Here is a 55,661-nt window from a genome sequence, read left to right as displayed (position 1 = left end):
CGAGGTTTCCCGCGTGCAGCAGCTCCAGGCCCTGGGCCAGCCGGCGGTGCAGCAGCCAGCGCTTGGCAGGGGTGGCGCCCTCGTACGCGGCCGTGCGCAGCAGGTTGTGCCCGAATCCGTATCCGGAACCCGCCGGCACCAGGATGCCCAGTCCCCACAACTCGTCGATGGCGTCCACCAGCCCGGCGCTCTCCAGGTCCCCCGCCTCGCTGAGCAGGTCCAGGCTGATGTCGCGCCCGAAGGCCGCCGCGAGTTCCGCGACGTGCCTGGCCGGCGGGCTCAGCCGCTGGATGCGACGCCCCAGCAGGGGGCCGAACCCCGCCTCCGGCAACGACCCGGCCTCCGGAAACGCGCGGGCGGCCTCCAGGACGTAGAGCGGGTAGCCTCCCGTGGCGGCCTGCAGCAATCCGGTTTCGGCCTCGTCGAGCGGGTGGCCGCGGATCTGCCCGGCCAGCTCGCCGCTTGCCGCGGCATCGAGCGGCGCGAGCGCCATTTCGCGCAACAGCCCGGCACTGCGCGCCCCCTGGAGCAGGCCGGACATGGATGCGGAGCCGCCCTCCCCGCCGGTGCGCAGGGTCGCCGCGAACAACAGGTTCGCCGCCCTGCCGGGTCCCAGCAGGAAGGCCATCCACGCGGCGGTGTCCGCATCGCACCATTGCAGGTCGTCGAGCACCAACAGGGTCGGACGCCCGGTGGACTCCACCATGGCGGCAAGCGCCTCGAAGAACCTGAACCGTTGCCAGGCATCGACCATGGCGCGTCCGGAGCCGTCCCCGGAAGGCGGGTCCGGCAGCACCTCCGGCAACAGCCTTGCCGCCTCGCGCCGGAGCGGCTCGGGCAGGTTGGCCAGCGCCGGGGCGAATCCCCTGCTGCGCAACCACACCGCCACCGGCGCCAGCGGGATCCTGCCCGAAGCGTCCATGCACCGCGCCCGGGCGACCACCGCGCCCGTGGCCCGGGCCAGGTCCCCCAGCGCCGCGGCAAGATGCGTCTTGCCGACGCCCGGGGCGCCGGAAAGCACCAGCAGGCCCCCGCGGCCCGCGCGGGCATCCTCCCAGCATTGCCGCAGCACAGCCATCTCCCGGTCCCGTCCGATCGGCGCCCGCCCGGCCCCTGCGTTTGTCGGACCGGCGCCGGTCGTGCGGTTGGGTCCCAGCAGATTGCGGGTTTCGGCCGACGGGGCCACGCCCAGTTCCCGTTCAAACACGGCGGTGCAGCGGTGGAAGGCATGCAGCGCGGCGGCCCGGTCCCCGAGGGCCAGGTGGGCGCGGATCAGTCCCCGGTAGCCGGCCTCCTCCAGCGGTTGGATGGCGATGCGTTGCACGGCCACCGTCAGGGCGCGCCGGCCCTCCCCCAGCGCGCTCCACGCCGCGACCGCGTCGTCGCACAGCGCGGTGCATTCGCCCAGGATCCGTTCCCGGGCCGCGGGCACCCAGTCCGAGTAGTTGCCGGGCATCAGGTCCCCGCGGTATTCGTCCAGGGCCAGCTGCGCATGGGCCAGGAATTCCCGCGGGTCCGGGTTCTTCGCGGCAGCAAGGGCGGCACCGCGTTCCTCGGCGAACACCTGCACATCCACGCGCAAGCGGGGATGGGGCAGCCAGCCGATGGCCCCGTCGGAGGTCGCCAGGCAGTCGAGGCCCTCCAGCAGCTGCCGCAGGTTGTGCAGTTCCCGGCGGAGGTTTGTCATGGCTTGGCGCTCGGGGGTATCGGGCCAAAACGTCCCGGCCAACACCGGCCTCGGCACCCGGATCCCGGGGTGCAGGACAAGGTAGGCCAGCAGCTCCACCGCCCTGGACCCTCCGGCGACAAGGTCAACGCCCAGCGACGTGAGACGTTGTTCACCGAGCAGATTCAGTTGCAGCACGGCCCCTGCCCCTTTCGGCGGTTCGCCCCCGCAAGGAATTCTCCCACCGCGGTCCGGGACGGGCAATGTCCGGGCGGTCCCGACTGACTAGAATGGATCGGTGATGCACAGCGATTCCGTGGCGACGGCCTATACGACGGTGGACGGCGACTTCGTCCACGCGCTGGAGATCAAGCGTTCGCGTTTCATCACCTACCTGCGCCGGGTCGAGTCCGAGGAGCAGGCGCGCGGCCTGATCGCGGAGCTGCGCAAGAGCCACTTCGATGCCCGGCACCATTGCAGCGCGTTCATCCTGGGCCCGGACCGCATGGCCATGCGCAGCAACGACGACGGCGAGCCCTCCGGCACCGCCGGCATCCCGATGCTCGACGCGTTGGCCAAGCGCGAGACGGAGCCGGGGGTCACCGACCTGTCGGACATCGTCGCGGTGGTCGTGCGCTACTTCGGCGGCATCCTGCTGGGCGCCGGCGGCCTGGTGCGCGCCTACTCGGATTCGGTCTCCAGCGCCCTGGATGCCGCCCCGCTGGTCCGCCGCCAGCGCATGCGCATCCTCGGGGTGGACGCGGACTACGTCGCCGCGGGAAGGCTGGAGAACGACCTGCGCGCCGGCGGGATCCAGGTGCTGGGCACCGACTACGGCCCGCGACTAGCCACGTTGCGGGTGGCGCTGAACGACGAATTCGATGCGATCGAGCAGTTCAAGGACCGGCTCGCCACGCTCAGTGCCGGCTCGAGCACTGCCGAAAACATGGGAACCGAATGGGTGGATTTACGTTGATACTGGAATTTGAGTCGCTGCGGCGCTGGCCCGACGTCGAGGCGGAAAACCTGCAGGCTTTCGACGCCGCGGACCGGCTGCTGCTGGATCTTGCCTCCGAGGCCGGCTGGCCGGCCGAACCGGGACAGGTCGCCATCCTGAACGACCACTACGGTGCGCTCACCCTCGGGGCACTGGCGGCGGGGGTGCGCGGCGTGCGGGTGCACCAGGATGCGCTCTCCGGCGCCCGCGCCATCGAGGCCAACGCCAAGCGTTTGCTCCCGGAGCTGGCCGACGATTACACGCACCAGCCGCTGGGTGCCGGGCTCTTGGAGGACGCGTCGCTGGTCCTCGTCCAGCTCCCCCGTTCCCTGGACGCGCTGGAGGAAATGCTGGCCTTCGTGGCCGAGCACGCCGCCGCCGACGTCACGGTGATGGCCACCGGCCGCATCAAGCACATGGGCCTGGGCATGAACGAGGTCATGGGCCGCTACTTCGAGAACGTCACGGCCTCGCTGGCGCGGCAGAAGTCCCGCGTGCTCACGGCCACGGGCGTTCGCCCGGTGGACCAGCGACCGGCGCCGCGGTTCCCGCTGCGCAGCTCGTTCCCCGTGGGCTTGGAGAAGCCGCTCGAGCTGCGCGCCTTCGCCGAGACCTTCGGCGGCGCGAAGCTCGATCCGGGAACCAGGTTCCTGCTCGAGCACCTGGACCTGCCGGACACCGCCGGCCGCGCCGTCGACCTCGGCTGCGGCAACGGAACCATCGCCGGCTTCTTGGCCATGAAGTACCCAAGGCTCACGGTGCATGCCTCTGACCAGTCCGCATCCGCCGTGGCCTCGACCGTGGCGACCGCGGCGGCCAACGGCGTGGCCGACCGCGTCACCCCCGTGCAGGACGACGCGCTGGCCTCGCTGCCCGACGCGTCCGAGGAACTCGTGGTGCTCAACCCGCCGTTCCACATGGGCAACACCGTGCACGCGGGGATCGCGCTGAAACTGATTGCCGACGCCGGCCGCGTGCTGGCGCCCGGAGGCGAGCTGTGGTGCGTCTGGAACTCGCACCTCGGCTACAGGTCCCAGCTGGAAAAGCTGGTGGGACCCACCCGCCAGCTCGCCCGGAACCCGAAGTTCACCATCACGGTGTCGACGCGCGCATAACGTAGAGTTGGCGACCACATGGGCGAGTTTCAATCGTTCGGGCCCCAAGTGGTGCAATACTTCTGGAATGGATGAGCGCACCGATGTACCCAAGAAGGCCCTGATCGTCGTTGACATGCAAAACGGCGTGATTGAACATTGTGTCCACCCGAAGAAGGTCACCGCACGCATCCAGGAAATGGTCAGCCGGGCACGCGACACCGGGACCCCGATCTTCTGGGTGCAGGACGAGCAGGACTTTGCCCGGCATTCCACCCCGTGGCGCATCGCAGCCCCGCTGGAGCCCCGCGACGGCGAGCACCACATCTTCAAGACGTACCGTGATGCATTCGCCGGAACCGGCCTGCACGCGGCGCTGAATGCCCAGGATGTCCAGCACGTGGTGATCTGCGGCGCCCAGTCCGACTATTGCGTTCGCACCGCGGCCCAGCGCGCCGCCGCCATGGGCTTCGACGTGACGCTCGTGCGCGATGCCCACACCACGGGGGCAGCCACCTTCGAGGGTCAGACCATGACCGGAGACCAGGTCATCGCCCACACCAACGCATACTTTGCCGGCTTGGATTATCCGAAGCAGAGCATTTCGCTGCTGCGTGCCGAAGAGGTCGTCTTCCACCCGGTGCCGGTGAACGACTAAATCTGGCCAGAGTCGGGACCCGGTCCGTTGCCGCGCTGATCCGCTGAGACAAAGATCGGGTGCCCGTGCTTGTAGCGCCAGGCATGGCCGTCGATTCCGAACGGCCTCAGGTCCAGTTCATCGATGCGCCCCGCCATGGGTACGCGGTTCGGCATCGTCTCGGGTTCGCTCCCGGATTGTCGCAAGGCTTCGACTTTGTGCCCGCCGAAGTAGCTTTCCTCGGGTTCGCTGCGCCATCCTTCGATGGCCACGAATTCCTTGCCGGCCACCAACCCTGCGCGGCCCGGCAAGCCCCGACCCGCGTAGCCGAGCACGCCGATCTGCCTGCCCATGGCGGTGATCGGAAGGCTGGACAGCTCATTCCAAACCCATGGCTTGGTTCGGGCAGCGGCGGCGAACTCCGCTGTGCCCATCGCGTTGACCACGTCCACTCCGTGTACCGGGCAGTGCAGATCTACGGAAGCCTCGTCCGAATAGTCCGAGCCCAGTTCCAATTCCACGAGTTTGGAATGTTGCCCGCAACTGCAGTCGCCGCGCTTTTGCTCATCCTCGGACAGCGCCCCTGTATCCAGCCAGTCCTTTCCCGCGACGGATAGCGGTCCGCCGTCAACCGTCGGCAGGATCCAGAGCACGGAACCGATCGACGTGGTCCGGTACATGCTCCAGGCGATCCGGCACGGAAGGACGACCGCCCCCAGCGCGGCCGCCAGGGCGATGGCCAGCAGGAAGGGATTGAACGGCTCGGGTTCCGGCCCTGGCCCGTTGGCGATGGAACGGTGCAGCAGCCACGCGAACAGCAAGTACGCAACAAGCGCCACGCCAGCCAGGATCGGTGTCCCCCAGCGTCCGCCCGTCGCTTTCTCCCGCGCCCACTTCGCCTGCTCCTCGGAAAGCGGAAGCGTTTCGGGCACTTCCTGTTCCAGCGCCTTCCGCAATGCGCGGAGTGCATTGAATTGCCGCAGGCCCATCGACAGTTCGACCAACGCAGCACCGCCAAGCAGTACCGTGCCGGGCCAGTACCACCAATGCGATTCAAGTCCCATACCGGCTGCAATGGAGTTCTCAAATTGGACGGCAAGAAACGCCACCCAGATTCCCGTGCCAGGCGAGAACAAGAGCGGAATCAGGATGAGGAACAGCATCGTGAACGCGGCGTCCGGCAGGAAAACCGAGGCCTGTACCGATGCGGCCCAAGTCGTTGATGCCGTCCGGGAGTCGCCGCCGAGCCACTTGATGAATTCCGCGGCAAGCAACCCTCCGAACCCCAGAAGCAAAGCCCAGTACAACACACTGGGCGCGAGCGTTTTGGGCAGGGCAACCCATTGGGTTTCACTGGGTCTCAGCAACAGCGCGGTACGTTGATTGGTCACCCATTGATCTTGCCATCGGTCGCGCCCCCGAACCGAATTCGCTAGGGTGGCTAAAACACCAGTGACCAGCAAGGAGACACCGGCGATCATGAATCCGAAACATCGAAGATTTGTTGCCGACCTTAAACAGGCAGGCATTGATCGAGAGATACAGATTCTTGACGAGCACACGCACACCGCAGCCGCGGCGGCCAGCTACCTGGGCTGCGAGGTTGCGGCCATTGCCAACTCGTTGGTCTTCGACTGCGAAGGCGAGGCGCTGCTGATCATGTCCAGCGGTGCGGGTCGCGTCGACACCAAGGTTGTCGGTGCGGCACTGGGCGGTGTTTCACTCAAACGGGCAACGCCCGACTTCGTCAAGCAGGCAACGGGCCAGGTCATCGGCGGAGTGGCACCTGCCGGGCATCCCGCTCCCCTGCGCACCGTGATTGACACCGCGTTGCGTGACTTCGACGAGCTCTGGGTTGCCGCAGGCACAGCGGATTCGCTGATGCCCCTCAGCTACGACGAGCTCATCAGGCTGACCGGCGGTACCGAATTGGTCGTCCGCTAAGGACCCGAAACCGCAGGTTCATGGCAGTGCTCGACATCGGGCCAACTCACGATCGCCTTTTCACTCGGAGCCAGCGCCTTGACCAGCAGCGCATCGGCGACCATGATTCCATGCGGCGAGACCTCAAGGATGGCCAGCGGGCCAGACAAGGCGCCGGGCGCGTACTTGAGCTTCCGAGGCTTGATCAGCTTGGAAATTACTCGTTCACACTGGAGGTCTTCACCGGCAAGGTAGCCACTCTGTTCACCTGCAACATGACCCAAGACCGAACGTGGCTGCACGACGTCATAGTCGGAGGTTACCGGCTCGAGGTACCCAGCGGCTTCCCCGTCTTCCCGGACCACGGCAATCCATGCGGAAGCATCCATCATTCGAGGTTGACCCGCGGGTACCCGAATTTCCGAACCGGCTGGTTAACGTCGAAGGTCCCCTCCACCAGTGGTGGAGGGGACCTTCGAACAAGCTACCTCGAGCGAATCAAAGATTCACAAGCGGAGGAAGGCTTAGGCGCCGGCCAGCTTCTCGCGCAGTGCTGCGAGTGCTTCGTCGGATGCCAGGGTGCCGGCCTCGGTTGCCGGAGCATCCGAGGAGTAGCTGCTTGCAGCGGACTCGGCCGGAGCAGCTTCAGCAGCTGCATCGTCGGCGAGGTGCTGAGCAACCTGCTTCTTGTGGGCTTCCCAGCGAGTCTGGGCGTCAGCGTACTGCTGCTCCCAAGCTGCACGCTGGGTCTCGAAGCCTTCGAGCCATTCGTTGGACTCTGGGTCGAAGCCCTCTGGGTACTTGTAGTTGCCCTCTTCGTCGTACTCTGCAGCCATGCCGTAGAGAGCCGGATCGAATTCGGCACCTTCCGGATCGACGCCCTCGTTGGCCTGCTTGAGGGACAGCGAGATGCGGCGACGCTCGAGATCGATGTCGATGACCTTGACGAACAGTTCGTCTCCAACGGAGACAACCTGCTCTGCAAGCTCCACGTGGCGCACGGCCAGCTCGGAGATGTGTACGAGGCCTTCGATTCCGTCTTCGACGCGAACGAATGCACCGAACGGAACAAGCTTGGTGACCTTACCCGGTACAACCTGCCCAAGGGCGTGGGTGCGGGCGAAGGTCTGCCACGGATCTTCCTGGGTGGCCTTGAGCGAGAGCGAAACACGCTCGCGGTCCAGGTCGACCTCGAGAACCTCGACGGTGACTTCCTGGCCAACTTCGACAACCTCGGACGGGTGGTCGATGTGCTTCCAGGACAGCTCGGAAACGTGGACGAGACCGTCTACGCCGCCAAGGTCCACGAATGCACCGAAGTTGACGATGGAGGAAACGACGCCCGGACGAACCTGGCCCTTTTCCAACTTGTTGAGGAACGTGGAGCGAACCTCGGACTGGGTCTGCTCGAGCCATGCACGACGGGAAAGAACAACGTTGTTGCGGTTCTTGTCCAGTTCGATAATCTTGGCTTCGATTTCCTGGCCGATGTACGGAGCCAGATCGCGCACACGGCGCATTTCGACGAGCGATGCCGGCAGGAAGCCGCGCAGGCCGATGTCGAGGATAAGGCCGCCCTTGACCACCTCGATGACGGTGCCGGTAACGACGCCGTCTTCTTCCTTGATCTTCTCGATGTCGCCCCAAGCACGCTCGTACTGAGCACGCTTCTTGGACAGGATCAAACGACCTTCCTTGTCCTCCTTGGTGAGGACGAGGGCCTCGACGTTGTCACCAACGGCGACTACGTCGCCCGGGTCAACATCGTGCTTGATGGAAAGTTCGCGGGAAGGAATGACACCTTCGGTCTTGTAACCGATGTCGAGCAGAACTTCGTCGCGGTCAACCTTGACGACGATGCCTTCGACGAGGTCGCCATCGTTGAAGTACTTGATGGTGGCGTCGACGGCAGCGAGGAAGTCTTCAGCAGAGCCAATGTCGTTGATTGCAACAACTGGAGCACTGGTCTTCTCGTTGGAGGTGATGGTCATGTAGTAGGGACTCCGATGTGGATAGTCTGTATGAATCGGTCGGCCGGAAGTCCCGGCATGTTCCGAATTAAGCTTTGTGCGGGCACGGCAAGGCCGAAACACGCCCTATTAGTCTATTCCCCCACACCCTGCCGGGTCAAAACGTCAACCGCTTCTCTTGTCAAGCCGGTGTGTCGGAATTCGCCGCCGCCGAAACGGGCCCGGCAAGGGACGATGCAAGCGTGTTTTTAGAACGCCTCTGACAACTTGAGCAGGCGCAGATCCCGGGATTCAAGGGATTTCAGCAGCCCCGGCAGTGCCCGGGCCACGCCCTCCCCGGTGCCCGAATTCGGGCGGTTGAAATGCCCGATCCCGACATCGCGCTTGCCCAACAGGGCAGCTTGAGCGGCAACGGTGGCCACCGGGAAGGTGGCCCCGGCATCGAGGTTCACGGTGAAATTCATCGGAATGAGTCCAAGCTCACGTGTCATGCGGGTGCTGAGCTCATCCATGTGGGCGGTTCCCGAGCGGAAGAACTTCGCTTCGACGCCGAAGGTTTCCCGAAGGTAGTGCTGGTTGCCCATGACCTCGTCGTAGGCCTGCGCGATCGATGCGGTGCCGGGAATCCCGTAGGCGGCCTGCCCCCGGCTGGCCAGCGGCGCGTGCGAGGTGCCGTGGTTGGCGATCTCGAAGAGCGGATCGGCCACCAGGTCCAGCATCAGGGAGTGGTTGGCCTTGGCCCAGCGGCGGTTGATGAAGAGCGTTGCCGGGGCCCGGTGTTTCCGCAGCGCCTTGACCAGGGTGAGGTCGTAGCCCTCGCCGTGCGGACCGCCGCAGGCGTCGAAGGTCAGCGCCGCACCGCGGGCCCCGGCCGGCAGGTCCATTTGGATGCCCTTGACCTCGAGCCCAAACGCGCCCGCGGGCTTGCCGGAAAATTCGGCGACGGCCTGCTTCCGGGTCATCACCCGGGCATGGCCCGCCGAGGGGCTCCGTGTCGGGCTTGGCTTTGCCGTGTCGGTCGTTACCGAGCTATTCGTTGCCGTCGGACCCGGGGCGGGAGATGCCGCGTTGGCTCGCCGCTCGAGTGGCGACCTTGGCGACCCGGGGTCCGCGACGCAGGAGCTGAGCATGGCGGCACCGAGCCCGAGGGCCGCACCGAGGAAGACCCTGCGTCCCACGCGGGACGGGGTTGGAGGTGGAACGTGCATGATTTCTAGAAGTCCGCCTGGCAGTAGGGAACGGTGGCGGTGGCGAAGAGCGCATCCATCGCGGCCAGCGCGCCGGCCGAATGGGCCGTGAGCACGCCGGCCTCGTGGAGCCGCGTGGCGCTCGTGGCGCCGAGGTAGAGCGAGGCGAGGTCGCGCACGTCGAGGGTCGCGTCCACGGCGAGGTCCGCGGGGGCCCGGCGCACCACCGGCGTCCCGTCCGTGACCGTGAGTTCCCAAGCGCCGTCGACCAGCTGCAGGTCGTCGCGCACACCCAACCGGATGCTGCCGTCCGAGGAGTAGCCGCGGGCGCCGAGGGCCGCGGGGATGTCCAGGATGCGCAGCCACAGGTGGTCGCCCAGCGCCGTGACCTTGTAGGAACGCGAGTCGGCCAGCGCGGTGGGCAGCACGTCGTCGACCGGGCCGCGTCCGGTGACCTTGTCGATCAGGTCGTGGGCGCCGAGGTGGGCTACCAGCTCCCGGCGGGCCGCGCCGTCGACGGCGCACAGCTGCTGGATCTCCATCGTGTAGGGGTCGCTCTTCCAGCCGGAGAACAGGTAGGTCACGAACCCGTCGGGGTTGCCCTGCCCGTCGAGGTGCAGGGCGGCACGCAGGTTCTTCACCGGCTTGAGCGATTCGTAGTCGTCCCAGCGGCCCTCGGCGAAGCCCAGGTCGAAATGGTTGTGTCGGACCGAGCCGAGCGTCCGGGCGTGGGCGGCCGCGAAGATGGCCGTGGCGTGGTCCTTGAGATCTGCCGGAGCGACCTCCACGACGCTGCCGGTGGCACCGGCGCGCAGCTGCGCGCCGCGGTCGACCTTGAGCGCGAATTTCACGCGTTCGGTGGCCCGCCCGAAGCCGAAGCGTCCGTAGATGGTCGCCTCGGAGGCGGTCAACGCGGCAAGCGGCATGCCCGCTTCCCTGGCAAGCGTCAGGTCCTGGGTCATCACGGTGCGCAGGATGCCGCGGCGGCGGTGCGTCGGGCTGACGGTCACCGAAGTGATCTGGTGCACCGGCACCGGCTCGGCGCCGCCCACGTTGATGGTCCCGGGGAATGCCGCGTAGGTGGCGACAGGCTGGTCTGCGTGGATCGATGGGGCGATCGCCGCGTCGTCATGCACGGCGGTGAACGTGACGCCGTCGGCTACGGCGATCTCCGCCAGGGTCTTCAGCGCGTCGGCCTCCGGCGGGCCGTCGTGGAACCCGCGGCTGGTTGCCAGGTTGAACGCGTCGGTGCGCCGCGTGGGCACGCCGTCGACGATTTCCGGGGCGAAGCGCTCGATGCGGATGGCACTGTTCTTGGTCGCGGTTTCACTCATGGCCGGCGGTTGCTCTCTTCTTCAGAATCCGTTGATGGCGTGGGGCAGCCCGGGCAGGTCCAGCAGATCCCCGATCCGGTCCGGCTCCCCCGCGTCCTCCATGCGCAGCAGTCCGGCGGCATGGAGTTCGGCAACGCCGGCTGCCGAGAGCAGCAGCGGCCCGAGCGCCACGGCGTCGCAGGACATCGTGGCGGGAGCGTCGTCGGCCAGGCGCGTGACCACGGCCTGGCCGTCACCGACCTCGAACCCGTAGGTCCCGGAGGCCAGGCCCAGCGGGTCCTCGACGCGCAGCGTGAAGTCCCCGGCGCCCCGGTATTCGCGGGCGGCGAACGCCTGGGGCACATCGAGCACGCGCACCCAGAGCCCGTGCCCGCGTTCGCCGTAGCCGATGCGTGCGGCATCCTCCAGCGCCCAGCCCAGCGGGTCGTTGGCGGCGGCGAACGGGTAGCTCACCCGCTCCACCAGGTCGTGGGCGGACAGGAACCTGAACAGCTCGCGGCGGGCAACCTCGGTGGTCGCCACCAGGTCCCGGACGTCCAGCGTGATCGGCTTGGGGTCCCAGCCGGCAAAGGCGTAGGTGACGAATCCCCGGACCTCCCCGGCGGCATCCAGGTACACGGCCGCGCGCTGCTTCGGGTCCGGTTCGGGGCCGTCCTCGCCCCAGCGCGCGGTGGCGTGGCGCAGGTATGACTCCTGGCGGCCCACCGAGCCGCGCCGGGAGGCATGGAAGCGTTCAAAGAGCGGCACCGCGATGTCGCCGAGCTTCTCGGGGGCCAGCTGGACCACCGACCCGACGGGTTCCGCGTGGAAGCGCACGTCGCCGCGCACGTCCAGCTGCAGCTCCTGGTGCTCGGTGACCCGGCCGAAGCCGAAGCGCCCGTAGATGGTCGCCTCGGTGGCGGTGAGCGCCGCCACCGGGAAGCCCGCGGCCTTGGCCCGGCTCAGGTCGCCCGTCATGAGCTGGCGCAGGATGCCGCGGCGGCGGTGCGTGGGGCGCACCGTGACCAGGGTGACCAGGTGCGCCGGCAGCAGCCCGGCGCCGGCGTTCAGCGTCTGGGCGAACGACGCAAAGGTGGCCACGGGCACCAGCGGGTCCACGAGCCCGGCGGGCCGGGTGTCGTCGTAGACGCCGGTGAGCACCCGCGCATCGGCCTCGTGGGCCTGCAGCATCTGCTCCAGCTGCTCCGCCGTGGCCGGCTTCTTGTAGAAGCCCTCCCCCGCGGTGTTGATCCAGGCGGCGAACTGCCCGCTGGCCGTGCCGTCCTCGCGGCGGGCCAGGGACACGTTCTCGATGCGCAGGTGCCCGGCCGTCATCAGTGTCCGGCGTCCTGCCAGGACTTGCCGATGCCCACGTGGACATCCAGCGGCACCTTCAGTTCGGCGGCGGCGCCCATCTTCTCGCGCACCATGGCCTCGACGGCCTCCAGCTCGCCGGGGGCGACCTCGAGCACCAATTCATCGTGGACCTGGAGCAGCATGCGGGACTTGAGCCCCGCCTCCTCCAGGCCTTCCTGCACGCCGAGCATGGCGCGCTTGATGATGTCTGCGGCGGACCCCTGGATCGGGGCGTTCAGTGCGGCGCGCTCTGCGATGTCGCGCAGCTGGCGGTTGTCGCTGGCGAGCTCCGGCAGGTAGCGGCGGCGGCCGAAGATGGTCTCCGTGTAGCCGTCCTTGCGCGCCTGGTCCACGACGGCGCGCAGGTAGTCGCGCACCGCGCCGAAGCGGGAGAAGTAGTCCTTCATGAGGTTGCGGGCCTCGTCGACGGAGATCTTCAGCTGCTTGGACAGGCCGAACGAGCTCAACCCGTACGCCAGGCCGTAGCTCATGGCCTTGACCTTGGAGCGCATCTCGTTGGTCACCTCGGCCGGTTCCACGTCAAAGACGTGCGAGCCGACGAATCGGTGCAGGTCCTCGCCCTCCCGGTAGGCCTGGATCAGGCCCTCGTCGCCGGAGAGGTGCGCCATGATGCGCATTTCGATCTGCGAGTAGTCGGCGGTCAGCAGGGTCTCGTAGCCCTCGCCGACGACGAAGACCTCGCGGATGCGCCGGCCCTCCTCGGAGCGGACCGGGATGTTCTGCAGGTTCGGGTTCAGCGAGGACAGGCGTCCGGTGGCCGCGACGGTCTGCGCGTAGGTGGTGTGGATGCGGCCGTCGGCTGCAACTGCCTTGCGCAGGCCCTCGACGGTCTGGCGCAGCTTGGTCGCGTCGCGGTAGGCCATCAGCGCGACCAGGAACGGGTGCCCGGTCTTGACCAGCAGGTCCTGCAGCGACTCGGCGTCGGTGGTGAAGCCGGTCTTGATCTTCTTGGTCTTGGGCAGGTCCAGTTCCTCGAACAGGACCACCTGCAGCTGCTTGGGGCTGGAGAGGTTGACCTCGTGGCCGATCGCGGCGAAGGCCTCGGCGGTGGCCAGGTCGATCGTCATGGTGAAGTCGGAGTACAGCTCGTCAAGCTTGGCGGTGTCGATGGCGATGCCGGCCATCTCCATCTGCGCCAGCACGTGCGAGAGCGGCATTTCCAGGTCCTTGAGCAGGGCGTCTCCCCCGCGCTCGATGAGCATGCCGGCCAGGTGCAGGGACAGCTCGCGCACCACGTGGGCCGCGCGCACCGCGGGGGTGGCGAGGTCAGGGCCCTCGAAGTCCAGCGTCAGCTGGCCGTCCGCGGGGGCCGTGGTCGCATCCAGCGACATCTTCAGGTGCACTTGGGCGATGTCCGGCAGATCGTGGCTGCGGCGGTCCGGCTGGATCAGGTAGGCGGTGATCATGGTGTCGTCGTCGACGCCGGCAAGATCCAGTCCGCGGTTCTTCAGCAGCTTGTAGGTGCCCTTGTAGTCGTGGACGGCCTTGGTGTAGTCCTTGGAAAGCAGCACCTTGGCCAGTGCCTGCTCGGTGTCGGCATCGATTTCCTCGAGCGAGACGTACGCGGTGGCCTCTACGGAGGCGAAGGCGAGCCCGACGACGTCGAGGCCTCCGGCGGCCGGGACCGTGGCCGCGTGCATGCCCAGCAGCTGGGCGCCGTGCTTCGCGAACCAATCGTGGATTTCCGCGGCGGTGCCAAGCATCGCGTGTTCGGCTATCTCGATTTCCTCGCGGGCGTCCTCCGGCTCGTCGCCGAAGAGGTCGAAAAGCCGCTTGCGCAGGGTGTTGAACTGCAGTGCGTCGAAGAGCTCCTCGACGGCATCGCGGTTGGGGCGCTCGAGCTCCATGGCCTCGAGCTCCACCGGCAGTTCGAGGTCGCGCAGCAGGTGGTTCAGGCGGCGGTTGCGGGTGACGTTGTCGACGTGTTCGCGCAGCGAGTCGCCGACCTTGCCCTTGATCGAATCGATGTTTTCGAGGATGCCCTCCAGCCCGCCGTAGAGGTTGATCCACTTGGCGGCGGTCTTCGGGCCCACTCCCGGCACGCCGGGCAGGTTGTCAGCGGTCTCGCCCACGAGGGCGGCAAGGTCCGAGTACTGCTCCGGGCGCACAAAGTACTTGGCTTCGACTGCGTCGCCGTCCATCGGCGGAATGTCGGAGATGCCCTTCTTGGGGTAGAGCACCAGGGTCTTCTGGGTGATCAGCTGGAAGGCGTCGCGGTCCCCGGACACCACGAGCACGTCAAGGCCCGCGGCCTCGCCCTTGGCGGCGAGGGTGGCGATGATGTCGTCGGCCTCGTAGCCGTCCATGGTGATGGTCGGGATGTTCATGGCTTCCATGACCTTTTGGATCAGGTCGATCTGCCCGTAGAACTCCTCAGGGGTCTTGTTGCGGCCGCCCTTGTACTCGGTGTATTCCAGCGAGCGGAACGTCGGGGTGTCAAGGTCGAAGGCCACGGCGACGTGGGTGGGCTTCTGCTGCCGGATCATGGTCAACAGCATCGACACGAAACCATGCACCGCGTTGGTGTGCTGTCCGGTGTCGAGGGCGAAGTTCTCCGCCGGCAGGGCGTAGAAGGCACGGAAGGCCATCGAGTGCCCGTCAATCACAAGAAGTCGCTGGGGATCGGTTGCCACAAGTTTGGTTGATTCGCTCACACCTGCCAGCCTAGTTGGCATGAGCGATAATTTCACACACCACAACGCCTCCCCGACCGAGATATCTGGCACCTTTGCCGAGGCCAGCGCGGAACACGCAAACCCGTTCGCCGGGCAGCTGGCCGCGCACGGGGTTCCTGAAGCGATGTGGCCGATGCTTGCCGCCCACGGCGTGGGCACCCTGGTGGAGAAGCTCGGAATCGTTTTCACCGAGATTTCCGCGGACCGCGTCAGCGGGACGATGCCGGTCGAGGGCAACCAGCAGGTGGCAGGGATCCTGCACGGCGGGGCGTCGGTGGCACTTGCCGAGACGCTCGGATCCTTTGCGGCCGCCGTGCACGGCGGCGGCAGGAAGCGCCCGGTGGGCGTGGACATCTCCGCCACCCACCACCGCGCCGGCGTCACCGGACTGGTCACGGGCGTCTGCACCCCGATCCATCTGGGCCGCACGTTGACGACCCACGAGATCGTGATCAACGACGAGCAGGGACGCCGCATTTGCACCTCTCGCATCACCAACATGCTTCTGGAGGACTGACAAGGGAGGAAGGCGGCGCCTAGCTGCCGCCTTCTGCCCGATAGCTGTGCTGGGCCCAGCGGGCGAATTCGTCCAACACCAGGCGTGCCTGGCGGCGGATGGACGGGCCGAAGAAGAACGCGGTAAATGACATCGGGCCGGTGAAGCGCATGTCGTTTTCCATGACCCATCGTGCGGTTCCATCCGGGGCCGCCACGACCCGGGACAACACTCGGTGTTCCAGTCCCTTGGCCTTCACCAGCGATTCCTCCGTGCCGTCCGGGTCCTTTCGGAGCAGGGTTTCATCACCGGCGACCTCCCGCCCGTTGGGCAAGCGGTAATGGTACGTGGAGGTTGATCCGGCTTCCCCGGGTGTGCCGCTGCGGTGCTCGATGCGCTGCAGGCTTGCTTGCCGGTGCAGGGCGTGGTTGGGTTTGGCCAGCAGGGCAAGCACGTGCTCCACGGGGGCATCGATCGGCACCTCGATGGTGAACTTCATGGACACTCCCGTTTGGTGTTATGTGGTGTGCGTATGGTTCCGATCGTAGCAACGCACGGATCCCCCGGCGCAACGCCGCGGATTGGGGAATCGCGCTCCTTGGCGGTTGCTCTTCAGGCAACAACGATGTGCGGGCAGAAGCGCCGCATCAAGAATCCGGGCGATGGGAATGGATTGAAAAGCGTTCCGCAACGAATCCTCTGCATGGGGGTCACCGGCAGCGGAAAGTCGACGCTTGCCGGCGAGCTCGGCCGCATCCTGGGCCTTCCGGTCCACTATGTCGATGACGAATTCGGCTGGCTTCCCGGCTGGGTGCAGCGCAGGGTCGCCGAGCAAAAGCGAATGGTCCTGGCAACCGCCGCCACGGAACAGTGGGTGTTCGATTCGGCATACGGCCCCTACCGGGCGGAAGTGTCGTCGTGCGCCGAGCTCATCGTCTGCCTCGACTATCCCCGGCTGGTCTCGCTGCGCCGTTTGCTGGTTCGTTCCGTCCGCCGCGTGGTGCGCCGGGAGTCGGTCTGCAACGGGAACCACGAGACGTGGGGCCGCTTCCTGGGCAAGGAGTCCATTGTGCGCTGGCATTTCAAGAGTTTCCCCGCCAAGCGCCGGCAGATGCGCGAGCTGGAGGAACGCTACGGCCCGGAACGTGTCCTGCGTTTTTCCAGTCCCCGCCGAACGCAAAGGTGGCTTGCTTCGTTGGAAGCAAGCCACCTTTGAGAGTGGTTCCTAGTATTCGTGGTCCTGTCCCGGCGCCTTGATGAACGCATACTGGGTCTCGCGGATCCCGCCGGCAAATTCACGGCTGGAAGCCAGGCTCAGTTTGGCCGTGCCCTTCATCGCGAAAAGCGGCCGGCCGCCGCCCAGGATGACGGGCATCGTGTAGAGCAGCAGTTCATCGAGCAGACCCGCATCCGCGAATTGCCCGGCGATGGATCCGCCCCCAACAACCCAGACGTCCTTGCCGTTGGCGCTGCGGGCGATGTCGCCGGCCCATTCGGTCACGTCCCCGCGCACAAACGTCAGGTCGGCACCCGGGAAAGCGGCGAGCTCGCGGTGGGTGAAGACCCATACCGGCAGGCCCGCATAGGGCCATTCGTCGCCGATTTCCCTGAGCATCCACGAATAGGTGTCGGCTCCCAGGACGATGGCGCCGATGTTTTCGAGGAATGCCTCATAGCCTTCGAGCTGGCCTTCAAAGCCGTCGAACTCCATGAGCCAATCCAGGCGCTCATTCTCATCGGCAATGTAACCGTCGACAGAGGCTGCTACGTAGTACCTGAAGTGCGTCATGCACCCCATCCTATCCACGAACAACCGCGCCTTGGCTAGTGAATGCCGAGGATGTTCTCGCTCAGTGCCGGGACGATCAGGATGATGCCGAAGAGCACCACAACACCGCACAGCGTGAAGCAAAGGTAGGCCGTGCCCTTGGCCAGGCCGGTCGAGCGGTTTTCATCCTCGGCCACGGCCAGCATGCGCACACCCAGCGAATAGGCACCGACGATGAACAGTGACGAAACCCAGGTGACAATGGCAACGATCAGAAATGCATCCCATTTGATGTTCATTACTTGCTCTCCTGCTCTGCCTTGGCTTCGTCTGCCTTGGTTTGCTCGGCCATGGCCTGTTCCGCCTTGGCGCGCGCCATCTTGCGGCGCTCCTTCTTCGTGGGGATGTTCACTGCGGCACCCGAAACATCAACGTCGCTGATGGCGTTGTTGTGGCCGACGATTTCACGGCGTGAAAGCACCCAAATCACCAGCAACGAACCAAGTCCGAGGACCGTGACGATCACCAAGCCGATGGTTCCGAAGTGGGCCAGCGCCGCGGCGGCTGCGCCGATGGCGCCTGCAGCCGGAAGCGTGAAGAGCCAGCCGATCGCGATCTTTCCGGCGGTTCCCCAGCGGACTTCGGCGCCCTTGCGCCCCAGCCCGGAACCGATGACGGAGCCGGAGGCGACCTGCGTGGTGGACAGCGCGAAGCCCAGGTGCGAGGAGGCAAGGATTGCGGCTGCCGTGGAGGTCTCGGCGGCGAAGCCCTGTGCGGGCTTGACGTCGGTGAGGCCCGAGCCCATGGTGCGGATGATGCGCCAGCCGCCCATGTAGGTGCCCAGAGCGATGGCCAGGGCACAGGAGGCAATGACCCAGAAGTGCGGGCCGGTGCCGGCGGTCTGCAGGCCCGAGGCGACCAGTGTCAACGTGATGACACCCATGGTCTTCTGCGCATCGTTGGTTCCGTGGGCAAGTGCCACGAGCGAGGAGGAGAAGATCTGGCCGTAGCGGAATCCGCCGCGCTTCGGGGATGCAACGCCGGACTGGCGCTTGGTCACGGAGTAGGCAAGCTTTGTACACAGGTAGGCCGAGGTTCCGGCGATCACCGGTGCCACAAGCGCGGGCAGCAGGACCTTGGACATCAGCACGTTGTAGTCGATGGCACCGAATCCGGCACCAACGATTGCCGCGCCGATCAAGCCACCGAAGAGGGCGTGGGAAGAGCTGGATGGAAGTCCGAGCAACCAGGTGAGCATGTTCCAGATGACGGCGCCCATCAGGCCCGCGAAGATCATCGCCGGCATGATTTGCACGCCGGTTTCTCCGCCTTCCTTGATAATGCCACCCGAAATGGTCTTGGCGACCTCGGTCGAAAGGAATGCGCCGACGAGGTTCAATACGGCTGCGAGTGCCACAGCGGTTTTGGGCTTGATGGCTCCGGTGGCGATGGGAGTTGCCATCGCATTCGCGGTGTCGTGGAAGCCATTGGTGAAGTCAAAGAACAGTGCAAGAGCTATGACTAGGACGACGATAAGCGTCAGATCCATGTAGAAACCAATCTTGGGTTACGGGCGAGGGCCGAGGCGCAAACGGTCACCTTGAATCTCCGCATTGTTAACCCAATGTTTCGGTTCCGGTCACCTAAGTCGCCAATTCATCATATGGCCTGTAGAAAACTAGTCAATTCCCGGAAAATCCCTCACAACCCGACTTTGCCGCGTGATTAGGCGGCGCAGGGGCGGACTGCACATTGGGCGTGAGCTACTTCACGGTTCCCGCGACTCAAACAGCCTGATCATCAGCTCAATGGACAAACTTTGCGATGCCCATGCGGAAAGTCTTCGACGTGAGCCGAGAGCGGCGCCATCCGTGCAGGCGGCCCGGCCGATCCATCGGGGATTCCGATCCGGTCCGACCGGTCTCCAACCACTCGCAACGCGTCGATCGCGCCAACCCGCCCGAGCAACGCATCGGCGGGGCGAGCGCAGAAGTCGGCGAGCGCCGTAAGCACTGTCAGGCCCGGGGCGTTGACGACTACCCATACCCAGGCGGCCACCAGCGGGGCCGCCGATTTCGGACCGGGCAGTGTCTATGGAAATTCCCGAACGTTCCCGCCAAGCGCCGCAGAGTTTTTCGCGCCGGACCGGTGCATGATTCGCGCCATCGGCCGTAAGCTCATTCAATGGCACGATTTTTTGATGTTCACCCCGAAAACCCGCAGGCCCGTTCGATCGCACAGGCCGTTGACCTGCTGCGCAATGGCGGATTGCTGGCCTACCCCACCGATTCCTGCTACGCGCTCGGCGCGCAGATAGGCAACAAGGAGGCGATGGACCGCATCCGCGCGATCCGCAAGCTGGACGACAAACACCATTTCACGCTGGTCTGCAAGGACTTTGCGCAGCTGGGCCAGTACGTTGAAGTCAACAACATGGTCTTCCGCAACATCAAGGCCGTCACCCCGGGCAGCTACACCTTCATCCTGCCCGCGACGAAGGAAGTCCCCCGCCGCCTGATGAACGCGAAGAAGAAGACGATCGGCGTGCGCATCCCGGACAACGCGGTGGTGCAGGCGCTGCTCGAGGAACTGGGCGAGCCCATCCTCTCAAGCACACTGCTCCTGCCGGGCGAGGAAGAACCCATGACCCAGGGCTGGGAAATCAAGGAAGCCCTCGACCACGTGGTGGATGGCGTCATCGATTCCGGCGAATGCGGCATCGAACCAACCACCGTCATCGACTACTCGAGCGGCGAGGCAGTCATCGCCCGCGTGGGGCTGGGAGATCCCTCCCGCTTCGAGTAGAACAAATGTTCTAGTTGGCGGCGCCGTGCGCATCGGTGAGGTTGCAAACCAATTGCCACAGGTGCCCGTCGGGGTCCGTGAACGTTCCCACGTATTGCCGGCGCCCGCTCACGTGGGGGATCTCGTGGGGCTCAAAGGTCCTGCCGCCGGCGGCCTTCGCCACCGAGAGGATCTCGTCAACCTCCCCGGTGCTGGCGATCGCACAGCTAAGCAGGGCGTCACTTGCCGGCACCGGCAGGAGCGGCGCGCGCTTGGCCTCGCGCGAGTACCTGGTGAAATCCGGGATTTCCGCGAGGAACAGCACGAGCCCGGGCAATTCAATGCAGACCATGCCCGCCTCCAGCCGGACGCAGCCCGCACCCAGGACCTCTCGGTAGAAGTCGTGGGAGCGGGTTGCGTCGGTTACCGCCAGGCTGAGTACCACGCCCTGTGTTTTCATCCGGATTACCCTCTCCAAGTCAGTCCCGTTCCTGCGGGGCCCGGCGGTGCCGGATCCCCCAACCAATATCCCAGCTCTCCCCCGGCTCCAGCCAATGCAGTCCCATCCCGTTGTTGAATGCATCTGCCGGTGCCGTCATGGGTTCCATGGCAACGGCGCTCACGTTGCCGTCCTCCGACGGGAAATCGCTGGTTGTATAGACCTGGATGTAACCGAACTCCGCGTCCATGGCCATCTCGACCCGGCTGCCATCGGGCGCTTCCAGATAGTGGACGGAGCCTCCCTCGGCATTGCGATGGAGATCCGTCCATACGTCGTCCAGCGCCACCTGGCCCAGGACTTGCCCCGCCTTGTAGTCCCGAGGCGTGCCTCCCACGGCAGTGATTTCACCGGTGGGGATCAACAGTCCGTCCACTTCCAGGTGCGAATCCGCGTTGATGACGAGCTTGAGTTCCTCGGCGGGCACCTCCCCCAGACTGAGGTAGGGATGCGTGCCGACCGCCACGGGGGCCTTCCTCCGGCCGGTGTTCGTCAGCCAGTGCGTCACGCGAAGCCCGTCCCGGTGCAGTTCATAACGAACCGAAGTGGACAGGTCGAAGGGGTAGCCTTCCGCAGCCTGGAGATCGGCGGCAAGCGTCAGGCTCGAGGAATTCCGTTCGACCAGACGGTAGGCGACGTCTGCCAAAAGGCCGTGCAGGGCGTGGCCGCGTGCGGGTTCGGTGATTGGAAGCTGTTGGGTGGTTCCTTCATGGGTCCATCTACCCCCGGCCACGCGGTTCGGCCAGGGCACCAGATTCCAGCCGGCGCTGAACGGCGCAGCGGAGTCCGCCGGATAGTCCTGCACCAGTGAAATGCCATCAACACTTAGCGCCCGGAGCGTACCTCCGGTTTCCGTGACGACGACGCACTGGCTTCGGCCGCCGATTCCGGCCTTGAGTTCAAAGCATTCGCCCATCGGGGCAACGTGGTTCGACAAAGCGAGCCTTTCTGGGGTTCCGGGGAATCTGGCGGCAGCCTCTAATAGGGCCCAAGGTGCGACTCTGGGGCCGCGCAAACCGAGATTTCGGTTTCCGCGACCCCAGAGGTGTTGTCTTTGTGCGTTGTTACTTGACCTGGTCGATCACGGTCTCGGCAACCTCGCGCATGGACAGGCGACGGTCCATGGAAGTCTTCTGGATCCAGCGGAAGGCCTCTGGCTCGGTCAAGCCCATCTTCTCGGTCAGCAGGCTCTTGGCGCGCTCGACAAGCTTGCGGGTGGCAAACTGCTCGGTCAGGTCCCCCACCTCTTTTTCAAGGGCGGTGATTTCCTCGTGGCGGGAAATGGCGATCTCGATGGCAGGAACCAGGTCGGCCGGGGTGAACGGCTTGACCACGTAGGCCATGGCGCCCGCCTCGCGGGCGCGCTCGACAAGTTCCTTCTGGCTGAAGGCCGTCAAGAGGACCACGGGGGCAATGCGTTCCTTGACGATGGTTTCGGCAGCGGTGATGCCGTCCATAACCGGCATCTTCACGTCCATCAGCACCAGGTCGGGCTTGAACTCGCGGGCAAGTTCGATGGCCTTTTCGCCATTGTCTGCCTCGCCAACCACGTCGTAGCCCTCGCCGCGCAGGATTTCGACAATGTCGAGGCGGATCAGGGTTTCATCTTCTGCGACAACGACGCGGCGTGGTGCGCCATTGTTGGGCTCAGCCTCGATACGGGTGACTTCGGGCAGATCGCTCATGGTGCTCCTTCATTCCCGGGGTGACCGGGTGAATCTTCAATACTCGGTTTCGTGGTTAAGCCTATCTGCATGTACAGTGGTTAACCGCAAGGACGCGAGGATTTCTCAAGATAGAGATTATCCATTATGCTAATTCTTGCTTCTAATTATGTGCCCGCCCGAGTGGCGGAATGGTAGACGCGCTGCACTCAAAATGCAGTATCGAAAGGTGTGTGGGTTCGAGTCCCACCTCGGGCACAGTCAGACCCCGATCCCTTAGTTCATAAGGGATCGGGGTCTTTTTCATTTGTTTTATTGCCAAACTTATGACTATTTCTTCGACACAATTGGCCCATACGACAAAGAGCACGTCTGGCCAGGGTAGGTCACTACCGCTTTTGGCCTTTCAGGCCGCGGTCCATTAGGGCCGTTCGACCACTCCTTCCTGCGCCAGAAGCCCGCGGTCGCACTCAGCGCGGTGCCGGGCCTGTCGGGCCTGTCGGGCCCGATCCTTTCGTCGCGTATTTCCCTCCGTGCCGATTCCGGGGCGTGGCGTGCGGCGCGGACGATGGCGTGCGGCGCCTCGGATACCCCGGAAACGCCGTACTCCTTAAGAGGGTGTTCTCCGATGGCGTACCCGTGACGGGACTATGGTGCGCGCCACTGTCGTTGTATAGGCATATGGCGCGGCCCGTGCGTGGGCAGGCTGCACAGCCACTAACCACCCACGGTCACACCAGGAGGTGTGCGGTGAACGAGACTTCCGATATCTCCGAGGCCGGACTTGCGTCTGAAGACGCGATGGATGCGTACTCTCGGACCGTTATCAGCGTTGCCGAAACGGTGGGGCCGCAGGTGGCAGCCGTTGAGATGATGGGCGCGGGCCGCAACGGGCGGGTGCGCATGGGTGCGGGTTCCGCCGTCGTCTTTACCGAAGACGGCTACATGCTTACCAATGCCCACGTGGTTGCCGGCGCCAGCAGCGGGTGGGCGACGTTTGCCGACGGCACGGGAACGGATATCGAGATCAGGGGAGCCGACGTCTAGTCCGACCTGGCCGTTATCCGCGGCTTTTCCCACATGAAGTCCCCGGCGAAACTCGGTGACGCCGAGGGTCTGCGGGTAGGCCAGCTGGTCATCGCCGTAGGCAACCCGCTGGGCCTGGCCGGGTCGGTGACCGCCGGGGTGGTCAGCGGACTGGGGCGGTCCATACCCACCGTACTTGGCCGGACCCGGCGGGTCATCGAGGACGTCATCCAGACCGATGCCGCGCTGAACCCGGGCAATTCGGGCGGGGCGCTTGCCGATGCCCGCGGCCGGGTGATCGGCATCAACACGGCTGTGGCGGGCGCGGGCTTGGGCCTGGCCGTTCCGATCAACGCCACCACCCGGCGGATCATCTCCGCGCTGATAGCCTACGGGCGTGTCCGGCGCGCATACCTGGGTCTGGTCAGTTCTCCGATAGCGCTGAACGAGACGCTGGCATCTCGCATAGGCCAGCGGGAGGGGCTACGCGTTGTGGATGTCATGGCCGGTTCGCCGGCGGAGAAGTCCGGGTTGAAGCCCGGCGACCTGGTGCTCACCGTCGGGCAGAGCCCGGTCTCCAGTGCCGAGAGCGTGCAAAAGCAGTTGTTCGCCGAGGCCATAGGCGCGCCATTGCCCGTGCCGGTTGAGATGACGGACTAATGCACGTCATGCACCGACAACCCATGGCACAACACAAAAGCCGGATCCACGGTCCACTCCCCCCCGAAGGGAAGCTTCTTGCAGATCCGGCTTTTAGGGTAACCAGTGGCTACTTAGATTTCGCGGGTGCCTTCGCCCGACACGGATTCGGTGGCCCAAGGGCCTACCTCTTCGCGAGTCGGCATCGGCTTACCCTCAACCAGCTGGCCGGCATCCGCGAGGTCGCCGACCTTGTGGATGCGAAGCGAGTTGGTCGAACCGGCCTGGCCTGGAGGGGAACCGGCAGCGATGCAGACGATGTCGTTGATATCCGCCAGTCCTTCCTGCAGCAGGGCGCGGTCGACCTGAGCGGTCATCTTGTCAGTGTGGTCCGCGTACTCGACCAGACGCGGCTGGACGCCCCACATCAACGTCATGATCTGGTAGGTCTGCGGCAGCGGCGTGAACGCCAGCACCGGCTTCTTCGGGCGCAGGCGCGACAGGCGTCGGGCCGAGTCGCCGGACTGGGTGAAGGCCACGATGTACTTGGCATCCAACTGGTCGGCGATTTCCACTGCGGCACGGGTGATGGCGCCGCCGCGGGTCTTGGGCTTGGAGCCCAGACGCGGGATGCGGTCAAGACCGTGCTGCTCCGTGGAGGAGATGATCCGGGCCATGGTTTCGACGGTCTCGATCGGGTATTCGCCCACCGAGGTTTCGCCCGAAAGCATGACCGCGTCGGCGCCGTCGAGCACGGCGTTGGCGCAGTCCGAGGCCTCGGCGCGGGTCGGGGTCGGCGATTCGATCATCGACTCCAACACCTGGGTGGCGACGATGACCGGCTTGGCCCAGCGGCGTGCCAATTCAATGGCGCGCTTCTGGACCAGCGGAACCTCTTCGAGCGGAAGCTCGACGCCGAGGTCGCCACGGGCGACCATGATGGCGTCGAACGCGTTGATGATTTCCTCCAGCGCGTCCACCGCCTGCGGCTTCTCGATCTTGGCGATGACCGGAAGGCGACGGCCTTCCTCGTCCATGATCTCGTGCACACGCTCGATGTCGGAGGCGTTGCGCACGAAGGAGAGCGCAACCATGTCCACGCCGGCACGGATGGCCCAGCGCAGGTCGTCCTCGTCCTTTTCGCTCAACGCGGGAACGTTGACGGCAACGCCTGGAAGGTTGATGCCCTTGTTGTTGGACACCTCGCCGCCCACGACCACCTCGGTGACGACCTTTTCGTCGTCGACCGCGGTGGCTCGGAGGGAAACCTTGCCGTCGTTGATGAGCAGGATGTCGCCCACGTTGACGTCCTGCGGCAGGCCCTTGAACGTGGTGGAGCAGAAGGTTTCATCCCCCAACACATCGGCGATGACGATGGTGAAGGTGGCCCCCACCTTCAGGATGTGCTTGGCATCGTCGATGAAACGACCCAGCCGGATCTTGGGACCCTGCAGGTCGGCAAAGATGCCGACCGGGCGGCCAAGCTCAAGGGCCGCCGCACGGACGTTTCCGAGGTTCTCGGCGTGCATCGAGTGGTCGCCGTGGCTCATGTTCAAGCGGGCGACATCGACACCCGCCTTGAGCACTGCCAACGTCTTTTCGTAGGTACCGATCGCTGGGCCCCAGGTGGCCACAATTTTTGCGCGTCTCATACGGTCAGCCTAACTGCCTTTCCATTTCTCAGGTCGGAAAACCACCGTAGTAGTGGTGCATCCGTCTCACAACATGCTGATGGCCTGATCCGTCGGTGCAACGGGGGCCGGAAGGCGGGTTTCGCCCATCAGGAATTTGTCCACCGCCGCGGCACAGGATCGTCCCTCGGCGATGGCCCACACAATCAGGGATTGTCCGCGTCCGGCGTCGCCGGCCACAAACACCCCCGGGGTGTTGGTCATGTAGTAACCATCGCGGGCGACGCTGCCCCGGTCATCAAACTCGGTGTTGGCCTGTTCCTTGAGACCGGCTTCTTCGGGTCCTGTGAACCCGAGAGCCAGGAAGACCAGATCCGCGGGAATAACCCGCTCGGTGCCTGGTTTCGGAAGGCGCTGACCGTCAATAAATTCGGTCTCTGCTACCGTAACACCCATCACGCTCCCGCGCTCGCCCGTGAAGTTGACGGTGGCGGCCAAGTACGTCCGTTCGCCGCCTTCCTCGTGGGCGGATTGGACCTCGAACAGCCTCGGGACCATCGGCCACGGCTGGTTTGCCGGACGCTCCAGCGGCGGCTGCGCACCGATGGCCAGCGTCGTGACGCTTGCTGCACCCTGGCGCAGGGCGGTGCCCAGGCAGTCGGCGCCGGTGTCTCCGCCGCCGAGGATCACCACGTGCTTTCCGGCGGCGTCGATGCGCAATGCATCACGCTCCCCGGCCACAACCTCGTTGGAATCGACAAGGTATTCCATCGCGAAATGAACCCCATCGAGCTCGCGCCCGGGGATCGGCATGTCGCGCGGAACGGTGGCGCCTGTGGCGAGGATCACCGCGTCATACCGGCGATGCAGGGCATCCCAGGTGATGTCGGTGCCCACCGAAACCCCGGTGCGGAAGCGGGTCCCCTCGGCCTCCATCTGGGCCAGCCGCCGCTCGAGGACGTCCTTTTCCATCTTGAAGTCCGGGATGCCGTAACGCAGCAGCCCGCCGACCTTTTCGTCGCGCTCGTACACGGCCACGGTGTGCCCGGCACGGGTCAGCTGCTGGGCGGCGGCCAACCCCGCGGGGCCGGAACCGACGACGGCGATGCGCTTGTCCGTGTGCCGCATGGCGAGCACCGGTTCGAGGTCGCCGGACGCCAACAACGTGTCCGCGATTTCGACCTCAATTTGTTTGATTGTTACGGCCGGCTGGTTGATTCCCAGCACGCAGGAGGACTCGCACGGGGCCGGGCAGAGCCGTCCGGTGAACTCCGGGAAGTTGTTGGTCGCGTGCAGGCGGTCCGACGCCTCGGCCATCCTGCCCTGGTGGACCAGCGCATTCCACTCGGGAATCAGGTTGCCCAGCGGGCACCCGCTGTGGCAGAACGCGATGCCGCAGTCCATGCAGCGGCCGGCCTGGGCCTTGAGCGTGCCGTCGTTTTGACGTTCGGTAACCTCGCGGAAGTCCATCAGGCGGATGGGCACCGGGCGCTTGGGCTGGGTTACGCGTTCACGGACTTCCAAGAATCCACGTGGATTAGCCACGGGTCACCTCCAGAATCCGGTTCCAGGTGGTTGCTGAATCCGGGTCGAAACCTTCATGGGCGGCAGCGTTGCGTGCCTGGGATACCGCGGCGAAGTCCCGCGGGAGGACCTTGGTGAAGCGTGCGGCGGCGACCGGCCAATCGGCCAGCAGGCTTGCCGCAAGCGCCGAACCGGTGTGCAGTTCGTGCTTTGCGAGCAGGTCCTTGATCAGCTCGCAGTCCTCCTCGCCGGGGCCCTCGAGGATCAGGTCGTCGTTGGCGACGGCCAGCGGGTTCAGCTTGCGGGTGTCCAGGTCCAGCACGTATGCCACGCCGCCGGACATGCCCGCGGCGAAGTTGCGTCCGGTCGATCCGAGGATCAGGGCCGTTCCGCCGGTCATGTACTCGCAGCCGTGGTCGCCGATTCCCTCGACCACCGCGCTGGCGCCGGAGTTGCGCACGGCGAAGCGTTCGCCGACCATGCCGCTGATGAACAGCTCGCCGCTGGTCGCCCCGTAGCCGATCACGTTTCCGGCGATGACCTGGGTTGCGGGGTCGAACCCGCTGCCCGCGTCCGGCCGCAGGATGATGCGGCCGCCGGAGAGGCCCTTGCCGACGTAGTCGTTGGAGTCGCCGATGAGCCGCAGCACGATGCCTGCCGGGAGGAAGGCACCGAGCGACTGGCCCGCGTGTCCGCGCAGCGTGACGTCGATGGTTCCGGGTGCCAGCTCGTCAACACCGAAGGTGCGGGTGACGTGGTGCCCGAGCATGGTGCCCACGGCCCGGTCGGTGTTGCGCACCTCCAGGTCGATGGAGACGTTTTCGCGGTGCGCCAGTGCCGGTGCTGCCGCGGTGATCAGCAGGTTGTCGAAGTGCTCGTTGAGGTGGTGGTCCTGGAACGTGGTCCGCCGGCGCGGGGCGCCGGGCTTGGAGCCCACGGTCTCGAAGATCCGGTCAAGCTTCAGGCCCTCGGTCTTCCAGTGGCCCACCGCGGCGCGGGTGTCGAGCCGTTCGGCCTGGCCGATGGCTTCCTCCATGCTCCGGTAGCCCAGCTGCGCGAGCAGCTCGCGCACCTCCTGGGCCAGGAACTCGAAGAAGTTCACCACGTGGTCGGCCTGTCCGGTGAAGCGCTTGCGCAACTCGGGGTTCTGCGTGGCGACGCCCACCGGGCAGGTGTCCAGGTGGCAGACGCGCATCATGATGCAGCCGGTGACCACCAGCGGCGCGGTGGCGAAGCCGAATTCCTCGGCGCCCAGCAGCGCGGCGATGACCACGTCGCGGCCGGTCTTCAGCTGGCCGTCGACCTGCACGGTGACGCGTTCGCGCAACCCGTTGAGCATCAGCGTCTGCTGGGTCTCGGCCAGGCCGAGTTCCCAGGGCACGCCGGCATGCTTGAGCGAGTTCAGCGGCGAGGCGCCGGTGCCGCCGTCGTGGCCGGAGACCAGCACCACGTCGGCCTTGGCCTTGGTGACGCCCGCGGCGACCGTGCCGATGCCGACCTCGGAAACCAGCTTCACGTGGATGCGTGCGGCGGGGTTCGAGCACTTTGCATCGTGGATCAGCTGGGCCAGGTCCTCGATCGAATAGATGTCGTGGTGCGGCGGCGGGGAAATGAGCCCCACGCCCGGGGTGGAGTGGCGGGTGCGTGCGATCCACGGGTAGACCTTTTGCGCGGCCAGCTGGCCGCCCTCGCCGGGCTTGGCGCCCTGCGCCATCTTGATCTGCAGGTCGTCCGCGTTGGTGAGGTACAGGCTGGTGACGCCGAAGCGGCCGGAAGCGATCTGCTTGACCGCCGAGCGGCGCGCCGGGTCCAGCAGGCGCTCGACATCCTCGCCGCCCTCGCCGGTGTTGGACTTGCCGCCCAGCCGGTTCATGGCGATCGCCAGGGTCTCGTGGGCCTCGGCGGAGATCGAGCCGTAGCTCATGGCTCCGGTGGCGAAGCGCTTGACGATCTCGCTGACCGGCTCCACCTCGTCGATGTCGATGGCCGCGGACTTGTCGATCTTGAAGTCCAGCAGCCCGCGCAGCGTCATCAGGCCCTTGGACTGGTCGTCGACGCCCTTGGTGTACGCCTTGAAGATGTCGTAGCGGCGTTCCCGCGTGGCATGCTGCAGGCGGAACACGGTTTCCGGGTTGAACAGGTGCGGCGGGCCTTCGCGGCGCCACTGGTACTCGCCGCCCGTTTCCAGGGTGCGGTGCGGCTCCGGTGCCAGGTCGGCCGGGTAGGCGTAGGCGTGGCGCATCGCGGTTTCGGTGGCGAGCACGTCCAGGCCGACGCCGTCGAGCTGCGACTGGGTGCCGGTGAAGTACTGGTCGACGACGCGCTGGGACAGCCCCAGGGCCTCGAAGGTCTGGGCGCCACAGTAGGAGGCGACGGTGGAGATGCCCATCTTGGACATGATCTTCAGGACGCCCTTGCCCAGCGCCTTGATGAGGTTGGCCTGCGCCTTGGCGGGCGTGACGGAGCCCAGCTCGCCGTTGCGGGCCATTTCCTCGACGCTTTCCAGCGCCAGGTACGGGTTGATGGCCGAAGCGCCGTAGCCGATGAGCACTGCCACGTGGTGGACCTCGCGCACGTCGCCGGCCTCGATGATCAACGAGGTCTTGGTGCGGTTGGCGCTCTTGAGCAGGTGGTGGTGCACCGCGGAGGTGAGCAGCAGCGACGGGATCGGCGCCCACTGGGCGTTGGAGTCGCGGTCCGAGAGCACGACGAACTTGATGCCCCGGTTGATCGCGGCGGAGACCTTTTCGCAGATCTCCTGGATGCGGGCGCGCAGCTCCGCTTCCCCGCCGTCGGGGCGGTAGAGCCCGCGGACCTTCAGCGTGACCTTGAGGCCCTCGTCATCGCGGATGTTGGCGATCTTGGCCAGGTCGTCGTTGGTGATGACCGGGTAGGCCAGGGACACCTGTTCGGCGCTGACCTTGCCCAGGGCCAGCAGGTTGCCCGAGGGGCCGATGCTGGTGCCCATGGAGGTGACGAGTTCCTCGCGGATGGAATCCAGAGGCGGGTTCGTCACCTGGGCGAAAGACTGCGTGAAGTAGTCGAAGAGCAGCCGCGAGCGCGCGGAGAGCACGGCGACAGGGGTGTCGGAGCCCATGGCGCCGAGCGGTTCGGCGCCGGTGGCGGCCATCGGGGCGAGCAGGATGCGCAGTTCCTCGGTGGTGTAGCCGAAGGTCCGCTGGCGCAGCTGCACGGAGGCCGAGTTGTGGCTGACGTGCTCGAGGTCGGGCAGGTCGGAGAGACGGATCTTGTTTGCGGCGACCCATTCGGCCCATGGCTTGGATGCGGCGATCTGTGCCTTGACCTCGTCGTCCTCGATGATGCGGCCGGCGACGGTATCGACCAGGAACATCTTGCCCGGGGCCACGCGGCCCTTGGCGACGATCCGCTCGGGGGCGATGTCGATGACGCCGACCTCGCTGGCCAGCACCACCAGTCCGTCGTCGGTCACCCAGAAGCGTGCGGGACGCAGGCCGTTGCGGTCGAGCACCGCGCCCACCTGCTTGCCGTCGGTGAAGGACACCGCGGCGGGGCCGTCCCACGGCTCCATGAGCATCGAGTGGTACTCGTAGAAGGCGCGGCGGTCCGCGTCCATGGTGGCGTGGTTTTCCCAGGCCTCGGGGATCATCATCATGATCGCCTGGGCGATGGGGCGCCCGGAGAGCGTGAGCAGCTCGGCCACCTCGTCGAAGGAGGCGGAGTCGGAGGCACCGGGGCTGCAGATCGGGAAGAGCTCCTCGGGGACCTCGCCCAGCAGCGCGGAGGCCAGCTGGGATTGGCGGGCGCGCATCCAGTTCCTGTTGCCCTTGACCGTGTTGATTTCGCCGTTGTGGGCGATGGTGCGGAAGGGCTGGGCCAGCGGCCAGGACGGGAAGGTGTTGGTGGAGAAGCGCGAGTGCACGATGCCGAAGGTGCTCGCGAAGCGCTCGTCGGTCAGGTCCGGGTAGAAGGCCGAAAGCTGTGCGGTGGAGAGCATGCCCTTGTAGACGATGCTGGCGCTGGAGAGCGACGGGAAGTAGACGCCGAACTTGTTCTGCGCGCGCTTGCGCACGCGGAAGACCCGGGCATCGAGTTCCGCGACCTTCTCGCCGGGAATGCCGAGGAAGATCTGGGCGAAGTGCGGCATGCAGCCGCGGGCGGTGGGGCCGATGTGCTCGGCGTTGACGGGCAGTTCACGCCAGCCAAGCACGGTGAGGCCCTCGTCGAAGGCCAGTTCCTCAAGGGCGCTGATTGCCTGTGTCCGCTGCGTTGGATCCTGGGGCAAGAAGGCGGTGCCGGCGGCGTAGTGTCCGCGGGCCGGAAGGGGGAATCCGGCGACGGCGCGGAAGAAGGCGTCGGGGATCTGGGTGAGGATGCCGGCGCCGTCACCGGTGCCGTCGTCGGCGCCAACGGCGCCGCGGTGTTCGAGCCTGCGCAGGGCCTCGAGTGCCTGGTTCACGATTGCGTGGGTAGGTACTTTTTTGAGGGTGGCGATGACTGCCAGCCCGCACGCGTCTTTTTCGTTTTCGGGGTTGTAGAGGCCTTGCGCTTCGGGGGCGTCTGCGAACCGTGTGAAGGGCGAAGATACTTCCCCGCCACAATCCGGTGAAGCGTTCAGCTGGACTCCGGTCATGCTCATGAGCATACCTTTCTCGCGTTTTTTCTGGGATACAAGGACGCCGTTGTCCGAGAGTTTTCTGGGTCGCAAATGATCGGTAGCTGAGAGGATTTTTCCCACCGACAAGAGTGCGGGGTTTTTCCCGGCCTGCGGGCCGGGCCACGTCGTTGTGGTTTGTGCAATGCGGCGGGATGTCCGCCGTGCCTTGCTGCGTCGCGGGGCCATGTTCGATTTCGTGCATCGAATCCTACGCCCGCTGGGTGAAAAAATCGTAGCACCACCATGTTTCGGTTTTAGGCGTGGTTTTGTTTCCAACAGTTTTCCGAATACACCTCAACAGCAATCTGACTAGGGAGTTTACGAATCTTCCAATTGTTACCCGGAAATAACAAGGCCCCCCGTCACATACCGCGGGCGGTAGCAGACGAGGGGCCTTGAACTGGTGTTTTTTAGTTGTTGTTTTTTTCCGTTTTTCCTGCGGAATCAGTTCCCTTTTCAGGGTCAACGATCGGTTTCACCCGATTGGAACCGTCTTTCGATTCGGTATCCGCGGTCAATTCCCCATTGGAATCGGCCGGGGCTTCGTCCTCGGTGTCGGTTTCCGGCCGGGGCTCGCGGCCCTCGAGGTAAACCCCCGGGTCCGGCTGCGGGCGAAGCTTGGTGAGCGAATAGACGAGTCCGACGGTGCCCAGGATGACCATGCCGATGGCGAGCCACATGTGCACGCGCAGCCCGATGCCGAGGATGACGATCGTGTCGGCGGCGTCGATGCGCATGGTTTCCATCATGGTTCGGCCAATGCCGTACCAGATCAGGTAGGACCAGAACATGGCGCCGCGACGCAGCTTGAACTTGCGGTCGATCGCCAACAGCAGCACCACGCCCGCCACGTTCCACAGGGATTCGTAGAGGAACGTCGGCTGGAACAGCGTCCCGGGCGGAAGGCCCGGGGGGAAGTTGTAGCTGGTGGAGTCGATCTCCAGGCCCCACGGCAGCGTGGTCGGCTTGCCGAAGAGCTCCTGGTTGAACCAGTTGCCCCAGCGCCCGAAGGCCTGGGCCAGCAGCACGCCCGGCGCCACCGCGTCCAGGAAGGCCGGGAGCCTGACGCCCGCGCGGCGGCAGGCGATCCAGGCGCCGAGCGAGCCAAGGCTGATGGCCCCCATGATGCCCAGGCCACCGGCCCAGATCTGCGGGATTTCGGAGAGATGCGCGCTTTGGCCGTTGAGCCCGAAGTAGTACTCGGGGTCGGTGATCAGCACGTGGTACAGGCGCCCGCCGACGATCCCGAACGGGATCGCCCAGATGCAGATGTCCCAGACCACGTCCGCCGGTCCGCCCTTGGCCAGCCAGCGCTTGTTGGTCAGCCACATGGCCACGACGATGCCCAGCAGGATGCACAGGGCGTAGGCGTGGATGGTCAACGGGCCGATGGAGAACTTGGAGAACTCCGGCGGCGGGCTCGGGATCGAGGTGAGCACGCCGGTGCCGATGGCTGCCAGGGAGGTCATACGCTGACTGGCCTGCCGCTGAGTTCGGCGGTGAGCCTGGCAACGGCTTCCACTCCCCCGTCACGCAGCGCGGCGACCAGTGCGGTGCCGACGATGACGCCGTCTGAGTAGGCGCCGATTTCCTCGACGTGCTTGCGCTGCGAGACGCCCAGCCCGACGCAGGCGTTCTCGGCGCCGGCGGCGTGGGCCGCGGCGACAACCGAGGCGGCCGCGTCGGAAACCTCGGCGCGGGCGCCGGTGACGCCCATGACCGAAACGCAGTAGACGAATCCGCGGCTCGCGGCGACGGTGGCCTTCATGCGGGCCTCGGTGGAGGACGGCGCGACCAGGAAGACGCGGTCAAGACCGTACTTGTCGGAGGCCTCCATCCACTCGGCGGCCTCGTCAGGGATCAGGTCCGGGGTGATCAGCCCGGCGCCGCCGGCCTCGGCCAGGCGGCGGGAGAACTCGTCCACGCCCATGCGCAGCACCGGGTTCCAGTAGGTCATGACCATCACGGTGGCCGAGCAACGCTCGGTGATGCCCTTGACGATGTCGAAGACCTGGGCAACCCGGAAGCCCTGCGCCAGCGACTGCACGGTGGCGGCCTGGATGACAGAGCCGTCCATCACGGGGTCCGAGTACGGGATGCCGACCTCGATGATGTCAGCGCCGTTTTCGGCCATCGCGACGGCCGCGTCAATGGTGGCCTGCACGTCCGGGAAACCGGCGGGCAGGTAGCAGATCAGGGCCGGCCGGCCCTCGGCGCGGGCGGCGGCGATGGCTGCTGCGCTCTTGGAAACGTGGCTCACTTGGCATCCTTTTCGGTGTCGATGAGTTTGAACCATTCGGCGGCGGTTCCTACGTCCTTGTCGCCGCGGCCCGAGAGGTTCGCGATGATGATGGTTTCCTCCGGCGTCGCGCCGGCGGCGATCTTGCGGGCGGCGATCTTCAGCACGCCGGCCAGGGCGTGCGAGGACTCGATGGCCGGGATGATGCCCTCGGTGCGGCAGAGCAGCGAGAAGGCGTCCATGGCCTCGGTGTCGGTGATCGGCTCGTAGTGCACGCGGCCGATGTCGGCAAGGTAGGCGTGCTCCGGGCCGACGCCCGGGTAGTCGAGACCCGCGGAGATCGAGTGCGACTCGATGGTCTGGCCGTCGTCGTTCTGCATCAGGTAGCTCTTGGCACCGTGCAGCACGCCGGGCTTGCCCAGGGTGATGGTGGCCGCGTGGCGCGGGGTGTCCACGCCGTCGCCGCCGGCCTCGAAGCCGTAGAGCTCGACGTCGGCGTCGTCAAGGAAGCCGTGGAAGATCCCGATGGCGTTGGAGCCGCCGCCGATGCATGCGGCGACCGCGTCCGGCAGGCGGCCGACCTGGGCCAGGATCTGCTCGCGGGCCTCCTCGCCGATGACCTCGTGGAAGTAGCGCACCATGGCCGGGAACGGGTGTCCGCCGGCGGCGGTGCCCAGCAGGTAGTGGGTGTTCTCCACGTTGGCGACCCAGTCGCGCAGCGCCTCGTTGATGGCGTCCTTCAGCGTCTGGGAACCGGCGGTCACCGGGATGACCGTGGCGCCGAGCAGCTGCATGCGCGCGACGTTCAGGGCCTGCCGGCGGCAGTCCTCGGCGCCCATGTAGACGACGCATTCCAGGCCCATGAGGGCCGCCGCAGTGGCCGAGGCGACGCCGTGCTGGCCCGCACCGGTCTCGGCGATGATGCGGGTCTTGCCCATGCGCTTGGCCAGCAGCGCCTGGCCGAGCACGTTGTTGATCTTGTGGCTGCCCGTGTGGTTAAGGTCCTCGCGCTTGAGGAAGACGCGCACGCCTCCGGCGGCCTCGGAGAAGCGCTTGGCCTCGGTGAGCAGGGAGGGGCGGCCGGAGTAGTTCTTGTTCAGGTCCTTGACCTGTGCCACGAACTCCGGGTCCGCCTTGGCGGCCTCGAACGTCTCGCTGAGCTCGTCCATGGCGGCGATCAGGGATTCGGGCATCCAGCGTCCGCCGTAGTCGCCGAAGTACGGACCGGGGGCATGCCGCAGGGAGTCCCCCGGCGCTGCAACGTGGCTCTGCGAACCGTCTGCCGGTTCACCTGTCGTCGGGTTCATCTGGGGGCATCCTTATCTAGCTGAGGAATCGTGAAGTAATTAGGCGCCGGGGCGTGCCGGCTTCGCGGCCGTTCCCGCGCTCATGAACTGCTTGATGGCCGCGCTCGGGTCGTTGTCCTTGACCAGCGCCTCGCCGACCAGGATGGCGTCCGCGCCGTGGGAGGCGTATTCGCGCACCTCGGCGACGGAACTGACGCCGGATTCGGCGATGATGACGGCCTCGGGCGGAATCAGCCCCGCGAGCTTCGCGAAGTTTGCGGGATCCACTTCCAGGGTCTTGAGGTTGCGCACGTTGACGCCGATGATCTTCGCCCCGAGCGCGACGGCGCGGGCGATTTCCTCCTCGGTGTGGGTCTCCACCAGGGCGTTCATGCCCAGTGCGTGGGTGAGGTCCAGGAACTCGCGCATCTGCGCGTCGTCCAGGGCCGCGACGATCAAGAGGATGAGGTCGGCGCCGTGGGCGCGGGCCTCGTAGATCTGGTAGGCGTCGACCGTGAAGTCCTTGCGCAGCAGCGGGATGTCGACGGCGGCGCGCACGGCATCGAAGTCGGCCAACGATCCGCCGAAGCGGCGTTCCTCGGTGAGCACCGAGATGACGGAGGCGCCACCCGCGACATAGGCCGCGGCGAGTTCGGCGGGTTCCGGGATGTCGGCAAGCGCGCCCTTGGACGGGGACTTGCGCTTGACCTCGGAGACCACGCGTAACACGGCGTCACGATCGGACTGGTTGGCGGCTCCGCCGAGGGCGGCGAAGGCGTCGAGCGCAGGGGCGGCGTTTGCCGCGTCGGCCTCGATCTGGGCCTGGCCGCATATGGAACGGCGGGCGTCCAGATCGATCCGAACGCCCGCAATGATATCCGTAAGTACGCTCACGACTAGTGCGAGGAACCCGACCGGGCGCCGCCCACGCCGAAACCGGCCTTCTTCATGACCCAGCCGGCGATCAGGCCGACGACGACGACGCCGAGGCCCGCGTAGACCATGGTGGGGTTGTGGGCGGCGAAGGCGATTCCGCCGATGATGACACCGATCATCGAGACGCCGACCAAGGTCCAAGCCGCAATTGAGTTGCCGTGGCCGATTTCTTCGGCGTGCATCGGGTCGATCTGGGTGTTGCTGTTAGCCATGGTGGGATACTCCTCGTCACCTCGTGCCAATCGGGAATTTTCCCGACGATTAACTTCTGTCTATTCTGCCATTCTTTAACGCCGTGGCGTGCCATGTTGCCCGCCCGCGCGCGTTCCTCAGGTGGGATCGTCCCCGCGCGAGAGCGAGTCCCAGCCGTCGATCTCATCGATCGGTCCCGTGGAGTTCGCCTGTTCCGCACGCCGGGCGGCCGCGGCGTTGTCGCGCGCGTACTTCTTGCTGCCCGCCCAGGTGTGCCCGGCGGCCACAAGCACCAGCGCGTTGAGCACCAGCACCACTCCGGCCAGCGCCGCCGCGTAGGGCCAGATGGAAACCTGGTAGTCCCCGCCTGCGGCGTTCAGCCCGGTGGCCTCGCCGACCTTGGTGGCGGCTGCCGCGACGGGGTTGGCGAGCACCGCGATGGCGGAGGCGACGATGCCGCCGCCGGCCAGCAGCAGTATGCCGGCGATGATGTAGCGGGCGACCTTGCCGGCGATCAGCGCCGCCAGCGAACCCGCCAGGGCCACCACCGCGAGTGCGGCGACGGCCGCCGAGGCGTCGGAGCCCGCGACCTCGATCAGCGGGATCTTCACGGAGCCGACCTCGGGCTGGACTGTGATCCAGATGCGCGTGCTGGTGGCCAGCGCCAGCACGGCACCGACCAGGCCCAGCAGCATGACAACGCGCTTGGTGCCCCAGCGCGGGGTCTTGGCGGTGCCCTTGGTGTTGCTGTCGGTGTTGGTCATGACCCCAGTATTTCCTGGCCGGCGGGCGCCATGGTGCCCGCGGCCCAGACGGCGCGCAGCGGCGCTGCCGACTTGTTGATGGTTTCAAGGGCCTCGGCGTCGAGGTCCGAGTCGTTGACGATGCCGCCGCCGGCCTGCACGTAGGCGCGGTTGCCCTTGAGCAGCGCGGAGCGGATGGCGATGGCCATGTCCATGTCCCCGGCGAAGTCGAGGTAGCCCACGACGCCGCCGTAGATTCCGCGGCGGTGCGGTTCCAGCTCGTCCAGCAGACGCAGCGCGCGCGGCTTGGGCGCGCCGGAGAGCGTGCCGGCCGGGAACGTCGCGGCCAGCACGTCGTAGCCGTCGGTGCCCGGGGACAGCTTGCCGACCACGTTGGAGACCAGGTGCATGATGTGGCTGAAGCGCTCGACCTCCATGAACTGGGTGACCTCCACCGAGCCCGGCACGCAGACCTTGGACAGGTCGTTGCGCGAGAGGTCCACAAGCATCAGGTGCTCGGCGCGCTCCTTCTCGTCGGCCAGCAGGTTCTTCTCGTGCTGCTGGTCGTCCTCGTAGGTGGCGCCGCGCGGTCGCGAGCCGGCGATCGGGTGCGTGACGACGTGGTCGTCGTTGACCGTGACCAGCGCTTCCGGGGAGGAGCCGACGATCGAGTAGGCCTTGCCGTGGGAGTCCTCGAGGCTGAAGAGGTACATGTACGGGCTGGGGTTGGTGGCGCGCAGGATGCGGTAGACATCCAGCGGGTCGGCGTGGGATTCGAGCTCGAAGCGGCGCGAGATGACCACCTGGAACACCTCGCCGTCGACGATGGCTTCCTTGCCGCGCAGCACGGCCTGGCGGTAGGAGTCCTCGTCCCAGGAGTGGGTGACTGCGGCCATCAGCTCGTCTGCGGGGACGTCGGTGCCGGAGAGCACCGAGACCGGGGTTTCGGTGGCCTCGCCCAGGGACGCGAGCATGGCGCGCACGCGGTCCACCGCGTGGTCGTAGGCACCGTCGACGCCGTCGTTGGTGCCGTTGAAGTTGATGGCGTTGGCGATCAGCGTGAGCGTGCCGTCGGTGTTGTCGTGCACGGCCATGTCGCCGACCAGGTTCATGGCCAGCTCGGGCAGGTGCAGGTCGTCGAGCGGCGGGTTGGGCAGCTTCTCCCAGTGGCGCACCGCCTCCCAGCCGATGAAGCCGACCATGCCGCTGGTCAGCGGCGGCAGGCCGTGCAGCGGCTCGGTGCGCAGCGCGCGCACGGTGTCGCGCAGCACCTCGACCGGGTTGCCCTCGGTGGGCATGCCGGCCGGCGGGGTGCCCAGCCAGTGGGCCTTGCCCTCGCGGGTGGTCAGCGTCGCCGGGGAGTTGGTGCCGATGAAGGAGTAGCGGCTCCACACTCCGCCGGCCGCGGCGGATTCCATCAGGAAGGTGCCGGGGCGGCCGCCGGCAAGCCGGCGGTAGATGGAGATGGGGGTCAGCGAGTCGGCCAGCACCCGCATGGTCACGGGAATGACGCGGCGTTCCGCGGCGAGGGCGCGGAACTGCTCGCGGGTGGGTGAGAGCGCACCGAGAGCTTGCATGAGTGGCTAGTTATCCTTGCGTGGACGAATGTGGTGTCTGGTCAGGAGACGCGGCGGCCGACGACGGCCGGGATCTCGCGCCCGTCGAAGCAGGTGTGGGTTCCGGTGTGGCAGGCCGCACCGATCTGGTCGACCACCACCAGGAGGGCGTCGCCGTCGCAATCCAGGGCGACCGAACGCACCAGCTGGGAGTGCCCGGAGGTGTCCCCCTTGCGCCAGTATTCCTTGCGGGAACGCGACCAGAAGGTCACCCGCCCGGTGGTGAGGGTGCGGCGGAGGGCTTCCTCGTCCATCCACCCGAGCATGAGCACTTCGTGCGTGCCATGCTGCTGGATGATGGCCGCGACCAATCCGGAGTCGTCCTTTTTCAGGGCCGCGGATATTTCGGCGGACAATTTGCCGTCAACGGAGACGGGGGTTGCGAAGGCTGGGTTCTGCGACATCACCTCCAGTCTAGTGCCACCGAAGCGCAATTGGCCGAACGGGATTCACCCGCGCGGCATGCACGCAACGATTCGCCGAAACCCGTAAGTCGCATGGCGCTTCATACGGCCACAAGCGGCGCCGGACGTGTTAGTTTCGTAGTGATGCATTTTGTCCCAGCCTCCCGTGAAGTACTGGCCGAAGTCCTGCTGGCAGCAGGACCGACGGCCCCGACATTGTGTGCCGGTTGGCAGACCCGCCACCTCGCCGCACACCTGGTGTTGCGCGAACACTCGATGCTCTCCGCCGGACTGGCCCTCAAGCCGCTGGCCTCCGCGATGGAACGCGAGCTTAAGTCGAGGGCCGACCGGGCCCGCGACAACGCCGCCTATGCGGAACTCGTCCACGAATTCGTCGCCGGCGCACCCAGGTTTTCACCGTTTGCCCTGCCGGCCTTCGACCGTGCGGCAAACCTGAGCGAATACTTCATCCACACCGAGGACGTCCGCCGCGCCACCGACCGCTGGGCGCCTCGCGTGCTCGACGAGAAGTACGCAGAGCTCCTGTGGCGGGACCTGGTCCGCCGTGCCTCTGCGTACTACCGGGGCAGCGAGGTGGGCATCATCCTGGTGCTTCCCGACGGGCGGCGCCATGTTGCCCGCAAGGCCAAGACCTCGGTGGCCATCATGGGCCGCCCCGAGGAATTGCTGCTCCATGCCGCGGGACGGCGCGAGGAGGCGCTCGTGACGTTCGAGGGCGCCGACGAGGCACTCGAACTGTTCAACGCCCGGCGCTAGATTTCCGCGAAGGCCCCGGCCGCTTGGCCCGTCGGTGCCACCACGCTGACAACCACCAGGGCGTCACTGGCCACCGGATTCCAGCCGACGACCCCGGGCTCGACGGCGGCACCCAGCACGTGCGCGGCACCCCAATGGCTTCCGTCCCGGACGGCGAGGGCCTCCTCGCCGTTGACGGTGAGTCGGATCGCTGAGCCGTCCGGTGCCGCAACGGTTCCCGAGATGCGCAACAGCCGTGCACCTTCGTGCCGGATCCCGGGGTCGAACTCCGCCCCGACGGTGACTTCCAACGGCTCGGGTTCGCCCTCGGCGATTGCGTGCCCCGCACGGCAGACGCTGTCGAACGGCAGCGGCGGCGCCAGGACGGGCGACTGGCGCAGTGAGCCCGCCGCTTCGTATGCGTAGCCGCAAGCCAGCAGTTGGTTGTCGGCGTAGGCGGGACCGGCAATTGTCAGCCCCACCGGCATGCCGATGTCTTCCATGATTCCCATGGCGACGGTGATGCTCGGAATGCCGAAGTGGCGAAGCGCGTAGTTGCCGTTTGAGAAGAACACCCCGTTTTCCCAGGCACGGTCCGCGGATTCGGTGTTGATGTCCGCATCCTGGGCCGCGACGTCCGCATTGGCCGGGAAGACGATCGCGTCCAGACCTCGCGCCTCCAGCCAGTCCTCGAAGAGCTCCTTGCGCAGCGTCTCGAGCGCCCGAAGCCCCTGGGTGAAGCCCGGCAGGGAGTCTATCGGCGGCAATCCGGCGGCCGCCATGTTCACCACGTCGCGGTACCGGTTCTCGTAGTCTTCGACCTCCTCGTAGCGGTCGGGCAGCGCCCCCGCGGGGGCCGGGAAGATTTGGGTGTGGTCGACGTCGGCCAGGCGGTTCAGTGCCGGGTCGTTGTTGGCCCGCAGGAAGGTGTCCCAGCCATGGGCAAGGATCTCGTTGAATTCGGTGTCCATCCAGCCCTCGGGCAGGACGCCGAGTGCCGCGAGTTGTTCGCCGCCTGGGGTGTTGCCTTCGTATTTTTCGATCATGGGCAGGTCGACCTCGACGACGGTGGCGCCAAGCCCCTCGAGCCGGGCCCGCGCCGCCTCCCAGAGTTCCAGGATCGAGTCGCGCACCGCCAGGGGGAAGTCGGCGTCCTTGCCGAGGTACATGCGCGGGACGCCCAGGCGTTTGCCCCTCAGTGCGTCGGGGTCGGCCAGTTCCGCGTAGCTTCCGGGGCGGACGTCCGAGGCCGCCGGCAGCTCGACGGCTTTCTGGTCGCGCCAGAAATCACCGGTGGTGTTCTCGTCGTCGGCCACGATCACGTCCAGCAGCCGGAACATGTCGTTCATGCCGCGGGTGTGCGGCACCACGACGTCGCGGGTCGGGAACAGCGGCCAGTTGCCGCGGATCGAGATGACGCCGCGCGAGGGCGTGTAGGCGCAGAGTCCGTTGTTGGAGGCCGGGCTGCGACCCGAGGACACGGTCTCCTCCCCCATGCCGAACACGCCCAAGCTGGCCGCGGTGGCAACCGCCGAGCCGTTGGACGAGCCCGAGGCATAGGCTGCCGCCAGGTAGTTGGTGTTGTAGGGGCTTTCGGCCCGGCCGTAGACACCGCGCTGCATGCCGCCGTCGGCCATGGGCGGCATGTTGGTCTTGCCCACCAGCACTCCCCCGGCCTCGCGGATCCGTGCCACGGTAAAGGCATCGTCCTGGGCCACAAGGTCCTTGAAGGCCGGCGAGCCGGCGGCGACGGTGAGCCCGGCGACCATGTAGCTGTCCTTGACTGTGAAGGGCACCCCCTCGAGGGAGCCTGCCTGCCCGGCACGGCGACGGCGGTCGGATTCCGCGGCCTCGGCAAACGCGTCGGGATTCAACACGGCCATGGCATTGAGTCGCACCGAGGACCTGTCGAAGCGTCCCACCCGGGCCAGGTGGGCGGCCACCAGCTCAACGGCGGTGACGGCGCCCTTCTCGAGCGCATGCAGGACGTCGTCGATGGAAGCTTCATGGATGCTGAACGGCTGGCCCATTGGTGGTTTCCCTTCACGGATCTTGCTCCTGCGTCGCCTGACTTCGACCGCTGAGGGGTCCGAATGTCTCGATCATCGAGGAGCAACTAGAAAATTGACTGGATGTTCAGTTAAAGATAACGTGTGACCTACGATACATGGAAGTCCGCAAGGTCGCCAAACGGAAAGTTTCTTGCAGTTCCAGCAAACGAAAGGCACGGTTCCGGGCATGGCCAACGACACGAGGCAGCGAATTCTTGAGGCATGCAGCATCTGCATCGCCCGTGACGGCGTCCGCGGCATGCGCGTGCAAGACGTCTGCAAGCAGGCAGGAATCTCCACCGGGCTTGTCTACTACCACTTCACCGACAGGGACGGCCTGCTGGCCGCGACGCTTGAATACGTCAACGTGGACTCGGTCGCACAACGCGAGGAATCAATCGCAGGCGGCAACGAGTCCTACGGATTGTTGCGCGAATTGCTGCTGGCCGAGATCCAGGACGACGAGTTCGTCCGCGCGAAATCAATTGTGTGGAACGAAATCAAGGCCATCGCCGTCTTCGAGCCGCCGCTGGCCGAGCACCTGGCCGGGTCCACGGCCGCCTGGCAGTTGCACGTCGCAGAGCTGGTCAGCGGTCACACCGGGACCGAGGTCGGGCAATGCCAGGAAACAGCCTTGCTGCTGACGTCCCTGGTTGAAGGCCTTTCCAGCCGCTGGCTGTCAAACCAGCTGGACAGTGCCGCGGCACGCGCGGCATTGGAACGCGGGATGGAAGCGATCCTGCCGGCCAACGCCTGAGCGAACGCCCGGGAACCAGCCGCCTGTCATGCATTCTCAGGCTGGAGGCGCGACGCGGTAGTGATAGCGGGAGACGGTTTCGAAACCCAGCGATTCGTAGAGTCCATGCGCGATGTGGTTGGACTCGACGACCTGCAGCCAGAGTCCCTCGAGATTTCTGTTTGATGCTTCGGTGAGCAACGCCCGAACGACGGCGCGGCCGTGTCCGCGGGAGCGCGAATCGGCCTTCGTGGCGACGGCGTAGATCCCGCCCAGGTTCCCGACCAAGGCAAGCCGTGCGATTGCCTCGACCCGGCCTTCGAAGACCAGGGATGCGTAAACGGATGGCGTTTCGGCAAGTATCCGGCGGCTTAGCGACTGGGCCTCCGGGACATTCGGCCCTTCGGCGTCCCACAAGGTTTCGAGCCAGGCTTCGCTCGGTTCATCGGAGTATTCGATGCGCGGATCGCCGTCCCCGCCGCCATCGTTGGTGTCTTCAGCGAGAGCCAGGTATTGCACGAGCGTCGGCGAATCGAGCAGATAGCCACGTTCGGCAAGGCGCTCATCCAAGCCCGGGGGCATCGAATCGGGGCTGATCTGGAAGACGGCAGGCAACCCGCGATCCGCGTAGCGGTGTTCGACCACCGCGAGGGCAGCGGCAAAGTCCGCGGGCTCGCCCAGTGGCAACACCGAGTTCGCCCGCTTGGTGACTCCGCCGGAAAAACGGCAGACCCAGCCATCAACGGCTTCTTCCTCGAGCGCCCGCCAACCCCTGGACATGACTTCGTCCAGGGCTGCAGGTCTAGCGGACCGGGAATCCTGCTTCACGAATGGCGTCCTTGACCTGCTTGATCATGTCGTCGGGACCAAAGTGGAAGATGGAGGCGGCCAGCACCGCGTCGGCGCCCGCGGCGATTGCCGGCGGGAAGTGCTCAGGACCCCCGGCGCCGCCCGAGGCGATCAACGGCACGGTGACCGCCGCACGCACGGCGCGGATCATTTCGAGGTCGAAGCCGTCCTTGGTGCCGTCGGCATCGATCGAGTTCAGCAGGATCTCGCCCACGCCGCGCTCGGCCGCTTCCTTGGCCCAGGCCACGGCGCAGCGGCCGGTGCCGGTGCGTCCGCCGTGGGTGGTGACCTCGAAGCCCGAGGCGACATCCGGGTTGTCGGTGCGGCGGGCGTCGAGCGAAAGCACGAGCACCTGGGACCCAAAGCGCTGGGTGATTTCGTTGATGACCTCGGGGCGGTCAACCGCGGCGGTGTTGATCGAGGCCTTGTCGGCGCCCGCGCGCAGCAAGCGGTCGACGTCCTCGACGGCACGCACGCCACCGCCGACGGTGAGGGGGATGAAGATTTCCTCGGCCGTCTTGGCGACTACGTCGTAGGTGGTTTCGCGGTTGCCCGAGGACGCCGTCACGTCAAGGAACGTGATTTCGTCGGCACCGGCGGCGTTGTAGCGCTTGGCCAGTTCCACGGGGTCGCCGGCATCGCGCAGCCCCTCAAAGTTCACTCCCTTGACGACTCTGCCGTTATCCACGTCGAGGCACGGGATCACACGGATCGCAACGCTCATGAAGGATCAACTCCTAGAAAAGTTATGAAGGTGGTGTTCTTTGAGGGGGTGGCGCAAACGCCGGAACTAGATGCGGCAGGCGTGGATCTGGCTGACCAGGATCGCTCGCGCGCCCAGGTCGTAGAGCTCATCCATGATGTTGTTGGTCTGGTTCTTCTTGACCATGGCGCGCACTGCAACCCAGTCCGAATCCTGCAACGGGGAAACCGTCGGGGATTCGAGTCCCGGGGTGAGGCGGCAGGCTTCGTCGGCCTGGTCGCGGCGCACGTCGTAGTCCAGCATGACGTAACGGCGGGCAACCAACACACCGGTCAGGCGGCGCTTGAGCACTTCGAGCCCGGCAGGGTTGCGGCCGGTGCGGCCGATGAGGACCGCCTCGGACTTCAGGATCGGATCACCGAAGATCTCCATGCCTGCGGCCTTGAGTGTGTTTCCGGTTTCCACGACGTCGGCGATGGCGTCGGCCACGCCGAGGCGCACCGAGGATTCCACGGCGCCGTCGAGGCGGACCACCGAGGCTTCGATGCCGCTTTCGGCCAGGTAGCTGCGAAGCAGTGCGTCGTAGCTGGTGGCGATGCGCTTGCCCTGAAGCTCGCTCTGGTGGGTGAAGGATCCGACGGGTCCGGCAAAGCGGAAGGTCGAGGCTCCGATGCCCAGCGGCAGTTCCTCTTCGACATCGTCATTGACCTCGGCGTCGAGGTACAGGTCGCGCCCGGTGATTCCGACATCAAGGATGCCGCGGCCTACGTATACGGCGATGTCGCGGGGGCGGAGGTAAAAGAACTCGACGTCGTTTTCCGGGTCGATCATGACCAGTTCACGGTTGTCGCGGCGCTGGACGTAGCCAGCCTCCAGCAACATGGTCGAAGCGATTTCTGAAAGGGCTCCCTTATTGGGAAGTGCTACACGCAACATGAGGTGTTTCTCGTTTCTGACTTTGGGTTTTTACGGCATCAGGACAACAAATTTTTGCTTGTTGGCCACCGCGGCTCGAGGGTCTTACACAAATCTGCCCCGAAAGCGGCGGCTAGAGATGCTTGTAAACGTCCTGCAAAGTCAGACCCTTGGCCAGCATCATCACCTGAAGGTGGTAGAGCAGCTGGGAGATTTCTTCGGCGGCTGCTTCATTGCTTTCGTATTCGGCAGCCATCCACACTTCGGCGGCTTCCTCGACGACCTTCTTTCCGATGCCATGGACGCCCGAGTCCAGTTCGGCGATGGTACGCGAACCTTCGGGGCGGGCCTTGGCTTTCTCGGAAAGCTCGGCGAAGAGGGTGTCAAAAGTTTTCACATGAACAGCGTAGCCCGGCGTGTCCAGCCCACTTACAACCACCGCCCCAATGTGACGAAGGACTCGCACTCAAGCGCGAACATGACGCGAGGATGACAATGCGGGCGGTGCCGCCACCGACCAACCAGCTTTTCAGCACCCACCTGCAGGTGGTTCCGCGCGGCCAAAATAAGGGCTTGAGGTACGTGGATTTCCACAAGGCACCCCGCTCACCCGAGAGCCTCACGCGGGCCGTCGAGGCGTTGGGCCTGGTCCGCTTTGCCTTACCCGAACTGGCGATTGGGGAAGGCAAAGCAGACCACGAAACGTGGGTATCAGCGGCGGGTCAGCGCCACCGCGGTCTGCAGCCCGGCACTCATGGCCTCATAGCCCTTGTCCTCGACGGAGCCTTCCAGGCCCGCGCGGGCAATTGCCTGCTCTTCGTTGTCACAGGTCAATACGCCAAAGCCGACCGGAACCCCGGTTCGCACCGAAACATCGGTGAGTCCCAGCGTTGCGCCCTGGCACACGTAGTCGAAATGCGGGGTTCCGCCGCGGATGACAACGCCCAAGGCAATCACCGTGTCGTAGTCCTGCGCCAGCCGGGCTGCTGCCACGGGAAGCTCGAAGGTGCCGGGAACCCGCACGATGTCCGGCGTCTGGATTCCGGCGTCCTTCGCGGCACGCTTGGCACCGTCGATGAGCCCGTCCATGATCTGCGTGTGCCAGCTGGCCGCGACGATGACCGCGCGCATGCCCGCCTTGCCCGCCGCGACTAGCTCGTTGGCTCCGATGACTGGTGCTCCGTGTCCGCTCATTATTCAGCTCCTGTGTTGGTGGTTACTGTGCTCGGCAGCTGCAACGAGTGGTGCAGCAGTTCCTGCTTGGTGCGTAGGTATTCAAGGTTTTCCGGCCGTGCCGCCATGCGGGTGGGAACCCGTTCGGTCACGTCGATTCCGGCTTCCTCCAACCACTGCTCCTTGAGCGGGTTGTTGGTGACAAGCCTGATGCGGTGGATGCCCAGCGCATCAAGAATGGCGGCGGCGGCATCGTAGTTGCGGGCGTCGACCGGCAGCCCCAATTGTTCGTTGGCCGCCACGGTGTTCGCTCCCCCGTCCTGCAGGGCATAGGCGCGGATCTTGTTGGCCAGTCCGATGCCGCGACCCTCGTGCCCGCGAAGGTAGATCAGCACCCCGCCGAACTCGTTGATGGCCTGCAGGCCTGCGGCCAATTGCTCGCCGCAGTCGCAACGGTAGGAACCGAAAACGTCGCCCGTGAGGCACTCGGAATGCACGCGCACCAGCGGCTCGGACGGCATCGTGCCGTCCGGCCCCGGGGCGGAGAGGGACAGGTGCTCCACGCCCGTTGCGCGCTCGAGCCAGGCCCGCACCATGAATTCCCCGTGCGGGGTGGGCACCTTGACCTCGGGGCCGGACTGCACGGCCGCCGCCTTGGTGCCGATGGCCGGCTCGGCGTCGCAGCTGGCGCGCCACGCAGCAAGGTCTTCGATGCTGACCAGCGGAATGTTCCACAGGTCGGCGAATTCACGCAGCGCGGGAAGCCGCATCATGGAGCCGTCGTCGTGCACCAGTTCGGCGATGACGCCCACCGGTTCCAGGCCGGCGGCCACGCACAGGTCGACGCTGGCCTCGGTGTGGCCGCGGCGCACCAGGACGCCGCCGTCCACCGCACGCAGCGGGAAGATGTGCCCCGGACGGGTAATGAGGTCCGGTCCGGAGGCCGGATCGGCCAAGATGCGCGAGGTCAATGCCCGGTCAGCCGCGCTGATGCCGGTGCTCACGCCGTGGGCAGCATCGCACGACACGGTGTAGGCGGTTCCCTTGGCATCCTGGTTGTTCTCCACCATGGGCGGCAGGCCAAGCGCGTCGGCCCGGTCCCCGTTCATCGGGGTGCAGACCACGCCGGAGGTATGCCGGATGGTCCAACCCATGAGTTCGGGCGTGGCGAATTCCGCGGCGAAAATGATGTCGCCTTCGTTTTCGCGGTCCGCATCGTCAACGACCACCACCGCCTTGCCGGCGGCCATGGCACTGATCGCCGAGGCTATGGAATCCAGGCGGATTGTTTCGGTGCTCATGGTGTTGCTCCTTCGACAGTGTTAAAGGCGGCGAGGCGTTCGGCGTACTTGGCCATCACGTCCACCTCAAGGTTCACGCTGTCGCCCGGTGCCCGTTGGCCCAGCGTGGTTTCGCGCAGCGTGGTGGGAATGATTCCCACCTCGAACCACTGGTCCTTTTCGTTGGCGTCTGCGACTTCGGTGACGGTCAGGGAAATCCCGTCGATGGCGATCGATCCCTTTTTGGCCACGTACCTGGCGAGCGGGTACGGGATGGCGAACCTGAAGCGGTCCCAGGCGCCCAGGGTTTCGTGTTCCAGAAGGGTGCCCACTCCGTCCACGTGTCCCTGCACCACGTGCCCGTCAAGGCGCCCGCCGGCCTGCACGCAACGCTCGAGGTTGATGGCCTCGCCCGCCTTGAGTCCGCCGATCGTGGTGTGCCGGAGGGTTTCCCCCATGACGTCGAGCGCGAGCGTGTCGCCTTCGATGCTGGTTGCGGTGAGGCACACGCCGTTGATCGCAATCGATCCGCCCAGACCGAGGTTGTCCGTCTGGTTCGGTGCGCTGATGCGTAGCACCACGGAGTCGGATTCGGGTTCGGCGTTCACCGCTTCGACGCGGCCCATGCCACTGATGATTCCTGTAAACATTTGTTGTCCTTACGCTGCGGTGCTGCCCGTGGGCAGCCGGACCGGCATTGGTTCTAGGTGGGTGAGGGTGTCGGCACCGAGGATTTGCACCGATTCACCGTCGATGGGATCGAGGCGGAAGGCCCGGGCTTCGCCCAGCGTGCCTACCCCGAGATTCCCGATGCTTTGTCGCCCGGCTCCCAGGAAGATGGGTGCCTGGTAGAGGTAGATCTCGTCGACCAGGTCCTCGGCGAGGAACGCCGTGATGATCGAGGATCCGCCCTCGATGAGCACATGGGAGATTCCCGATTCGTGCAGCCGCCCAAGCACCGTCCGTGGGTCGTGGGAACGGATCTGCTCCCAGTTCGCGTCGGCGGTGAGGGCTGCCCCTGCCGGCACATCTCGCTCCCCCATCACGATGCGGCGTGGTTGGCGGTCGAACGGCTGGCCGTGTTCGTCGCGCGCACTGAGCCTTGGGTCGTCCACCAGCACCGTCCCGGTGCCCACCACGATGGCATCCACCCGCGAGCGGATCCGGTGCGCATGGAGGAGGGAATCAGGAGACGTGATCCACTGGCTGGTTCCATCCGCGGCGGCAATCCGACCGTCGAGCGTCTGGGCCAGGTGCAAGGTCGTGAAGGGGCGTTCTCCGGCACGGGCAAGGAACCAGCGGTGGTTCAGGTCAAGCGCCTCGGATTCGAGCAGGCCCTGCTCGACGTTCACCCCCGCGGCGCGCAGCCGCGCGGCACCGCCGGCAGCATCCGACCCCTCGTCCTTGGCCGCGTAGACCACGTTGCCGATGCCGGCATCGATGATCGCCTGCGAGCAGGGTCCGGTGCGTCCCGTGTGGTTGCAGGGTTCAAGGGTCACCAGCATGGTTGCCTCGCGGGCCGCGTCAGGCTGGATGGGGCCGAGCCGGGTGAGCGCGTCGGCCTCCGCATGGGGCGTTCCCGCACCGCGGTGGTATCCGGTGGCGAGAATGTTTCCCGATGAATCAATGACGACAGCACCCACCAGAGGGTTGGCCCCGCGGACTCCGCGTTTGGCCAGCTCGAGGGCAACCCGCATTCCGGCGATCCGGCGATCCGCCGGCATCAGATGCCCGCCTTGACCGTGGGATCCGGCATTGTGGTTTCAATGGTTGGTTTGGAACCCTTCTGGGCCTTCCACCAAACAAAGAAGCCGACGAGGGTGAAGCAACCGTAGAACAGGTACATGAAGGCGCTTGCGTAGTATCCGGCGCTGAAAAGCAATGGCACGCCGACCACGTCGACAAGCACCCAGATGAGCCAGAACTCGACAAGCCCCTTGGCCATGCCATAAGTGGCGAGCAACGAACCCACGAACGTCCAGGCATCCGCCCACACGGGTGCGTAGGAGCCCAGGGCCCCGAAGACCGGCGTCAGCGCAACGGTGCCGACCACCAGGATCGCGGCCATGCCGAGGCGTTCGTTCTTGCTGGCCCAGCGCGGGGTGACCGCGCTTTGGCCCGAATCGCGGCTGGACTTCCAGCGGTGCCAGCCGTAGATCGACACGGCAATGAACATGATCTGTCGTCCGGCCTGGCCCAAGAGGTTGGCCGTTGAATCGTGGCCGAAGATGCTGCCGAGGAACACGGTCAGCAACAGGGCGTTGCCGATGATGCCGATCGGCCAGGCCCAGACCTTGCGGCGGATGCCGCCCAAGGCGGAAGCCAGGCCAAAGATGTTGCCCACGACTTCGCGTACCAGCAGTGCGCTGCTACCTATCGTGATGTAAGAGTTGAAAGCTTCAATGAGCCACCGCAGAAAATCCATCGTCCTCCTGTCAAGCCGCGGCGGCTCCGGGGGTTTCGATACGACGGTTCACTGCCATCCTGCACGTGATTGCCTGAACTTGAGGGCCGGTAGTCCGTGGACTTCCGCCGTCTTTTCTTGGCACCACCCGTGAGGGTTCAAGTGTTGCGTGTACGTGCTTCTCCCATCCAGACTTTAACTGTCGGTACCGGAATTTCACCAGTTCAACCGCGCCTCCGAAATTCCGTAAGGAACCTCTTTGGCGCGGGTCGCGGACTATAACCGCCGGTTCGGACTTACACCGACCCCGGAGCACGTTGTGTAGTTGTAGCTCTTAGTATTACACGGACACAGGTGTTTGGGCGGCGAGGTTTCGTAATGTGTCGACGGCCGCAGCCGGGTCCTCGGTGCCGTAGACAGACGAACCCGCGACAAACACGTCGGCTCCGGCCTCGGCGGCACGCAGAATGGTTTCGCGGGTCACCCCGCCGTCGACCTGCAGGGCGATGGGCAGGCCGGTTCCGTCGATGGCCCGGCGGGTGCGCCGGATCTTCGGAAGGACCAGGTCAAGGAAGGCCTGTCCCCCGAAGCCGGGTTCCACCGTCATCAGCAGCACCATGTCCAGCTCCGGAAGCATGTCCAGGTACGGCTCGATGGGCGTCGCGGGACGCAAGGCCATCGAGGCCCGCGCACCTGCCGCCCGCAAGTCCCTGGCCAGCTTCACCGGGGCGGCCGAGGCCTCCGCGTGGAAGGTCACCGAGGCCGCTCCGGCCTCCGCATAGCCCGGGCCCCACCGGTCAACATCGGTGATCATCAGGTGTACGTCCAACGGCAGATCGCTGACCTCGTTGAGCCGCTGGACCACGGGAAGCCCGATGGTCAGGTTCGGCACAAAATGGTTGTCCATGACATCCACGTGCACCGCATCGGCGGTGTGGATCCGGTGCAACTCACGCTCGAGGTTCGTGAAGTCGGCCGACAGGATGGACGGGTTGATCTGGCAAGTGCGCATTGAAGCTCCTGGTGAAGGGGACCCGGGTCGCGGGCGTGCGTCTGGCTAGGCGGTACGGGTCAACAATGCCATGAACATGGCATCGGTGCGGTGGATGTGCGGCCACAGCTGGATGGTGCTGCCGTCGCCGACCTTGCGGGACGCCGAGGCCATGCCCGGAAGCGCGGCGGCCTCGAGTGCGGCACCGGTATCGAGCAGCTTCACGTTCGCGTGGCGCGAGAGAACGTCGTCGATCACGGCGACGGTTTCGGCCGGGTGCGGCGAGCACGTCACGTAGGCGACAACGCCGCCGACGCGCACCGCGCTGAGCGCCGCGTCAAGCAGCTCGCCCTGCAGGATGGTCAGTTCGGCAACGTCCTTCGGGCTCTTGCGCCAGCGCGATTCAGGGCGGCGGCGCAGCGCGCCAAGGCCCGAGCACGGGGCGTCGACCATGACCCGGTCGTAGCCGCCCGCGTATTCCGCCTCGCCGTATTCGCGACCGTCGCGCACCGAAATCATCCAGGTGTCCGGGTCCACGGCCACCAGTGCCTTGGACACGAGCTCCGCGCGGTGTTCGGCGGGTTCGTTGGCGGTCAGCTTGGCACCCTGCTCGGCGGCCAACGCCGCCAGCAGCGCCGCCTTGCCGCCGGGTCCGGCGCACAGGTCCAACCAGTAGGTGTCCTCGCCGGCATCCGGCAACGGCACTTGGGCCAGGGCCCGGGCCACCAGCTGGGAGCCGGCATCCTGCACGCGGGTGCTGCCTTCGCGCACCGAGGAAAGCCGGGCAATGTCCCCGCCCTGGTAGTAGGCGGAATCGGCGACGAGCGTACCGACCTCGGCGCCGTTGTCGATCGCTTCCTCCAGCGAGCCGATGCCCGGAAGGGCGACCAGGTTCACGACCGGGGCAAGGTTGTCGGCAATGAGCAGGTCGTTGATCTCGCTGGCCTCGCGGCCGTGGGCAACGAGGGCCTGGCGCAGGGCGCGAACGATCCATTCGGGGTGCGAGTGGACAAGTGCGGCGGCCGCGCTCTCGTCGGTGATGCCTTCAACCAGCTCGGCGCTCCAGGTTTCCATGTCCTTCAGCGACACCTTGCGTAGCACCGCGTTGATCAGGCCCGAGGCTCCGGCGCCGATGACCATGCGGGCCAGCGAGACGGTTTCGTCGAGGGCCGCGTGGTTGGGAACGCGCATGGCGAGCAACTGGTGGGCCCCCAGGCGCAGCGCGTCAAGCACCGCCGGGTCCAGCTGGTCCAGCGGGCGGTCGACGCAACGGGACAGGATCGCGTCGTACAGTCCCTGCCCGCGCAGGGCGCCGTAGGTCAACTCGGTGGCGAAGCCCGCGTCGCGGCGATCAAGGCGGTGGTCGCGGATGCGGGTCGGCAACACCAGGTTTGCGTAGGCGTCGTGTTCGGCCACGGCGCGCAGCACCTCGAATGCCGTCAGGCGCGCCGGGTCGGCGCGGCGTCCGCGGGCCGAGGGGGCGGATGCGCTGAACTGGCGCTGCCCGCTGCCTCCGCGGTTGCGGGTGCGTCCTGCGTCGTCTCGACGTTCCTGGCCTCCGCCGCGGTTGCCTTCGTTGCGTCGCGGACGGTCGGAACGTCCCTGTCCGAATTCGCTCATGCGAATTTCACCTCATCCACGGTTCCGGAAGCGAGAATCCCTCGCGCCCAATCTGCTGCATTCATCATTTTCTTGCCAGGTGGTTGCACCAGGCCAAGTTCTACTGCGTGCGACCCCGTGCCCACCAGGACACGCGGTTTCTTGCCCGGCTCGATCCGGACCTCGCCCGGAACCAGATCGGTGACTTCGGAGTGCGGCACCAGCGTTCCCAGCTTGAACCGCTGGCCGTCCAGCTCGGTCCAGGCTCCCGGGTCCGGGGTGGTTCCGTTGATGCGACGGCGAATGACCAGCGCAGGAAGCGACCAGTCGACCTTGCCGTCGACCAAGGTCAGCTTGTGCGCATAAGTGGTTTCGTTCTGCTGCTCGACGCCCACGAGCTTGCCCGCGTCAAGGCCGGCAAGGGTCTGGGACAGCAACACCGCGCCGGAGATCGCCAGCCGGCCCAGCAGTTCCCCCGAGGTGTCGGCGGGGTCGATGGTTTCGGTGAGCGTTCCGAAGATCGGCCCGGTGTCCAGGCCCTTTTCGAGCTGGAACGTGACCGCGCCGGTGATGTCGTCGCCGGCCATGATCGAGTGCTGGACGGGGGCCGCGCCGCGCCATGCGGGCAGCAACGAGAAGTGCAGGTTGATCCAGCCAAGGCGCGGAATCGTCAGCGCCTGTTCGGGGACCAGTCCGCCGTAGGCAACGATCGCCGCGATGTCCAGGTCCAGGGTCGCAAGGCGCTCCTGAGTCTGCTCGTCGATGCGGTTCGCGTGGATGATTTCCAGGCCCAGTTCCGCGGCGCGCGCGGCGACGGGCGACGGGGTCAGCACGCGCTTGCGACCCACCGGGGCGTCCTCGCGGGTGAGCACCGCCACGACGTCGAACCCGTCGGTGACCAGCCGGTTCAGGGATTCGACTGCGACCTGCGGCGTTCCGGCAAAAAGGACCCTCATGCCTGGCCGCCAAAGCTGGCGCCGGCGCCGAAGCTCGAACCGAGGGCCGCCGAACGCTGGTTGACGGTGGTTGCGGCAACACTGTTGTAGTTCGTGTTGCGCAGCTTGCGGAAAGCTTCCTTCTTCAGGTCGCCGGTGAGCCTGTCGATGTACAGGATGCCATCGAGGTGGTCGGTCTCGTGCTGCAGGCAGCGGGCCAGGAAGCCTTCGCCCTCGACGACGACCGGGTTGTTGTCCACGTCCACGCCCGTGGCACGGGTCCAGCGGCGGCGGGTCACCGGGTAGCCAAGGCCGGGAATCGACAGGCAGCCTTCGGAAATGTCGTCCTGGTCGTCATCGCTGAGCTCGAGGACCGGGTTGATGATGTGTCCGCGCTGGCCGGCGATTTGGTAGGTGAAAACCCTTAGCGATACGCCGACCTGCGGGGCCGCAAGACCTGCGCCTTCGACGTTTTCCATGGTTTCGTCCATGTCCGCGACAAGCTTGCGCAAGACGGGGCCGAATTCGGTGACCTCATCAGCCCGCGTGCGCAGGATTGGATCGCCAACGATGCGAATACCTAAGACGGTCATGGGGATCCGTCTCCCTTCCGCCGGCTGAGCCCCGGCAATGTGCTGTGGATGTAGGGACGCGCCACACTCAGTTTGTGGCCGCGCCTTCGATCAAGTCTACCGAGCGGACGCGTCCTCCGATGTTGCGGGAGGACCCACCACATGCAGGGCAGAACCGGCATCGCGCACCCGCTGGCTCGCACCCCAGACCTGTCGAAGCGACCAAAACTTCGACCAATACGCGGGAAGCACCTCCGGATTGGCCATGACGGTTTGCACCTCGGTCTCCCCGATCGCCACCCCCAGAAGCATGGGGTCTTGTGAGTATTTCCACGCTTCCCAGGTGCCGGCCGCGGCGTCGACCACCATTTCCTCCGCCTTGGCACCGGCCGCAAGCTGCATGATCACCTTGGGATCCAACGGTTTCACCCGGCCCTCCCTGTCGGTACCGCGGGTCTTGTAGTCGATCAGGCACAGGCGCCCACCGATGGTTGCCACGAGGTCAAGGGTGCCCGCGTATCCGATGCTGCTGTTCCAGACGGTGACCTCCGCGGCCAAGGGCTGCACCTGGTACTGCTCCCACCATTCATCGAACCGTCCGGCAAATGCTTCCTCGCCGTTTTCGGCCAGGGCCTCACGCGCCTGGGCCGCCTGGTGCGACTGGCCCAGTGCACGCAAGGCGATTTGTTCGCAGTACTGGTGGACGCGGTCCCCGCGTGCGGCGGCCGCGTCTCGGTATTGCGCGGCGGCACTGGAAGCCTGCCGGGCCAGCGCCTTGAGCTTGGCACTGTTCCCCACGGCACCGCCGAGCCGTTCGTCTTGGATTACTGCGGTTGCCGCCATGTGGCCGATCCAACCGTCCATGTCCATCTTTTCCTGGGCGATGACCGTCGTGATGGATGGAACCTCGGGAAGTTCGCCGATTTTCCGGGCATACATGCGTCCGAAATCGGTCTGCTGAGCCAGCGCTGGAGAAGTCATAAAAAGATTTTTTCATGCTTTGACCACGATTTGCCGTTTTTGGACCCGCGGCCGAGAGTTGCAAACCCCGAGATCATGCGGATTATTTGCCGCTGCGGCCGCAAGGAACCCCCGATTTGGAACTTTGGGTAAACGTCGTATAGAGTTTTTACTCGTTGGAGCGCAGCCAAACGGAACGGAAACGAACCGGGCGGAAATCGATTCACATGTGGACATAGCTCAGCTGGTAGAGCGCGACCTTGCCAAGGTCGAGGTCGCGAGTTCGAACCTCGTTGTCCACTCGCATTAGATTCACCGGATCGGTTTACCGATCCAACCGACTGGTAGTTTACTATCCGTTGGCTATGGTGGGGTGGCCGAGAGGCGAGGCACCGGCCTGCAAAGCCGTTTACGCGGGTTCGAATCCCGTCCCCACCTCGTAGGAATTTTGCAAGTAGTATGGGCGATTGGCGCAGCGGTAGCGCGCTTCCCTGACACGGAAGAGGTCACTGGTTCGAACCCAGTATCGCCCACGAACAGTCAACACTTTATGTGTCGATTTTTCACGTGGACATAGCTCAGCTGGTAGAGCGCGACCTTGCCAAGGTCGAGGTCGCGAGTTCGAACCTCGTTGTCCACTCCAAGAAATATGGACCTCAATTCTTTCGAAGAGGGGTCCTTATTCTTTGGCTTTCCAAAGAAGCCAGGCATTAACTTTGGGCGATTGGCGCAGCGGTAGCGCGCTTCCCTGACACGGAAGAGGTCACTGGTTCGAACCCAGTATCGCCCACGAACAGTCAACACTTTATGTGTCG

Annotated in this window: 50 protein-coding genes, 6 tRNA genes, 1 pseudogene and 1 riboswitch (1 of these 58 running past the window's edge); of the genes and pseudogenes, 16 read left to right on the top strand and 41 right to left on the bottom strand. The window is 65.9% G+C overall.

All coding sequences use genetic code 11. The features are described 5' to 3' along the window. On the bottom strand, positions 1 to 1,864 hold the 5' portion of the coding sequence (locus ACIQLF_RS10985; RefSeq protein WP_400297997.1) for an ATP-binding protein. 1,163 nt of this gene lie to the left of the window's left edge; the window shows 1,864 of its 3,027 coding nt (coding positions 1–1,864); it begins with the start codon at positions 1,862 to 1,864; its stop codon lies off the left edge, out of view. Between the two features lie 103 nt (positions 1,865 to 1,967). Between ACIQLF_RS10985 and ACIQLF_RS10980 the strand changes: the two genes are divergently transcribed. From ACIQLF_RS10980 to ACIQLF_RS10970, 3 genes are all read left to right on the top strand, one after another. Next, complete coding sequence (locus ACIQLF_RS10980; RefSeq protein WP_400298455.1) at positions 1,968 to 2,642, top strand: YigZ family protein; 675 nt, start codon at positions 1,968 to 1,970, stop codon at positions 2,640 to 2,642. Next, entirely contained in the window at positions 2,624 to 3,778 is a 1,155-nt protein-coding gene (locus tag ACIQLF_RS10975; protein WP_400297994.1) for a class I SAM-dependent methyltransferase, read from the top strand. The genes ACIQLF_RS10980 and ACIQLF_RS10975 overlap by 19 nt, the downstream gene beginning before the upstream one ends. Before the next feature lie 67 nt (positions 3,779 to 3,845). Beyond that, positions 3,846 to 4,415 carry an isochorismatase family protein gene (locus ACIQLF_RS10970; RefSeq protein WP_400297992.1) on the top strand — a complete coding sequence of 190 codons (570 nt, stop codon included), beginning with the start codon at positions 3,846 to 3,848 and terminating at the stop codon, positions 4,413 to 4,415. Here ACIQLF_RS10970 and ACIQLF_RS10965 read toward each other — a convergent pair. Then, positions 4,412 to 5,875 (bottom strand): hypothetical protein, encoded by a 1,464-nt coding sequence (locus ACIQLF_RS10965; protein WP_400297990.1) that lies wholly within the window; start codon positions 5,873 to 5,875, stop codon positions 4,412 to 4,414. The genes ACIQLF_RS10970 and ACIQLF_RS10965 overlap by 4 nt on opposite strands. Here ACIQLF_RS10965 and ACIQLF_RS10960 point away from each other — a divergent pair. Further along, entirely contained in the window at positions 5,874 to 6,338 is a 465-nt protein-coding gene (locus ACIQLF_RS10960; protein ID WP_400297988.1) for a YbaK/EbsC family protein, read from the top strand. The genes ACIQLF_RS10965 and ACIQLF_RS10960 overlap by 2 nt on opposite strands. On the opposite strand, the gene ACIQLF_RS10955 is transcribed toward ACIQLF_RS10960, so the two are convergent. The 6 genes from ACIQLF_RS10955 to polA form a co-directional block, all read right to left on the bottom strand. Further along, entirely contained in the window at positions 6,335 to 6,706 is a 372-nt protein-coding gene (locus tag ACIQLF_RS10955; protein WP_400297985.1) for a hypothetical protein, read from the bottom strand. The genes ACIQLF_RS10960 and ACIQLF_RS10955 overlap by 4 nt on opposite strands. 135 nt (positions 6,707 to 6,841) lie before the next feature. After that, positions 6,842 to 8,308, bottom strand: coding sequence for a 30S ribosomal protein S1 (gene rpsA, locus ACIQLF_RS10950; RefSeq protein WP_400297982.1), 1,467 nt, complete (start codon positions 8,306 to 8,308; stop codon positions 6,842 to 6,844). A 227-nt stretch (positions 8,309 to 8,535) separates the two neighbouring features. Next, positions 8,536 to 9,495, bottom strand: coding sequence for a polysaccharide deacetylase family protein (locus ACIQLF_RS10945; protein ID WP_400297980.1), 960 nt, complete (start codon positions 9,493 to 9,495; stop codon positions 8,536 to 8,538). Between the two features lie 5 nt (positions 9,496 to 9,500). After that, on the bottom strand, positions 9,501 to 10,808 hold the full coding sequence (locus ACIQLF_RS10940) for a GNAT family N-acetyltransferase (RefSeq protein WP_400297977.1): 1,308 nt from the start codon (positions 10,806 to 10,808) through the stop codon (positions 9,501 to 9,503). Positions 10,809 to 10,829: 21 nt separating this feature from the next. Continuing rightward, positions 10,830 to 12,122 (bottom strand): GNAT family N-acetyltransferase, encoded by a 1,293-nt coding sequence (locus tag ACIQLF_RS10935; RefSeq protein WP_400297975.1) that lies wholly within the window; start codon positions 12,120 to 12,122, stop codon positions 10,830 to 10,832. Beyond that, positions 12,122 to 14,752 carry a DNA polymerase I gene (polA, locus tag ACIQLF_RS10930; protein ID WP_400298453.1) on the bottom strand — a complete coding sequence of 877 codons (2,631 nt, stop codon included), beginning with the start codon at positions 14,750 to 14,752 and terminating at the stop codon, positions 12,122 to 12,124. Before polA ends, ACIQLF_RS10935 begins: the two co-directional genes overlap by 1 nt. 85 nt (positions 14,753 to 14,837) lie before the next feature. Between polA and ACIQLF_RS10925 the strand changes: the two genes are divergently transcribed. Then, positions 14,838 to 15,356: a hotdog fold thioesterase gene (locus ACIQLF_RS10925; RefSeq protein WP_400297973.1), complete on the top strand. Its 519-nt coding sequence runs from the start codon at positions 14,838 to 14,840 to the stop codon at positions 15,354 to 15,356. Positions 15,357 to 15,375: 19 nt separating this feature from the next. Here the strand turns inward: ACIQLF_RS10925 and ACIQLF_RS10920 are convergent, their stop codons facing one another. Beyond that, positions 15,376 to 15,834 (bottom strand): SRPBCC family protein, encoded by a 459-nt coding sequence (locus tag ACIQLF_RS10920; RefSeq protein WP_400297971.1) that lies wholly within the window; start codon positions 15,832 to 15,834, stop codon positions 15,376 to 15,378. 204 nt (positions 15,835 to 16,038) lie between these two features. On the opposite strand from ACIQLF_RS10920, the gene ACIQLF_RS10915 reads away from it, so the two are divergent. Next, positions 16,039 to 16,551, top strand: a complete 513-nt coding sequence (locus ACIQLF_RS10915) for an adenylate kinase (RefSeq protein WP_400297968.1) — start codon at positions 16,039 to 16,041, stop codon at positions 16,549 to 16,551. A 9-nt stretch (positions 16,552 to 16,560) separates the two neighbouring features. Here ACIQLF_RS10915 and ACIQLF_RS10910 read toward each other — a convergent pair whose 3' ends face one another. The 3 genes from ACIQLF_RS10910 to ACIQLF_RS10900 are packed head-to-tail and all read right to left on the bottom strand — an operon-like array spanning position 16,561 to position 18,652. Then, on the bottom strand, positions 16,561 to 17,124 hold the full coding sequence (locus ACIQLF_RS10910; protein WP_400297966.1) for a dihydrofolate reductase family protein: 564 nt from the start codon (positions 17,122 to 17,124) through the stop codon (positions 16,561 to 16,563). Between the two features lie 35 nt (positions 17,125 to 17,159). After that, positions 17,160 to 17,402, bottom strand: a complete 243-nt coding sequence (locus tag ACIQLF_RS10905) for a hypothetical protein (RefSeq protein ID WP_400297963.1) — start codon at positions 17,400 to 17,402, stop codon at positions 17,160 to 17,162. Then, positions 17,402 to 18,652: an anion permease gene (locus ACIQLF_RS10900; RefSeq protein ID WP_400297961.1), complete on the bottom strand. Its 1,251-nt coding sequence runs from the start codon at positions 18,650 to 18,652 to the stop codon at positions 17,402 to 17,404. The genes ACIQLF_RS10905 and ACIQLF_RS10900 overlap by 1 nt, the downstream gene beginning before the upstream one ends. A gap of 635 nt (positions 18,653 to 19,287) precedes the next feature. On the opposite strand from ACIQLF_RS10900, the gene ACIQLF_RS10895 reads away from it, so the two are divergent. After that, positions 19,288 to 19,908: an L-threonylcarbamoyladenylate synthase gene (locus ACIQLF_RS10895; RefSeq protein WP_400297959.1), complete on the top strand. Its 621-nt coding sequence runs from the start codon at positions 19,288 to 19,290 to the stop codon at positions 19,906 to 19,908. Between the two features lie 10 nt (positions 19,909 to 19,918). On the opposite strand, the gene ACIQLF_RS10890 is transcribed toward ACIQLF_RS10895, so the two are convergent. The 3 genes from ACIQLF_RS10890 to ACIQLF_RS10880 form a co-directional block, all read right to left on the bottom strand. After that, the gene (locus tag ACIQLF_RS10890; RefSeq protein ID WP_400297957.1) at positions 19,919 to 20,347 is read right to left on the bottom strand and encodes a VOC family protein; all 429 of its coding nucleotides are present in this window, start codon (positions 20,345 to 20,347) and stop codon (positions 19,919 to 19,921) included. Between the two features lie 19 nt (positions 20,348 to 20,366). Then, positions 20,367 to 21,323: an aldose 1-epimerase family protein gene (locus ACIQLF_RS10885; RefSeq protein ID WP_400297954.1), complete on the bottom strand. Its 957-nt coding sequence runs from the start codon at positions 21,321 to 21,323 to the stop codon at positions 20,367 to 20,369. Between the two features lie 127 nt (positions 21,324 to 21,450). Next, the gene (locus ACIQLF_RS10880; protein ID WP_209997415.1) at positions 21,451 to 22,071 is read right to left on the bottom strand and encodes an ANTAR domain-containing response regulator; all 621 of its coding nucleotides are present in this window, start codon (positions 22,069 to 22,071) and stop codon (positions 21,451 to 21,453) included. 156 nt (positions 22,072 to 22,227) lie between these two features. Between ACIQLF_RS10880 and ACIQLF_RS10875 the strand changes: the two genes are divergently transcribed. Then, a tRNA-Leu gene (locus ACIQLF_RS10875) sits at positions 22,228 to 22,308 on the top strand. Between the two features lie 543 nt (positions 22,309 to 22,851). Then, positions 22,852 to 23,736: pseudogene (locus tag ACIQLF_RS10870) on the top strand (S1C family serine protease). 113 nt (positions 23,737 to 23,849) lie between these two features. Here ACIQLF_RS10870 and pyk read toward each other — a convergent pair. From pyk to hisI, 11 genes are all read right to left on the bottom strand, one after another. Continuing rightward, entirely contained in the window at positions 23,850 to 25,367 is a 1,518-nt protein-coding gene (gene pyk, locus ACIQLF_RS10865) for a pyruvate kinase (protein WP_400297952.1), read from the bottom strand. Between the two features lie 66 nt (positions 25,368 to 25,433). Continuing rightward, a complete protein-coding gene (locus ACIQLF_RS10860) occupies positions 25,434 to 26,891 on the bottom strand; it encodes a glutamate synthase subunit beta (RefSeq protein ID WP_400297949.1) in 1,458 nt (485 codons plus the stop codon). After that, complete coding sequence (gltB, locus tag ACIQLF_RS10855) at positions 26,884 to 31,488, bottom strand: glutamate synthase large subunit (protein ID WP_400297946.1); 4,605 nt, start codon at positions 31,486 to 31,488, stop codon at positions 26,884 to 26,886. The genes ACIQLF_RS10860 and gltB overlap by 8 nt, the downstream gene beginning before the upstream one ends. Positions 31,489 to 31,916: 428 nt before the next feature. Continuing rightward, positions 31,917 to 32,975 (bottom strand): prolipoprotein diacylglyceryl transferase, encoded by a 1,059-nt coding sequence (gene lgt / locus ACIQLF_RS10850; RefSeq protein WP_400297944.1) that lies wholly within the window; start codon positions 32,973 to 32,975, stop codon positions 31,917 to 31,919. After that, positions 32,972 to 33,802: a tryptophan synthase subunit alpha gene (gene trpA, locus ACIQLF_RS10845; protein WP_400297941.1), complete on the bottom strand. Its 831-nt coding sequence runs from the start codon at positions 33,800 to 33,802 to the stop codon at positions 32,972 to 32,974. Before trpA ends, lgt begins: the two co-directional genes overlap by 4 nt. Further along, positions 33,763 to 35,052 carry a tryptophan synthase subunit beta gene (trpB, locus tag ACIQLF_RS10840; protein ID WP_400297938.1) on the bottom strand — a complete coding sequence of 430 codons (1,290 nt, stop codon included), beginning with the start codon at positions 35,050 to 35,052 and terminating at the stop codon, positions 33,763 to 33,765. The genes trpA and trpB overlap by 40 nt, the downstream gene beginning before the upstream one ends. 39 nt (positions 35,053 to 35,091) lie before the next feature. Next, a complete protein-coding gene (gene trpC / locus ACIQLF_RS10835; RefSeq protein WP_400297936.1) occupies positions 35,092 to 35,925 on the bottom strand; it encodes an indole-3-glycerol phosphate synthase TrpC in 834 nt (277 codons plus the stop codon). Between the two features lie 2 nt (positions 35,926 to 35,927). Further along, a complete protein-coding gene (locus tag ACIQLF_RS10830) occupies positions 35,928 to 36,179 on the bottom strand; it encodes an HGxxPAAW family protein (RefSeq protein WP_400297933.1) in 252 nt (83 codons plus the stop codon). A 117-nt stretch (positions 36,180 to 36,296) separates the two neighbouring features. After that, positions 36,297 to 36,923 carry a Trp biosynthesis-associated membrane protein gene (locus ACIQLF_RS10825; RefSeq protein WP_400297930.1) on the bottom strand — a complete coding sequence of 209 codons (627 nt, stop codon included), beginning with the start codon at positions 36,921 to 36,923 and terminating at the stop codon, positions 36,297 to 36,299. Continuing rightward, complete coding sequence (locus ACIQLF_RS10820) at positions 36,920 to 38,479, bottom strand: anthranilate synthase component I (protein WP_400297927.1); 1,560 nt, start codon at positions 38,477 to 38,479, stop codon at positions 36,920 to 36,922. Before ACIQLF_RS10820 ends, ACIQLF_RS10825 begins: the two co-directional genes overlap by 4 nt. A 41-nt stretch (positions 38,480 to 38,520) precedes the next feature. Next, a complete protein-coding gene (hisI, locus tag ACIQLF_RS10815; RefSeq protein WP_387525446.1) occupies positions 38,521 to 38,922 on the bottom strand; it encodes a phosphoribosyl-AMP cyclohydrolase in 402 nt (133 codons plus the stop codon). A gap of 144 nt (positions 38,923 to 39,066) precedes the next feature. On the opposite strand from hisI, the gene ACIQLF_RS10810 reads away from it, so the two are divergent. Beyond that, positions 39,067 to 39,699 carry a TIGR03085 family metal-binding protein gene (locus ACIQLF_RS10810; RefSeq protein ID WP_400297924.1) on the top strand — a complete coding sequence of 211 codons (633 nt, stop codon included), beginning with the start codon at positions 39,067 to 39,069 and terminating at the stop codon, positions 39,697 to 39,699. On the opposite strand, the gene ACIQLF_RS10805 is transcribed toward ACIQLF_RS10810, so the two are convergent. Beyond that, positions 39,696 to 41,708 (bottom strand): amidase, encoded by a 2,013-nt coding sequence (locus tag ACIQLF_RS10805; protein WP_400297921.1) that lies wholly within the window; start codon positions 41,706 to 41,708, stop codon positions 39,696 to 39,698. The genes ACIQLF_RS10810 and ACIQLF_RS10805 overlap by 4 nt on opposite strands. Positions 41,709 to 41,916: 208 nt before the next feature. Between ACIQLF_RS10805 and ACIQLF_RS10800 the strand changes: the two genes are divergently transcribed. Continuing rightward, entirely contained in the window at positions 41,917 to 42,486 is a 570-nt protein-coding gene (locus tag ACIQLF_RS10800) for a TetR/AcrR family transcriptional regulator (RefSeq protein ID WP_400297918.1), read from the top strand. 36 nt (positions 42,487 to 42,522) lie between these two features. Here the strand turns inward: ACIQLF_RS10800 and ACIQLF_RS10795 are convergent, their stop codons facing one another. From ACIQLF_RS10795 to ACIQLF_RS10730, 14 genes are all read right to left on the bottom strand, one after another. After that, the gene (locus ACIQLF_RS10795; RefSeq protein WP_400297916.1) at positions 42,523 to 43,293 is read right to left on the bottom strand and encodes a GNAT family N-acetyltransferase; all 771 of its coding nucleotides are present in this window, start codon (positions 43,291 to 43,293) and stop codon (positions 42,523 to 42,525) included. Next, a complete protein-coding gene (hisF, locus tag ACIQLF_RS10790; protein WP_400297913.1) occupies positions 43,268 to 44,038 on the bottom strand; it encodes an imidazole glycerol phosphate synthase subunit HisF in 771 nt (256 codons plus the stop codon). The genes ACIQLF_RS10795 and hisF overlap by 26 nt, the downstream gene beginning before the upstream one ends. 66 nt (positions 44,039 to 44,104) lie before the next feature. After that, a complete protein-coding gene (hisG, locus tag ACIQLF_RS10785) occupies positions 44,105 to 44,953 on the bottom strand; it encodes an ATP phosphoribosyltransferase (protein ID WP_400297911.1) in 849 nt (282 codons plus the stop codon). Positions 44,954 to 45,065: 112 nt separating this feature from the next. Beyond that, positions 45,066 to 45,329, bottom strand: a complete 264-nt coding sequence (locus tag ACIQLF_RS10780; RefSeq protein WP_209997433.1) for a phosphoribosyl-ATP diphosphatase — start codon at positions 45,327 to 45,329, stop codon at positions 45,066 to 45,068. 314 nt (positions 45,330 to 45,643) lie between these two features. Continuing rightward, positions 45,644 to 46,126, bottom strand: a complete 483-nt coding sequence (ribH, locus tag ACIQLF_RS10775) for a 6,7-dimethyl-8-ribityllumazine synthase (RefSeq protein WP_400297907.1) — start codon at positions 46,124 to 46,126, stop codon at positions 45,644 to 45,646. Then, the gene (gene ribB, locus ACIQLF_RS10770; RefSeq protein ID WP_400297904.1) at positions 46,126 to 47,406 is read right to left on the bottom strand and encodes a 3,4-dihydroxy-2-butanone-4-phosphate synthase; all 1,281 of its coding nucleotides are present in this window, start codon (positions 47,404 to 47,406) and stop codon (positions 46,126 to 46,128) included. Before ribB ends, ribH begins: the two co-directional genes overlap by 1 nt. Beyond that, on the bottom strand, positions 47,403 to 48,035 hold the full coding sequence (locus ACIQLF_RS10765) for a riboflavin synthase (RefSeq protein ID WP_400297902.1): 633 nt from the start codon (positions 48,033 to 48,035) through the stop codon (positions 47,403 to 47,405). The genes ribB and ACIQLF_RS10765 overlap by 4 nt, the downstream gene beginning before the upstream one ends. 9 nt (positions 48,036 to 48,044) lie before the next feature. Then, complete coding sequence (gene ribD, locus ACIQLF_RS10760; protein ID WP_400297899.1) at positions 48,045 to 49,109, bottom strand: bifunctional diaminohydroxyphosphoribosylaminopyrimidine deaminase/5-amino-6-(5-phosphoribosylamino)uracil reductase RibD; 1,065 nt, start codon at positions 49,107 to 49,109, stop codon at positions 48,045 to 48,047. Next, the gene (gene pnuC, locus ACIQLF_RS10755) at positions 49,109 to 49,810 is read right to left on the bottom strand and encodes a nicotinamide riboside transporter PnuC (protein WP_400297896.1); all 702 of its coding nucleotides are present in this window, start codon (positions 49,808 to 49,810) and stop codon (positions 49,109 to 49,111) included. The genes ribD and pnuC overlap by 1 nt, the downstream gene beginning before the upstream one ends. 150 nt (positions 49,811 to 49,960) lie before the next feature. After that, a riboswitch (FMN riboswitch) is annotated at positions 49,961 to 50,109 on the bottom strand. A 20-nt stretch (positions 50,110 to 50,129) separates the two neighbouring features. Beyond that, positions 50,130 to 50,801, bottom strand: a complete 672-nt coding sequence (gene rpe, locus ACIQLF_RS10750) for a ribulose-phosphate 3-epimerase (protein WP_400297893.1) — start codon at positions 50,799 to 50,801, stop codon at positions 50,130 to 50,132. 45 nt (positions 50,802 to 50,846) lie between these two features. Further along, a complete protein-coding gene (locus tag ACIQLF_RS10745) occupies positions 50,847 to 52,400 on the bottom strand; it encodes an RsmB/NOP family class I SAM-dependent RNA methyltransferase (RefSeq protein WP_400297891.1) in 1,554 nt (517 codons plus the stop codon). After that, positions 52,397 to 53,335, bottom strand: a complete 939-nt coding sequence (gene fmt / locus ACIQLF_RS10740; protein WP_400297888.1) for a methionyl-tRNA formyltransferase — start codon at positions 53,333 to 53,335, stop codon at positions 52,397 to 52,399. The genes ACIQLF_RS10745 and fmt overlap by 4 nt, the downstream gene beginning before the upstream one ends. Continuing rightward, positions 53,332 to 53,907, bottom strand: a complete 576-nt coding sequence (def, locus tag ACIQLF_RS10735) for a peptide deformylase (protein WP_400297885.1) — start codon at positions 53,905 to 53,907, stop codon at positions 53,332 to 53,334. Before def ends, fmt begins: the two co-directional genes overlap by 4 nt. Positions 53,908 to 54,003: 96 nt before the next feature. Then, entirely contained in the window at positions 54,004 to 54,867 is an 864-nt protein-coding gene (locus ACIQLF_RS10730) for a cytochrome (RefSeq protein WP_400297882.1), read from the bottom strand. A 208-nt stretch (positions 54,868 to 55,075) separates the two neighbouring features. On the opposite strand from ACIQLF_RS10730, the gene ACIQLF_RS10725 reads away from it, so the two are divergent. The 5 genes from ACIQLF_RS10725 (at position 55,076) to ACIQLF_RS10705 (ending at position 55,636) form a co-directional block, all read left to right on the top strand. Then, a tRNA-Gly gene (locus tag ACIQLF_RS10725) sits at positions 55,076 to 55,148 on the top strand. Between the two features lie 65 nt (positions 55,149 to 55,213). Then, positions 55,214 to 55,284: transfer RNA gene (locus ACIQLF_RS10720), tRNA-Cys, on the top strand. Between the two features lie 23 nt (positions 55,285 to 55,307). After that, a tRNA-Val gene (locus ACIQLF_RS10715) sits at positions 55,308 to 55,379 on the top strand. Positions 55,380 to 55,413: 34 nt separating this feature from the next. Continuing rightward, positions 55,414 to 55,489: transfer RNA gene (locus ACIQLF_RS10710), tRNA-Gly, on the top strand. A 75-nt stretch (positions 55,490 to 55,564) separates the two neighbouring features. Further along, positions 55,565 to 55,636 (top strand) — tRNA-Val (locus ACIQLF_RS10705). Positions 55,637 to 55,661: the final 25 nt, after the last annotated feature.

It is taken from the genome of Paeniglutamicibacter sp. NPDC091659, from assembly GCF_044756805.1.
Classification (GTDB): domain Bacteria; phylum Actinomycetota; class Actinomycetes; order Actinomycetales; family Micrococcaceae; genus Paeniglutamicibacter.
This window is presented reverse-complemented; position numbering and strand designations above follow the sequence as displayed.

Bases quoted from the DNA above. Each gene is read 5' to 3' on its own strand.
- ACIQLF_RS10890 (WP_400297957.1), bottom strand. From the start codon at position 20,347: ATGAAAACACAGGGCGTGGTACTCAGCCTGGCGGTAACCGACGCAACC.
- ribB (WP_400297904.1), bottom strand. From the start codon at position 47,406: ATGAGCACCGAAACAATCCGCCTGGATTCCATAGCCTCGGCGATCAGT.
- ACIQLF_RS10940 (WP_400297977.1), bottom strand. From the start codon at position 10,808: ATGAGTGAAACCGCGACCAAGAACAGTGCCATCCGCATCGAGCGCTTC.
- hisF (WP_400297913.1), bottom strand. From the start codon at position 44,038: ATGAGCGTTGCGATCCGTGTGATCCCGTGCCTCGACGTGGATAACGGC.
- hisI (WP_387525446.1), bottom strand. From the start codon at position 38,922: ATGTCGCAGAACCCAGCCTTCGCAACCCCCGTCTCCGTTGACGGCAAA.
- ribH (WP_400297907.1), bottom strand. From the start codon at position 46,126: ATGAGCGGACACGGAGCACCAGTCATCGGAGCCAACGAGCTAGTCGCG.
- ACIQLF_RS10800 (WP_400297918.1), top strand. From the start codon at position 41,917: ATGGCCAACGACACGAGGCAGCGAATTCTTGAGGCATGCAGCATCTGC.
- ACIQLF_RS10910 (WP_400297966.1), bottom strand. From the start codon at position 17,124: ATGACGCACTTCAGGTACTACGTAGCAGCCTCTGTCGACGGTTACATT.
- ACIQLF_RS10915 (WP_400297968.1), top strand. From the start codon at position 16,039: ATGGGGGTCACCGGCAGCGGAAAGTCGACGCTTGCCGGCGAGCTCGGC.
- hisG (WP_400297911.1), bottom strand. From the start codon at position 44,953: ATGTTGCGTGTAGCACTTCCCAATAAGGGAGCCCTTTCAGAAATCGCT.
- ACIQLF_RS10895 (WP_400297959.1), top strand. From the start codon at position 19,288: ATGGCACGATTTTTTGATGTTCACCCCGAAAACCCGCAGGCCCGTTCG.
- rpe (WP_400297893.1), bottom strand. From the start codon at position 50,801: ATGCGCACTTGCCAGATCAACCCGTCCATCCTGTCGGCCGACTTCACG.
- ACIQLF_RS10960 (WP_400297988.1), top strand. From the start codon at position 5,874: ATGAATCCGAAACATCGAAGATTTGTTGCCGACCTTAAACAGGCAGGC.
- ACIQLF_RS10900 (WP_400297961.1), bottom strand. From the start codon at position 18,652: ATGGATCTGACGCTTATCGTCGTCCTAGTCATAGCTCTTGCACTGTTC.
- fmt (WP_400297888.1), bottom strand. From the start codon at position 53,335: ATGAGGGTCCTTTTTGCCGGAACGCCGCAGGTCGCAGTCGAATCCCTG.
- ACIQLF_RS10805 (WP_400297921.1), bottom strand. From the start codon at position 41,708: ATGGGCCAGCCGTTCAGCATCCATGAAGCTTCCATCGACGACGTCCTG.
- ACIQLF_RS10830 (WP_400297933.1), bottom strand. From the start codon at position 36,179: ATGGCTAACAGCAACACCCAGATCGACCCGATGCACGCCGAAGAAATC.
- ACIQLF_RS10810 (WP_400297924.1), top strand. From the start codon at position 39,067: ATGCATTTTGTCCCAGCCTCCCGTGAAGTACTGGCCGAAGTCCTGCTG.
- ACIQLF_RS10730 (WP_400297882.1), bottom strand. From the start codon at position 54,867: ATGACTTCTCCAGCGCTGGCTCAGCAGACCGATTTCGGACGCATGTAT.
- ACIQLF_RS10970 (WP_400297992.1), top strand. From the start codon at position 3,846: ATGGATGAGCGCACCGATGTACCCAAGAAGGCCCTGATCGTCGTTGAC.
- pnuC (WP_400297896.1), bottom strand. From the start codon at position 49,810: ATGGATTTTCTGCGGTGGCTCATTGAAGCTTTCAACTCTTACATCACG.
- ACIQLF_RS10965 (WP_400297990.1), bottom strand. From the start codon at position 5,875: ATGATCGCCGGTGTCTCCTTGCTGGTCACTGGTGTTTTAGCCACCCTA.
- ACIQLF_RS10975 (WP_400297994.1), top strand. From the start codon at position 2,624: ATGGGTGGATTTACGTTGATACTGGAATTTGAGTCGCTGCGGCGCTGG.
- rpsA (WP_400297982.1), bottom strand. From the start codon at position 8,308: ATGACCATCACCTCCAACGAGAAGACCAGTGCTCCAGTTGTTGCAATC.
- gltB (WP_400297946.1), bottom strand. From the start codon at position 31,488: ATGAGCATGACCGGAGTCCAGCTGAACGCTTCACCGGATTGTGGCGGG.
- trpB (WP_400297938.1), bottom strand. From the start codon at position 35,052: ATGAACCCGACGACAGGTGAACCGGCAGACGGTTCGCAGAGCCACGTT.
- lgt (WP_400297944.1), bottom strand. From the start codon at position 32,975: ATGACCTCCCTGGCAGCCATCGGCACCGGCGTGCTCACCTCGATCCCG.
- ACIQLF_RS10765 (WP_400297902.1), bottom strand. From the start codon at position 48,035: ATGTTTACAGGAATCATCAGTGGCATGGGCCGCGTCGAAGCGGTGAAC.
- polA (WP_400298453.1), bottom strand. From the start codon at position 14,752: ATGGCCTTCCGTGCCTTCTACGCCCTGCCGGCGGAGAACTTCGCCCTC.
- ACIQLF_RS10980 (WP_400298455.1), top strand. From the start codon at position 1,968: ATGCACAGCGATTCCGTGGCGACGGCCTATACGACGGTGGACGGCGAC.
- ACIQLF_RS10745 (WP_400297891.1), bottom strand. From the start codon at position 52,400: ATGAGCGAATTCGGACAGGGACGTTCCGACCGTCCGCGACGCAACGAA.
- ribD (WP_400297899.1), bottom strand. From the start codon at position 49,109: ATGCCGGCGGATCGCCGGATCGCCGGAATGCGGGTTGCCCTCGAGCTG.
- ACIQLF_RS10935 (WP_400297975.1), bottom strand. From the start codon at position 12,122: ATGACGGCCGGGCACCTGCGCATCGAGAACGTGTCCCTGGCCCGCCGC.
- trpA (WP_400297941.1), bottom strand. From the start codon at position 33,802: ATGGTTCAAACTCATCGACACCGAAAAGGATGCCAAGTGAGCCACGTT.
- ACIQLF_RS10880 (WP_209997415.1), bottom strand. From the start codon at position 22,071: ATGAGCGATCTGCCCGAAGTCACCCGTATCGAGGCTGAGCCCAACAAT.
- ACIQLF_RS10820 (WP_400297927.1), bottom strand. From the start codon at position 38,479: ATGCAAGCTCTCGGTGCGCTCTCACCCACCCGCGAGCAGTTCCGCGCC.
- ACIQLF_RS10920 (WP_400297971.1), bottom strand. From the start codon at position 15,834: ATGAAGTTCACCATCGAGGTGCCGATCGATGCCCCCGTGGAGCACGTG.
- ACIQLF_RS10905 (WP_400297963.1), bottom strand. From the start codon at position 17,402: ATGAACATCAAATGGGATGCATTTCTGATCGTTGCCATTGTCACCTGG.
- ACIQLF_RS10925 (WP_400297973.1), top strand. From the start codon at position 14,838: ATGAGCGATAATTTCACACACCACAACGCCTCCCCGACCGAGATATCT.
- ACIQLF_RS10955 (WP_400297985.1), bottom strand. From the start codon at position 6,706: ATGGATGCTTCCGCATGGATTGCCGTGGTCCGGGAAGACGGGGAAGCC.
- def (WP_400297885.1), bottom strand. From the start codon at position 53,907: ATGACCGTCTTAGGTATTCGCATCGTTGGCGATCCAATCCTGCGCACG.
- ACIQLF_RS10825 (WP_400297930.1), bottom strand. From the start codon at position 36,923: ATGACCAACACCGACAGCAACACCAAGGGCACCGCCAAGACCCCGCGC.
- ACIQLF_RS10945 (WP_400297980.1), bottom strand. From the start codon at position 9,495: ATGCACGTTCCACCTCCAACCCCGTCCCGCGTGGGACGCAGGGTCTTC.
- pyk (WP_400297952.1), bottom strand. From the start codon at position 25,367: ATGAGACGCGCAAAAATTGTGGCCACCTGGGGCCCAGCGATCGGTACC.